56 protein-coding genes, 1 tRNA gene and 1 pseudogene (2 of these 58 cut by a window edge) are annotated in these 57,671 nt (G+C 39.8%); 40 read left to right on the top strand and 18 right to left on the bottom strand.

The window, feature by feature from the left end:
- The 3 genes in view from CJF29_RS07130 to nusB are tightly spaced (at most 39 nt apart) and all read right to left on the bottom strand, a layout consistent with a single transcriptional unit that may run on beyond the window.
- Positions 1 to 807, bottom strand: the 5' portion of a protein-coding gene (locus CJF29_RS07130) for a CdaR family protein (protein WP_004309789.1). Its footprint begins 207 nt before the window's first position; the window shows 807 of its 1,014 coding nt (coding positions 1–807); its start codon is at positions 805 to 807; its stop codon lies beyond the left edge, outside the window.
- Positions 808 to 827: 20 nt separating this feature from the next.
- On the bottom strand, positions 828 to 1,151 hold the full coding sequence (gene yajC / locus CJF29_RS07125) for a preprotein translocase subunit YajC (RefSeq protein ID WP_074635624.1): 324 nt from the start codon (positions 1,149 to 1,151) through the stop codon (positions 828 to 830).
- 39 nt (positions 1,152 to 1,190) lie between these two features.
- Positions 1,191 to 2,117, bottom strand: a complete 927-nt coding sequence (gene nusB / locus CJF29_RS07120; RefSeq protein ID WP_009000694.1) for a transcription antitermination factor NusB — start codon at positions 2,115 to 2,117, stop codon at positions 1,191 to 1,193.
- Between the two features lie 168 nt (positions 2,118 to 2,285).
- Here nusB and CJF29_RS07115 point away from each other — a divergent pair, with 168 nt between their 5' ends.
- The 4 genes from CJF29_RS07115 (at position 2,286) to CJF29_RS07100 (ending at position 4,636) form a co-directional block, all read left to right on the top strand.
- The gene (locus CJF29_RS07115) at positions 2,286 to 2,687 is read left to right on the top strand and encodes a PUR family DNA/RNA-binding protein (protein ID WP_074557094.1); all 402 of its coding nucleotides are present in this window, start codon (positions 2,286 to 2,288) and stop codon (positions 2,685 to 2,687) included.
- Between the two features lie 137 nt (positions 2,688 to 2,824).
- Positions 2,825 to 3,415 (top strand): 50S ribosomal protein L25/general stress protein Ctc, encoded by a 591-nt coding sequence (locus CJF29_RS07110; RefSeq protein ID WP_074635626.1) that lies wholly within the window; start codon positions 2,825 to 2,827, stop codon positions 3,413 to 3,415.
- Positions 3,416 to 3,551: 136 nt separating this feature from the next.
- Positions 3,552 to 4,118, top strand: coding sequence for an aminoacyl-tRNA hydrolase (gene pth, locus CJF29_RS07105; protein WP_032848766.1), 567 nt, complete (start codon positions 3,552 to 3,554; stop codon positions 4,116 to 4,118).
- A 101-nt stretch (positions 4,119 to 4,219) separates the two neighbouring features.
- Positions 4,220 to 4,636, top strand: a complete 417-nt coding sequence (locus CJF29_RS07100; RefSeq protein ID WP_004302058.1) for an RNA-binding S4 domain-containing protein — start codon at positions 4,220 to 4,222, stop codon at positions 4,634 to 4,636.
- A gap of 153 nt (positions 4,637 to 4,789) precedes the next feature.
- On the opposite strand, the gene CJF29_RS07095 is transcribed toward CJF29_RS07100, so the two are convergent.
- From CJF29_RS07095 to CJF29_RS07070, 6 genes are all read right to left on the bottom strand, one after another.
- Positions 4,790 to 5,215, bottom strand: a complete 426-nt coding sequence (locus tag CJF29_RS07095; RefSeq protein WP_004302057.1) for an HIT family protein — start codon at positions 5,213 to 5,215, stop codon at positions 4,790 to 4,792.
- A gap of 49 nt (positions 5,216 to 5,264) precedes the next feature.
- On the bottom strand, positions 5,265 to 7,538 hold the full coding sequence (locus CJF29_RS07090; protein WP_099146928.1) for a cation:proton antiporter: 2,274 nt from the start codon (positions 7,536 to 7,538) through the stop codon (positions 5,265 to 5,267).
- A 151-nt stretch (positions 7,539 to 7,689) separates the two neighbouring features.
- Complete coding sequence (gcvT, locus tag CJF29_RS07085; protein ID WP_004302054.1) at positions 7,690 to 8,775, bottom strand: glycine cleavage system aminomethyltransferase GcvT; 1,086 nt, start codon at positions 8,773 to 8,775, stop codon at positions 7,690 to 7,692.
- A gap of 61 nt (positions 8,776 to 8,836) precedes the next feature.
- Entirely contained in the window at positions 8,837 to 10,060 is a 1,224-nt protein-coding gene (gene pepT / locus CJF29_RS07080; RefSeq protein ID WP_004302053.1) for a peptidase T, read from the bottom strand.
- Positions 10,061 to 10,212: 152 nt separating this feature from the next.
- Entirely contained in the window at positions 10,213 to 11,622 is a 1,410-nt protein-coding gene (locus CJF29_RS07075) for an amidophosphoribosyltransferase (protein WP_004302052.1), read from the bottom strand.
- Positions 11,623 to 11,786: 164 nt separating this feature from the next.
- Positions 11,787 to 13,946, bottom strand: coding sequence for a glycoside hydrolase family 97 protein (locus CJF29_RS07070; protein WP_074557090.1), 2,160 nt, complete (start codon positions 13,944 to 13,946; stop codon positions 11,787 to 11,789).
- A gap of 268 nt (positions 13,947 to 14,214) precedes the next feature.
- Between CJF29_RS07070 and CJF29_RS07065 the strand changes: the two genes are divergently transcribed.
- From CJF29_RS07065 to eno, 5 genes are all read left to right on the top strand, one after another.
- Positions 14,215 to 15,048: a M23 family metallopeptidase gene (locus CJF29_RS07065; protein WP_004302050.1), complete on the top strand. Its 834-nt coding sequence runs from the start codon at positions 14,215 to 14,217 to the stop codon at positions 15,046 to 15,048.
- 10 nt (positions 15,049 to 15,058) lie between these two features.
- A complete protein-coding gene (locus CJF29_RS07060) occupies positions 15,059 to 15,835 on the top strand; it encodes a hypothetical protein (protein WP_004302049.1) in 777 nt (258 codons plus the stop codon).
- Positions 15,836 to 15,853: 18 nt separating this feature from the next.
- The gene (crcB, locus tag CJF29_RS07055) at positions 15,854 to 16,231 is read left to right on the top strand and encodes a fluoride efflux transporter CrcB (RefSeq protein ID WP_004309778.1); all 378 of its coding nucleotides are present in this window, start codon (positions 15,854 to 15,856) and stop codon (positions 16,229 to 16,231) included.
- A 30-nt stretch (positions 16,232 to 16,261) separates the two neighbouring features.
- Positions 16,262 to 16,924, top strand: a complete 663-nt coding sequence (locus tag CJF29_RS07050) for a pentapeptide repeat-containing protein (protein WP_099146927.1) — start codon at positions 16,262 to 16,264, stop codon at positions 16,922 to 16,924.
- Between the two features lie 179 nt (positions 16,925 to 17,103).
- Entirely contained in the window at positions 17,104 to 18,384 is a 1,281-nt protein-coding gene (gene eno, locus CJF29_RS07045; protein WP_004316472.1) for a phosphopyruvate hydratase, read from the top strand.
- A 162-nt stretch (positions 18,385 to 18,546) separates the two neighbouring features.
- Here the strand turns inward: eno and CJF29_RS07040 are convergent.
- Positions 18,547 to 18,620: transfer RNA gene (locus CJF29_RS07040), tRNA-Thr, on the bottom strand.
- 308 nt (positions 18,621 to 18,928) lie between these two features.
- Between CJF29_RS07040 and CJF29_RS07035 the strand changes: the two genes are divergently transcribed.
- From CJF29_RS07035 to CJF29_RS07010, 6 genes are read left to right on the top strand one after another with little or no spacing between them, the layout of a single operon-like run.
- Positions 18,929 to 19,486, top strand: coding sequence for a DUF4199 domain-containing protein (locus tag CJF29_RS07035; protein WP_004316473.1), 558 nt, complete (start codon positions 18,929 to 18,931; stop codon positions 19,484 to 19,486).
- A gap of 32 nt (positions 19,487 to 19,518) precedes the next feature.
- Positions 19,519 to 20,469 carry a glycosyltransferase family 2 protein gene (locus CJF29_RS07030; protein ID WP_099146926.1) on the top strand — a complete coding sequence of 317 codons (951 nt, stop codon included), beginning with the start codon at positions 19,519 to 19,521 and terminating at the stop codon, positions 20,467 to 20,469.
- Between the two features lie 21 nt (positions 20,470 to 20,490).
- Positions 20,491 to 21,075 (top strand): DUF6452 family protein, encoded by a 585-nt coding sequence (locus CJF29_RS07025; RefSeq protein ID WP_049703194.1) that lies wholly within the window; start codon positions 20,491 to 20,493, stop codon positions 21,073 to 21,075.
- The gene (locus tag CJF29_RS07020; RefSeq protein WP_176553154.1) at positions 21,059 to 21,808 is read left to right on the top strand and encodes a DUF6048 family protein; all 750 of its coding nucleotides are present in this window, start codon (positions 21,059 to 21,061) and stop codon (positions 21,806 to 21,808) included. Before CJF29_RS07025 ends, CJF29_RS07020 begins: the two co-directional genes overlap by 17 nt.
- Positions 21,809 to 21,814: 6 nt before the next feature.
- Positions 21,815 to 22,393, top strand: a complete 579-nt coding sequence (locus CJF29_RS07015; RefSeq protein ID WP_099146925.1) for a manganese efflux pump MntP family protein — start codon at positions 21,815 to 21,817, stop codon at positions 22,391 to 22,393.
- 33 nt (positions 22,394 to 22,426) lie between these two features.
- Positions 22,427 to 23,437, top strand: coding sequence for an FAD:protein FMN transferase (locus CJF29_RS07010; protein WP_099146924.1), 1,011 nt, complete (start codon positions 22,427 to 22,429; stop codon positions 23,435 to 23,437).
- Between the two features lie 108 nt (positions 23,438 to 23,545).
- Here the strand turns inward: CJF29_RS07010 and CJF29_RS07005 are convergent, their stop codons facing one another.
- Positions 23,546 to 24,184 (bottom strand): HU family DNA-binding protein, encoded by a 639-nt coding sequence (locus CJF29_RS07005; protein WP_008021253.1) that lies wholly within the window; start codon positions 24,182 to 24,184, stop codon positions 23,546 to 23,548.
- Between the two features lie 309 nt (positions 24,185 to 24,493).
- Between CJF29_RS07005 and CJF29_RS07000 the strand changes: the two genes are divergently transcribed.
- From CJF29_RS07000 to CJF29_RS06975, 6 genes are all read left to right on the top strand, one after another.
- Positions 24,494 to 25,819, top strand: a complete 1,326-nt coding sequence (locus CJF29_RS07000) for a VapE domain-containing protein (protein ID WP_099146923.1) — start codon at positions 24,494 to 24,496, stop codon at positions 25,817 to 25,819.
- 190 nt (positions 25,820 to 26,009) lie between these two features.
- Complete coding sequence (locus tag CJF29_RS06995) at positions 26,010 to 28,979, top strand: type I restriction endonuclease subunit R (protein WP_099146922.1); 2,970 nt, start codon at positions 26,010 to 26,012, stop codon at positions 28,977 to 28,979.
- Between the two features lie 15 nt (positions 28,980 to 28,994).
- The gene (locus tag CJF29_RS06990; protein WP_099146921.1) at positions 28,995 to 30,155 is read left to right on the top strand and encodes an AAA family ATPase; all 1,161 of its coding nucleotides are present in this window, start codon (positions 28,995 to 28,997) and stop codon (positions 30,153 to 30,155) included.
- Positions 30,156 to 30,157: 2 nt separating this feature from the next.
- The gene (locus CJF29_RS06985) at positions 30,158 to 31,783 is read left to right on the top strand and encodes a type I restriction-modification system subunit M (protein WP_099146920.1); all 1,626 of its coding nucleotides are present in this window, start codon (positions 30,158 to 30,160) and stop codon (positions 31,781 to 31,783) included.
- Positions 31,784 to 31,788: 5 nt separating this feature from the next.
- Positions 31,789 to 32,808, top strand: coding sequence for a virulence RhuM family protein (locus CJF29_RS06980; protein ID WP_099146919.1), 1,020 nt, complete (start codon positions 31,789 to 31,791; stop codon positions 32,806 to 32,808).
- A 21-nt stretch (positions 32,809 to 32,829) separates the two neighbouring features.
- Complete coding sequence (locus CJF29_RS06975) at positions 32,830 to 33,372, top strand: restriction endonuclease subunit S (protein ID WP_413544532.1); 543 nt, start codon at positions 32,830 to 32,832, stop codon at positions 33,370 to 33,372.
- Positions 33,373 to 33,378: 6 nt separating this feature from the next.
- On the opposite strand, the gene CJF29_RS06970 is transcribed toward CJF29_RS06975, so the two are convergent.
- Together CJF29_RS06970 and CJF29_RS06965 are read right to left on the bottom strand one after the other, a co-directional pair.
- Positions 33,379 to 34,008 carry an IS630 family transposase gene (locus CJF29_RS06970; RefSeq protein ID WP_255299464.1) on the bottom strand — a complete coding sequence of 210 codons (630 nt, stop codon included), beginning with the start codon at positions 34,006 to 34,008 and terminating at the stop codon, positions 33,379 to 33,381.
- Positions 33,978 to 34,391: a helix-turn-helix domain-containing protein gene (locus CJF29_RS06965; protein WP_099147678.1), complete on the bottom strand. Its 414-nt coding sequence runs from the start codon at positions 34,389 to 34,391 to the stop codon at positions 33,978 to 33,980. The genes CJF29_RS06970 and CJF29_RS06965 overlap by 31 nt, the downstream gene beginning before the upstream one ends.
- A gap of 59 nt (positions 34,392 to 34,450) precedes the next feature.
- Here CJF29_RS06965 and CJF29_RS06960 point away from each other — a divergent pair, with 59 nt between their 5' ends.
- Positions 34,451 to 35,173: a hypothetical protein gene (locus tag CJF29_RS06960; protein ID WP_099146178.1), complete on the top strand. Its 723-nt coding sequence runs from the start codon at positions 34,451 to 34,453 to the stop codon at positions 35,171 to 35,173.
- Here the strand turns inward: CJF29_RS06960 and CJF29_RS06955 are convergent.
- Positions 35,166 to 36,248: a restriction endonuclease subunit S gene (locus CJF29_RS06955; RefSeq protein ID WP_255299328.1), complete on the bottom strand. Its 1,083-nt coding sequence runs from the start codon at positions 36,246 to 36,248 to the stop codon at positions 35,166 to 35,168. The genes CJF29_RS06960 and CJF29_RS06955 overlap by 8 nt on opposite strands.
- Positions 36,249 to 36,429: 181 nt before the next feature.
- Here CJF29_RS06955 and CJF29_RS06950 point away from each other — a divergent pair, with 181 nt between their 5' ends.
- A complete protein-coding gene (locus tag CJF29_RS06950) occupies positions 36,430 to 37,356 on the top strand; it encodes a tyrosine-type recombinase/integrase (RefSeq protein ID WP_099146177.1) in 927 nt (308 codons plus the stop codon).
- Positions 37,357 to 37,424: 68 nt separating this feature from the next.
- Here the strand turns inward: CJF29_RS06950 and CJF29_RS06945 are convergent, their stop codons facing one another.
- Positions 37,425 to 37,796, bottom strand: a complete 372-nt coding sequence (locus tag CJF29_RS06945; protein ID WP_004304892.1) for a DMT family protein — start codon at positions 37,794 to 37,796, stop codon at positions 37,425 to 37,427.
- Positions 37,797 to 37,811: 15 nt separating this feature from the next.
- Positions 37,812 to 38,558 carry an ATP-binding protein gene (locus CJF29_RS06940; protein WP_099146176.1) on the bottom strand — a complete coding sequence of 249 codons (747 nt, stop codon included), beginning with the start codon at positions 38,556 to 38,558 and terminating at the stop codon, positions 37,812 to 37,814.
- Between the two features lie 183 nt (positions 38,559 to 38,741).
- Here CJF29_RS06940 and CJF29_RS06935 point away from each other — a divergent pair, with 183 nt between their 5' ends.
- The 4 genes from CJF29_RS06935 to CJF29_RS06920 all read left to right on the top strand — a co-directional run bounded on the left by CJF29_RS06935 (position 38,742) and on the right by CJF29_RS06920 (position 42,710).
- The gene (locus CJF29_RS06935; RefSeq protein ID WP_099146175.1) at positions 38,742 to 40,163 is read left to right on the top strand and encodes a tetratricopeptide repeat protein; all 1,422 of its coding nucleotides are present in this window, start codon (positions 38,742 to 38,744) and stop codon (positions 40,161 to 40,163) included.
- A gap of 17 nt (positions 40,164 to 40,180) precedes the next feature.
- Complete coding sequence (locus CJF29_RS06930; protein ID WP_099146174.1) at positions 40,181 to 40,651, top strand: NfeD family protein; 471 nt, start codon at positions 40,181 to 40,183, stop codon at positions 40,649 to 40,651.
- 22 nt (positions 40,652 to 40,673) lie between these two features.
- A complete protein-coding gene (floA, locus tag CJF29_RS06925; protein ID WP_004304885.1) occupies positions 40,674 to 41,675 on the top strand; it encodes a flotillin-like protein FloA in 1,002 nt (333 codons plus the stop codon).
- A gap of 156 nt (positions 41,676 to 41,831) precedes the next feature.
- Positions 41,832 to 42,710 (top strand): nucleoside phosphorylase, encoded by an 879-nt coding sequence (locus CJF29_RS06920; protein ID WP_004302019.1) that lies wholly within the window; start codon positions 41,832 to 41,834, stop codon positions 42,708 to 42,710.
- 117 nt (positions 42,711 to 42,827) lie between these two features.
- Here the strand turns inward: CJF29_RS06920 and CJF29_RS06915 are convergent, their stop codons facing one another.
- Together CJF29_RS06915 and CJF29_RS06910 are read right to left on the bottom strand one after the other, a co-directional pair.
- Positions 42,828 to 43,487: an NAD(P)-dependent oxidoreductase gene (locus tag CJF29_RS06915; protein ID WP_004302018.1), complete on the bottom strand. Its 660-nt coding sequence runs from the start codon at positions 43,485 to 43,487 to the stop codon at positions 42,828 to 42,830.
- Positions 43,488 to 43,569: 82 nt separating this feature from the next.
- Entirely contained in the window at positions 43,570 to 45,477 is a 1,908-nt protein-coding gene (locus CJF29_RS06910; protein WP_099146173.1) for a PAS domain-containing hybrid sensor histidine kinase/response regulator, read from the bottom strand.
- Between the two features lie 133 nt (positions 45,478 to 45,610).
- On the opposite strand from CJF29_RS06910, the gene mnmE reads away from it, so the two are divergent.
- From mnmE to CJF29_RS06845, 13 genes and pseudogenes are all read left to right on the top strand, one after another.
- Positions 45,611 to 47,008, top strand: a complete 1,398-nt coding sequence (mnmE, locus tag CJF29_RS06905) for a tRNA uridine-5-carboxymethylaminomethyl(34) synthesis GTPase MnmE (protein WP_099146172.1) — start codon at positions 45,611 to 45,613, stop codon at positions 47,006 to 47,008.
- 313 nt (positions 47,009 to 47,321) lie between these two features.
- Positions 47,322 to 48,854, top strand: a complete 1,533-nt coding sequence (locus CJF29_RS06900; RefSeq protein ID WP_099146171.1) for a helix-turn-helix domain-containing protein — start codon at positions 47,322 to 47,324, stop codon at positions 48,852 to 48,854.
- 87 nt (positions 48,855 to 48,941) lie between these two features.
- Positions 48,942 to 50,066 (top strand): tyrosine-type recombinase/integrase, encoded by a 1,125-nt coding sequence (locus CJF29_RS06895; RefSeq protein ID WP_099146170.1) that lies wholly within the window; start codon positions 48,942 to 48,944, stop codon positions 50,064 to 50,066.
- 384 nt (positions 50,067 to 50,450) lie between these two features.
- Positions 50,451 to 51,926, top strand: coding sequence for a Fic family protein (locus CJF29_RS06890; RefSeq protein WP_099146169.1), 1,476 nt, complete (start codon positions 50,451 to 50,453; stop codon positions 51,924 to 51,926).
- 230 nt (positions 51,927 to 52,156) lie between these two features.
- A pseudogene (locus CJF29_RS06885) lies at positions 52,157 to 52,387 on the top strand (tyrosine-type recombinase/integrase); the annotation flags it as partial.
- Positions 52,388 to 52,491: 104 nt separating this feature from the next.
- Positions 52,492 to 52,866 carry a helix-turn-helix domain-containing protein gene (locus CJF29_RS06880; RefSeq protein WP_099146167.1) on the top strand — a complete coding sequence of 125 codons (375 nt, stop codon included), beginning with the start codon at positions 52,492 to 52,494 and terminating at the stop codon, positions 52,864 to 52,866.
- Positions 52,867 to 53,129: 263 nt separating this feature from the next.
- Positions 53,130 to 53,831 (top strand): hypothetical protein, encoded by a 702-nt coding sequence (locus tag CJF29_RS06875; RefSeq protein ID WP_099146166.1) that lies wholly within the window; start codon positions 53,130 to 53,132, stop codon positions 53,829 to 53,831.
- Positions 53,832 to 54,227: 396 nt separating this feature from the next.
- A complete protein-coding gene (locus CJF29_RS06870; protein WP_141561012.1) occupies positions 54,228 to 54,842 on the top strand; it encodes a hypothetical protein in 615 nt (204 codons plus the stop codon).
- Positions 54,843 to 55,004: 162 nt separating this feature from the next.
- On the top strand, positions 55,005 to 55,343 hold the full coding sequence (locus CJF29_RS06865) for a helix-turn-helix domain-containing protein (RefSeq protein ID WP_099146164.1): 339 nt from the start codon (positions 55,005 to 55,007) through the stop codon (positions 55,341 to 55,343).
- A 7-nt stretch (positions 55,344 to 55,350) separates the two neighbouring features.
- Positions 55,351 to 55,515 carry a hypothetical protein gene (locus tag CJF29_RS06860; protein ID WP_176553108.1) on the top strand — a complete coding sequence of 55 codons (165 nt, stop codon included), beginning with the start codon at positions 55,351 to 55,353 and terminating at the stop codon, positions 55,513 to 55,515.
- Positions 55,516 to 55,552: 37 nt separating this feature from the next.
- Positions 55,553 to 56,605 (top strand): AAA family ATPase, encoded by a 1,053-nt coding sequence (locus CJF29_RS06855; protein WP_141561013.1) that lies wholly within the window; start codon positions 55,553 to 55,555, stop codon positions 56,603 to 56,605.
- A gap of 73 nt (positions 56,606 to 56,678) precedes the next feature.
- Positions 56,679 to 57,575 carry a toprim domain-containing protein gene (locus CJF29_RS06850; RefSeq protein WP_099146161.1) on the top strand — a complete coding sequence of 299 codons (897 nt, stop codon included), beginning with the start codon at positions 56,679 to 56,681 and terminating at the stop codon, positions 57,573 to 57,575.
- Positions 57,572 to 57,671 carry the 5' end (the start) of a helix-turn-helix transcriptional regulator gene (locus CJF29_RS06845; protein WP_099146160.1) on the top strand. 221 nt of this gene lie beyond the right edge of the window, so only the first 100 of its 321 coding nucleotides appear in the window; it begins with the start codon at positions 57,572 to 57,574; its stop codon lies off the right edge, out of view. The genes CJF29_RS06850 and CJF29_RS06845 overlap by 4 nt, the downstream gene beginning before the upstream one ends.

The raw sequence follows: 57,671 nt of genomic DNA, 5'->3' as shown, positions 1-57,671 counted from the left end.
CTGAACTTTGGAAGGGAAGGTACGCAATGCCTTATCGGCCGGGAAGTTAACTCCGTGCAATGGCACCTCTACTGTTTTCTCCGTATAAATATCTACCGGAAAGGTCATTTCTACCGAAGCCGGAACAAACTTCACCCCTCTTTCTGAATTCAGCGGAATTCGTCGCCGGGTTGTATCTGAAATATTCTCCAGATTTATCTTTTGAGTATATGCGGTGGTGATAGTATCCAGAATTCCTTCCGGAGCATAAACCAATACAGAGTCCGGATTGCAAATCGTATCTGATACATAATATTGAAGTCCGGCTGTCACTTTCCCCTGAAAGCGGACAGGTACTAACTTTGACTTTCCTTCAGAATAAATATACTCTAATGTATCCGGCTTGATTGAAAGTATTTTAGAGGACACATTCAATTGGCTCAATATCTTTTTCTCAAAATCAGATGCGTAAATCTTCACATGATTATCTTTTCCTTTATAATCAAGAAAACCTAGATTTACCGGAAAAAAACTTTTCCCCAGCATATAATTGAGAAGCACCGTACCTTTATCTTTCACTCTGACTCGAAGTTCGGAAGGTGGTTCTGAAGTCAGCACTACATTATTGGGAACATCTTTCATTCGTACCGGAATGGAGAACTCCGCTTCATAGTCACTATTCAGAGTCTGAAGCAGCCAAAATCCACCGGCTATCAGGAAGAAAAATAAAAAAATTAAGAACTCTCTGCTCTTATCACTGAGCAGAAAATCCTTAATTTTCTTTGATAGTTTTAAATATGTATATTCTATTTTCCTACGATCAAACATAGGCACTTATTTATCAACTATTATTTAGATTGATTGCTAGCAGCTGAAGCATCAGCGAAAATAGAATTCTTGTCTATTTTAATCCTTACATTAGAAGCAATTTCAAGTACTATATAATCGTCAGTAATTTCCTTGATTGTTCCGTGGATACCACCTGCAGTAATCACATTCTGATTTACCTGAAGAGATTTACGGAAATTTGCTATTTCTTTTTGCTTCTTATTCTGAGGACGGATCATAAAGAAATACATGATAACAAACATAGCTATCAGCATGATCCACATCATACTTCCACCTCCGGCAGCACCGGCAGGAGCTTGCAATAATACAGTCAATACGTTCATAAATAATCTGTTTTAGTTTCTACTATATGGACAAAGGTATCAGTTTTTAGTCAACTTACCTTCTTTTTTTAATTGATTAACTATTCCATCCAGCGTACCGTTGATAAAGCTACCGCTTTTAGCTGTGCTATACAACTTCGCTATCTCTACATATTCATTTAACGAAACACTGACCGGAATGTTCGGGAAACTAAGAATTTCTGCTAATGCAGTCTGCATAATGATAACGTCCATAAATGCAATACGGTCCAGATCCCAATTTTTTGTATTCTCACTAACTAAATGACGGTAATAGTCGGAATTCAAAATAGTACGACGGAACAGACGACGTGCAAACTCTTGATCTTCGTCATCCTTAAATTCCGGAAGCAGTTCCTGGTTGGCACCCTTCTTTTCATCAAAACGTTTGATCGTTTTCAGGACGAATGTATCTACAATTTCTTTGTCATCATTCCAATACAGACTCTGATCTTCCAATACCTGATCGAGAGAATCATTATTAAAGATGTATGTTTTATAGAGTTTTCTCCATAATTCACGATCGGCCTCGTATGAGTGGTCGTCAGAAGCCATATAATCTTTATAGATATCGGTTTCTACAATTTTCTCATAAAGTTCCTTGATGAAGTCCTGGTCGTTTGCCCAGGTTCTTTTTTGATTGGCTATAAACTCTACCAATTGCTTATTGACTTCCAATTGAGCAATAAATTTGTTATCCACGAATTTCTTGTTGGGGTACAACTCTTCTTTCGTAGGTGCCAATTTAGCTTTTGCCGCATCAATACGTTTTTGTGCATACTCTGTTAATGCTATCATCAGCATTAGCAAATAATTATAAAGGTCATACGCCTTTGAAAGACTAAAGAATAACTCTTTCTCCGCTGAGTCTAGATTTTTGCTGCCATTTTGATAATAGGCATATACTATTTGTATAATCTTAAGACGAATAAGAACTCTGTTGATCATAATTCAAATTAATACTGTTGTTATCGAACTGCAAAAGTAGATATTTTTAATGAGTTTCCACTAATAAATCACATTTTTTAATGCAGTATTTGATTCTCTGCGCTTTTTCTTTTGACAGTTTAAAAAAAATATCCAATTTTGAAGCCGATTATAAACGGACCGAAAGATATGGAAGATTTAAAAAAGAAAATGAGCGCAGACATGAATGATAAGGAGATTGTATTCTCCAAGTCCATTAAAGCAGGTAAACGCATCTATTACCTTGACGTAAAGAAGAATCGTAAAGATGAAATGTTCCTGGCTATTACAGAGAGTAAAAAAGTGATAACGGGAGAAGGTGACGATTCTCAGGTTAGTTTCGAAAAACACAAAATCTTCCTATATAGGGAGGACTTTCAGAAGTTTATGGCAGGACTCGAAGAAGCAGTCAATTTCATCGAGTGCAGTGATGTGAACGAATACATCGCCCGCCTGAACACCGAAGCTGATGAAGAAAGTGAACAGAAAGCAATCGAAGAAGCCCGGGAAAACAAGTTAGAGAGCGAAATTAAGATCGATATTGACTTTTAAGAAAGTAACTCTTTGATATTTCAAAAAAAAGACGTACTTTTGCACCGCTTTTTTGCAACATCGTGTGATAATCCACATCGTGTGATGGTGAATTAAGCAAGCTAACTTAATTTAGAGTAACACAAATTTTTAAAGAAATGAAATCAATTGAAGTAAAAGGAACTGCAAGAACAATTGCAGAACGCTCTTCTGAACAAGCTAGAGCTTTGAAAGAAATTCGTAAAGACGGTGGTGTACCTTGTGTACTTTACGGAGGTAATGAAGTAGTTCACTTCACAGTGACTAACGAAGGACTTCGTAACTTGGTTTATACTCCGCACATCTACGTTGTAGACCTGGTTATCGATGGCAAAAAAGTAAACGCTATCCTGAAAGATATTCAGTTCCACCCGGTAAAAGATACTATCCTGCACGTTGACTTCTATCAGATTGATGAAGCTAAACCTATCGTAATGGAAGTACCTGTACAGTTGGAAGGTCTTGCAGAAGGTGTGAAAGCCGGTGGTAAACTTGCACTGCAGATGCGTAAGATCAAAGTGAAAGCTTTGTACAATATAATTCCAGAGAAACTGATCGTTAACGTTTCTCACCTGGGATTGGGCAAGACTGTTAAAGTTGGCGAATTGAGCTTCGAAGGTCTTGAACTGATTAGTGCTAAAGAAGCCGTTGTATGTGCTGTTAAGTTGACTCGTGCAGCAAGAGGTGCAGCAGCAGCCGCTGGCAAGTAATTGAGATTATCCCTGTAAAGAGATATACTTCAAGCGCAGATTAATGCAGGTTAAAGCAGATGTTCAGTCTGCATTAATTTGTATTAATCTGCGTTTCTCTTTCTATATTAATGAACTGTTTTACGGAAAAACGATGATAAAATATTTAGTTGTCGGACTGGGAAACATTGGTCCCGAGTATCATGAAACCCGACATAATATCGGATTCATGACAGTAGAAGCATTGGCCAGAATTAACAATGCTCCTCCTTTTATGGATGGACGCTATGGATTCACCACCAGCTTTTCCATCAAAGGACGTCAGTTGATCCTGCTCAAGCCATCGACTTTTATGAACCTGAGTGGATTGGCCGTTCGCTATTGGATGCAGAAAGAAAATATTCCATTGGAAAATGTGCTGATCGTAGTAGATGATCTGGCTCTTCCTTTCGGAACGTTACGTCTAAAAGGAAAAGGAAGTGATGCAGGCCATAACGGATTGAAGCATATTGCCGCCACTCTGGGCACTCAAAACTATGCTCGTCTGCGTTTTGGTATCGGGAGTGATTTTCCACGTGGCGGACAAATTGATTACGTACTCGGACACTTCACTGATGAAGACTGGAAGACAATGGATGAAAGACTGGAGATGGCAGGGGAAATTATCAAAAGTTTCTGTCTTGCCGGTATCGACATCACAATGAACCAGTTCAACAAGAAATGATGAACCTGTTCTATAAAAAATAAAGATAGCAATGAACGGTTAGCTATCAATGATAACGTCCACTAACCGACTAATTACTTATCACTAAATAACTAACTAAAATGGCTGAAGCAAGAATAGATAAATGGATGTGGGCTGTCCGCATCTTCAAGACACGGACGATTGCAGCAGAAGCCTGCAAAAAAGGACGCATTACCATCAACGGTTCGCTGGTCAAAGCTGCCCGTATGATAAAACCGGGTGACGTTATTCAAGTGAAGAAACCACCTATCACATACTCATTCAAGGTATTACAACCGATTGAGAAACGTGTAGGAGCCAAACTGGTATCGGAAATGATGGAAAATGTAACGACTCCCGATCAATATGAATTACTTGAAATGAGCAAAATCAGCGGGTTCGTAGACCGTGCACGTGGAACCGGACGTCCGACCAAGAAAGATCGTCGGGAACTGGAAGAATTTACAACTCCAGAGTTTATGGATGATTTTGACTTTGATTTCGATTTCGAAGAATAGTTCACCACAGAGGACACGGAGGACACAGAGGAATATCAAAGTATACCTACTGGTATCCTGTAATTGTAATTAAGAGTATAATTCGTAAAAGACTTTTTCCCTTTATTTCCTCCGTGTCCTCAGTGTCCTCTGTGGTGAATTGTAAAATACCATTTACAGATTTGCTTTAACAGCATCAATCAGTTCCTGATATTCTGCGTCAGTCAGATAAACCTTTCCCGGGTTCATTTGGAATATACCTCCATAATCAGGTCCATCCACATATTTAGGTGCTAAATGAAAATGCAAATGAGACAATTTATCCGAGTAAGCACCATAATTAATCTTTTCCGGCTGGAAAGCTTTCTGCATGGCACGAGTGACACGCGCTACATCTGCCATAAAAGCATTACGGTCTTCATCACTCAATTCATTCAAATCGTTCACATGGTCTTTATAAGAAACAAGACAACGTCCACGGTAGGTTTGTTCCTTAAACAAAAACACACGTGACACACTCAATTGCGCAATCTCAATCATCAGATTATGCAGCGTTTCATTGTTCTGGCAATACAGACATTCTTTCGGATCACTCTTCATGATATTATTATTTTAAGTTTTTATCGTTGCAAAAATAGGTATTCCATTCTTATCCGGCTTGTACTTTTTCGTTTTTTTGATCGACTAATTGGTACACATCCTCTTTTTCGCCTACCACCCAAACAACATCGCCTTCTTCGAGCGGAGCATTTACATCAGGAACCATCAGTGTACCGTCTTCACTTTCAACACCGGCTATCATACAATGATATTTGTCGCGGATACCCGATTCACGAATCGTTTTACCCAGAAAAACAGAATCACTGTCAATGATAAACTGCTTCAAAGCCATCTCGCTCTTTTCATAAACCTCCCAGTCTATCTTCGCTCCGTTTTGCATCGCCTCATTAAACACACTTAATTGTTCATCCGTCCCTATCACCTGTATCTTATCCATTGGAAACAGACGAACAGAACCACCGGGGATATTAATCCTCCTCTTTCCACGAAGAATAGAAGCAACATGAACTCCAAACTTCTTCCCCAAGTTCAGCTCCATCAATGTCTTTCCCGCCCAACTGGATTCACCCGGAATTTCCATATCGGCAAGATGCAAATCATGCGACAACAAACGACCGGCATACTCCGGCTTTTTCTCTCCCAGATACTCTGCACGTACATCTCTGGAACGGAGATTCTGGAAGAAACGACGTTCAATCAATATCGATTGCTTTTTCAAACGGCGAGACCATACCATCAACAATACAATAAGTACAGCCACTCCAATAATCAATCCGATAGACGCCTTAAATAATCCGGAAATAACAAAGATGACAAAAAGTGCCGCTATCATAATACGAATCACGATTGTCGATACCAGCGGCGCGCGGTTGGCACGGCTGTCATGCCATAAGGTCATAAACTCAACCGAATGATTTTTCTTCACCATAATGGCACGCAAGAAAGGAGCAATACACAGAATGATAAATACCGCTCCCAACAATGATGCCCAGAAATGAGGCAGATTCTCTTTAAAGAATGGCACGACAAAACGAAAAGAAAGTGCAATAATCGACATACTGACAATTGAATAAACAACTGTTATACGTACCATTGACAAGATGAGCTTCTTCCACAAATTCTCGTGATTCAGGGCTGTTTGCGAACCGGAAGAATAACGCATCATTATTTTTTTCCATGATTCCGGAAGATGAGCATCCACAAAAGTAGAAGCCGGCTCGGCAAAACGAATCATATAAGGAGTCAGGAAAGTAGTAATCACAGAAACCGCTACCACTATCGGATACAGAAAGTCACTCGTCACATGCAAAGAGACTCCCAAAGAAGCAATAATAAACGCAAATTCGCCGATCTGCGTTAAACTAAAGCCGCATTGCATAGCCGTCTTTAAAGGCTTTCCGGAGAGAATAACACCGAATGTACCAAAAACGGCCTGTCCCAAGATAACAGCCAAAGTAATAACTATAATAGGTACGGCATATTCTACAATCATTGCAGGATCCACCATCATACCGACCGATACGAAAAAGATAGCTCCAAAAAGATCCTTTACCGGTTTCACCAGCCGGTCTATGGATTCCGCCTCGATTGTTTCCGCCAGAATAGATCCCATTATAAATGCACCAAATGCAGCAGAAAATCCTGTATGAGCCGCCATCACTACCATACCGAAACAAAGTGCCAACGACACAATAAGCAGAGTCTCCTCTCCCATCAATTTCCGGCAGCGTTTCAAGAATTCAGGAATCAGATAGATACCGACAACAAACCACAGAATAAGGAAAAACAATAATTTCCCGATACTCTCCAACATCTCGGTACCTTCAAAATGTTGGCTTACCGCCATAGTGGAAAGCATCACCATTAATACAATGGCCAAAATATCTTCCAAAATCAAGATACTCAACACAAGTCCGGTGAACTGCTTCTTCCTTAATCCTAAATCATCAAAAGCTTTATAAATAATAGTAGTAGACGACATCGCAATCATACCGCCCAAGAACAGACTGTCCATCCTGTGCCAGCCGAAACCCATGCCGACTCCTATTCCCAACAAAATCATACAAAAGATGATGGTACAGGCAGCAATGATGGCAGAACCACCCACCTTGACAATCTTCTTAAAACTAAATTCCAAACCAAGAGCAAACAGCAAGAAAATAACACCAATATCCGCCCAAGTCTTAATATTGGCAGTATCCATCACTGAAGGAGTATACGGCATATGCGGACTTGCCAGAAATCCGGCAACTACATATCCCAAGACCAGAGGTTGTTTCAACTTCTTAAACAACAAAGTCATAACACCGGCACAAATCAATATAAGTGCGAGGTCAGCTATAAGAGTAGGTAATTGAGACATTATTTTATCGTATTTGATGACAAAATTATATTATTTCTATGGGATAAACAACATATTTACGGATATGTTTTGCAATAACCATCATAAAATAAGTTAGCCCCGGATAGAGTCGTAACTTATCCGGGGCTATACACAATAACAAGCTTATTTTTTACTTTCTAAAAGGCGGTTTCACTACCACAGCTTTCAATTTCCGACCACGCATATCGATACAGATTTCCGTACCCACCTTACTATATTCCGGTTTCACATATCCCATACCGATACCAATCTTACGGGTAGGCGACATCGTACCGGAGGTCACCACTCCCACTTTCTCGCCTTCATCATTCACCAGTTCATAGCCATGACGGGGAATTCCGCGATCAACCATTTCAAAGCCAACCAGTTTACGGGTAACACCTTCCGCTTTCTGTTTTTCCAGCATCGGACGGTTGACAAAATCCTTGCCCTCCACAAACTTAGTGATCCATCCCAATCCGGCTTCTATCGGAGAAGTCGTATCATCCAGATCATTGCCATACAGACAGAAGCCCATTTCCAACCGGAGCGTATCACGGGCACCCAAACCGATAGGTTTAATGCCATACTCTTCACCAGCTTCAAAAATAGCCTTCCATATAGAATCAGCCGCAGACGGATAGAAATAAAGCTCAAAACCTCCCGCACCGGTATAACCCGTATTGGAGATAATCACATTCTCTTCACTTGCAAACGTTCCAACCTTAAATGTATAATAAGGAATAGTAGCAAGATCAATATCCGTCAACTTTTGCAGAACCGAAATAGCCTTCGGACCCTGTATAGCAAGTTGAGCTATGTTATCCGACGAATTTTCCAACTCGGCTCCCTCCGTATTGTGAGAAACACACCAGTTCCAGTCTTTTTCCATATTGGAAGCATTCACCACCAACATGTATTTTTCCGGTTCATACTGATAAACCAGCAAATCATCTACAATCCCCCCATCCTCATTCGGAAAACAAGTATATTGTATTTTACCCGGAGCCAGTGCCGCCACATTGTTAGATGTTATTTTCTGCAGAAAGGCCAACGCTTGCGGTCCTTTCACCCAAAATTCTCCCATGTGCGATACATCAAATACACCGACACCTTGACAAACAGTTATGTGTTCATCAATGATACCGGAGTATTCAATAGGCATATTATAACCTGCAAACTCGTGCATTTTAGCACCAAGTGCTATATGTTTCTCTGTAAACGGAGTGGTTTTCATTATTTTAAAGTATTAAGTTTTAAGTATCAGGTATTAAGTATTACCGGAGCTTACCGTCTTTTTATTTGGAAGCCACCAGTTCTGCTATTTTTACGATCACTTTCATTGCTTTCTCCATATTCTGGATAGGCACAAATTCGTAACGACCGTGGAAATTCAGACCACCGGCAAAGATATTCGGACAAGGCAATCCCTTAAAAGAAAGCTGCGCACCATCCGTACCTCCACGAATCGGTTTTACATTCGGTTTCACACCCACGGCTTCCATAGCTGCAAAAGCAGTATCAATGATGTGCATTACCGGTTCTATTTTCTCACGCATATTATAATACTGGTCGCGCAGTTCGAGTGTCGCAGTACCAGCTCCATATTCAGCGTTCATTTGAGCTACCAGACGTTCTATCTCTTTTTTACGGTTCTCAAATTTTGCACGGTCATGATCGCGGATGATATAAGACACAGTGCTTTGCTCCACATCCCCCTGAATACCAATCAAATGATAGAATCCTTCATAGCCGGTCGTATGTTCCGGTCTTTCCTGTGAGGGAAGCATCGTAATAAACTGATTGGCAAGATAGATAGAGTTAATCATCTTATCCTTGGCATATCCCGGATGCACATTACGTCCTTTAAAGGTTATTTTTGCGGCAGCAGCATTAAAGTTCTCAAACTCCAACTCCCCTACTTCACCTCCATCCATCGTATATCCCCATTCGCAACCGAATTTCTCTACATCAAATTTATGAGCACCTTCACCAATTTCTTCGTCCGGATTGAAGCCGATACGGATTTTTCCGTGCTTGATTTCCGGATGTTCCTTCAGATACACCATTGCAGATACAATTTCCGCAATCCCGGCTTTATCGTCAGCACCAAGCAACGTTTTTCCGTTGGTTACAATCAAGTCTTCTCCCTTATGATCCAGCAATTCCGGGAATTGTGATGGAGAAAGGACTACATTCTCTTCAGCACAAAGCACAATATCCGAACCGTCATACTTTTCCACAATGCGCGGAGTGACATCTTTACCCGTCATATCAGGACTTGTATCCATGTGGGCAATAAACCCGATAGTGGGTACTTCTTTATTTATATTGGCAGGAAGTGTAGCAAAAAGATAGCCATGCTCATCCAAAGTAATATCTTCCAATCCCAAAGATTCCAACTCTTTTTTCAAGTATTCAGCAAAAATCATCTGCTTCGGAGTACTTGGAGTAAGCCCTGTCGATTCATCAGATTGTGTATCGAAGCTTACATACTTTAAAAATCTGTCTACTAAAGTCATATTGTTTTAATTACAAGTTACTAATTACAATTTACAAATTGATAGTTTATAGTGCCGTAAAGGTAAAAAAAGAGCCGTGAATTACAAAGCAATTCACGGCTCTTTTTATTGTATACTTTTATCCGGATACTTAAATATCCTATTTGACTACTTTAAAAATGGCTGCTACCATCAAAGCAATGTGTACAAACCTTGCATTTAGGTAATCCGATAGCCTCAATCAGCGTTTCCAGTGTATTAAACTTCAATGAACTGAGACCGAAACGCTCTGCAATAATACTAACCATCTTATCGTATTCCGGAGAACCGGTAGTAGCATATTTCTCCAGGTTCTTATTCTCATCCCCTTCCAGTTCCTTGATAATACGACGGGTAATCAACTCCAATGCATTTTTAGAAGCCGAAAAACCAACAAACGGACAAGCATAAATCAATGGTGGACAAGCGATACGCATGTGCACCTCTTTTGCTCCATAATCATACAGAATCTTCACATTGTCACGTAATTGAGTTCCCCGCACGATTGAATCGTCACAGAACAACAAACGTTTATTTTGCAGCATGGCACGGTTGGGAATCAACTTCATCTTAGCAACAAGCGAACGCATCTCCTGATTGCTCGGAGTGAAGCTACGAGGCCATGTCGGTGTATATTTTGAAATAGCACGATGGTAAGGAACCCCCTTTCCTTCGGCATATCCTAAAGCCATACCCACTCCCGAATCAGGAATACCGCAAGCACAATCCACTTCCGATTCATCTGTCTGTCCCATTTTCAATCCGCTGGTGAAACGCACTTCCTCTACATTCTTTCCTTCATAACAAGAAGTCGGGAAACCGTAGTACACCCACAAAAACGAGCAAATCTGCATATCCTCATTGGGCTTGCGAAGCTGGTCAACATGATCGTCATACATACGGACAATCTCACCGGGACCTAAATATCTCTCAATCTCATAATCCAGATTCGGAAAACTGGACGATTCGCTCGTTGCAGCATAAGCACCGTCTTTCCTTCCAATCACCACCGGAGTACGTCCCCATCGGTCACGGGCAGCGATGATACTACCATCTTCCGTCAGAAGCAACATCGAACAAGAACCCTTAATGTGCTTAAACACATTTTCGATACCTTCCACAAAAGTTCTGCCTTGTATAATAAGTAATGCGATAAGTTCCGTCTGGTTGGTGTTGCTCGAACTAAGTTCGGCGAAGTGCATGTTTTGACTGAGAAGTTCTTCTTCCAATTCCTGGATATTGACTATTTTAGCGACTGTGACAATGGCGAAGCGCCCGAGGTGAGAATTGATGATGATAGGTTGTGCGTCTGTGTCGCTAATGATGCCGATGCCGGCGTTTCCTTTGAATTTGTCCAGTTCTCCTTCAAACTTGGTTCGGAAATAAGTACTTTCCAAATTGTGAATGGAGCGTATAAAACCTTTTTCCTCACTGTATGTTGCGAGTCCTCCTCGCTTGGTACCCAAATGTGAGTTATAATCTGTGCCGTAGAATAAATCAGTCACGCAGCTAGTTTTCGAGACTGTTCCGAAAAAACCTCCCATGTTGTTCTCTTTATTGATGATGTTTTAAAAAAGATGGCGCAAAAGTACAAAAAAGAATTCGTCCTATAAAAAAAGCGCTCCGCAAAGTTTTAGTTTTCTTTGCGAAGCACAACTAATATTTATTAAAAAGCGGGGAATCCGGAAACAATCTTTTTACCGGAATCTTATTTCCATTTCTTGATCGTTTTCAAGTCAGCGGGAGTTGCTTCAATCAAACTTACTGCAAATCCTCCGCTACGTGCCAGCTTCACAGACATCTTATTCTTGTTTGTAACAAGTCCTTTTTTTATCTGGTAAGAAGTAGGATTCTTTTCAAAATCCGCCTCCTTTCCGTCAGCATAAAGAGTAGCTACATATTGTTTTCCCGGTTCGAGAAAATCAAGTGTAAAAGCAGAAGTACGGGGATTCTCATCGGTGATACCACCTACAAACCAGTTATCAGTACCTTTTGCCTTACGTGCTACGGTAATATAATCTCCCGGTTCCGCTTCCAGATACTTGCTGTCATCCCAATCAACGGCTACATCCTTGATAAATTGAAATGCATCCATGTGACGTTCGTAACTCTCCGGAAGGTCGGCTGCCATTTGCAAAGGACTGTACATCGTTACATAAAGTGCCAACTGTTTTGCCAAAGTTGTACGTACAAAACTGTGGTCGCCTGACAGGAAAGAAAGTTTTGTATCAAAGATACCCGGTGTATAATCCATCGGTCCACCAATCTGACGGGTGAAAGGAAGCAAGGTGGTATGGAACGGCTTATTCCCTGCAAAGGCTTCATATTCCGTGCCACGAGCCGATTCATTACCGATCAGATTCGGATATGTGCGACATAATCCTGTCGGACGGGTTGCTTCGTGAGCATTTACACAGATCTTATATTCGGCCGCTTTTTCCACCGCATATAAATAATGATTGTTCATCCACTGTCCGTAATGATGTTCTCCACGCGGAATAATATTACCTACATACCCGCTCTTCACAGCATTGTATCCGTTATCTATCATAAACTGATAGGCTTTATCAAGATGACGCTCGTAGTTACGTACAGAAGCGGAAGTCTCGTGATGCATCATCAGCTTCACTCCTTTTTCCTTTGCATACGCATTGAGCATCTTCACGTCAAAATCAGGATACGGAGTTACGAAATCAAAGACATAATCCTTCGAATTTCCGAACCAGTCTTCCCATCCTTCATTCCAGCCTTCCACTAAGATCTGGTCGAATCCATGCTCTGAAGCAAAGTCAATGTAACGCTTCACTTTGTCATTATTGGCTGCATGACGCCCGCTCGGTTTTGTTTTGGAATAATCCGTCTGTCCCAGTTTCACAGAATAAACATCATCCGTGTACGACCATGAACTTTTTCCGGTAATCATTTCCCACCACACACCGATGTATTTCACCGGCTTAATCCAAGAAACATCTTCGTAGGCACAAGGCTCATTCAAGTTCAAAGTCAATTTGGAAGCCAGAATATCACGAGCATCATCACTGACAATCACCGTGCGCCAAGGTGAACGGCAAGGCGTTTGCATATAACCTTTATCCCCTTTTGCATCAGGAGTCAACCATGATTCAAAAATCAGATTCTGATCGTCAAGGTTCAGATGCATACAAGAATAATCAACCAAAGCCGCTTCATGCAGATTGATATATAACCCATCGGCCGTCTTCATTTGCAAGGACGTTTGTACCCCCGTTGGAGAGAAAGATGTTTGAGAAGCATTGCCGGTAATTGCACCCTGCAGCAATCCGCGAATTTCAGAAAGCTTGGATTCGGTATAATCATATTCCTGCGTATCATAATCGCCTGGAATCCAGAATGCCGTATGATCGCCGGCCATAGCAAACTGCGAATGTTCTTCTTTTATAACGAAGTAATTCAGATTCTTTTGCTGCGGGAACTCATAGCGGAACCCCAAGCCATCATTATAAAGACGAAAACAAATAATCAGATTACGATCTTGCGCCTTTTGATTCAGGGTAACAGCCATTTCATTATAATGGTTGCGGATCGATTTCACCTCTCCCCACACCGGTTCCCATGTTTCATCAAAAGCAGAAGTTTTAATATCGGCCAGAGTGAATCCATTCATCAGTCCGGGATCATTTTTCAATTCCAGTCCCAGTTTCGAAGGTTTAATCACCTCTTTTCCTTTATAAGAGAGTTCATACACCGGTTCTCCTTGCGTGTTGACAGAGAAATTAAGTTTTAATTGTCCGTCAGGAGAAGTGATACTTTCGGCCTTTGCTGATGTGCCGAAGAAAAAAGAGAGCAACAGGCAGACCCATATTGCAGTTCCTATTTTCATGTTCTTCATGATATAAATGAGTTAGTTAATAATCGTATGGCAAAGATAGACAGGAAACAATAGAGGTGTTTTTCTTTATAAAGAAAATATAGAAGGATATAGAAGTTAAAACGGGATAAACATTTAAATATAAAGCAGATAACAAATCCAGAAGCTAGAAAAAACATAGTGTCTATGGTGAAGAAATTAAAAGGATTAAAGACGCATATTACATAATCTTTCTATATTTGCAACGTATTATCCCAACTATATCAATAAACACTTTACTATTTAGAATATGGCACAGCACCTTAAATTGATCGCTCTATTGATTTTCACATTGTCCGCCAGCTACACTTCCGCGCAGTCTTTACGTAAACTGCTGGAACGTCCATACGGTATCATCGAGTCAAAATGGGAAAAAGATGCTCAGGGAACTACCGAACTCAATTACTACAATGAAGACTATTGCGACTATTATCTGTATCGTGCCAACGACCGTTCCTACAATTTAAGTAACGGAAAAAACACTATATTTAAAATAGAAAAGAACGCACAGGTAGACAATCCGTTTAAAAGTGCCTCTTCTTATACGTTCTGCCGGGGCAAATTTCCTAAAGATTTCAATATTCAGACTCCTTATGCCTTACCCGTAAAGAACAATCAAAAGACAGCCTGGAAAACCGATCCGCGTGAACCATTCAAGACCTTGAATTTTCACATCAAACAAGGTGATACAATCTACGCCACCCGCAGCGGAATAGCCTGTAAAACCACCAACCCGCAACAGCTGCTCATCTATCATCCCGATCAGACTTTTGCAGCCTATCTGGTGATGAATGAGAATTTTATCGAACCGGGCGAAGAAGTACAAGTTGGACAAGCCATAGGAAAGGCAGGCCCCACAGGTGCTGCCATCTCCTTCTTTTTTCTGGATGAAAATAAGTTCAAAGGAGGATTATCATCCGGATACCCTTACTCTCACTTTATTCCTGTATTCCGCACAACTGAAGGAGATGTGAAACCGGAAGAGAAAACCATCTATCAGGCTGTGACCGACCATGACCTTATCATGCAGGACATGAGTAAACGTGATAAAAAGAAATATATGAAGCTACACAACCTGAAATAATAGATGTATCATGCGCATATTTTTACTTTTCTTCCCGGTCTTCTTTTTCTGCGGTTTGCTTCATGCCCAAACCGTAAAAGTGGAATATGGCGGTGACCCGCTTCCCGACAAAGACCGGAAGAAGATAGAACAGTTTCTTCAACATGAGGTTGATTTCTATTCACAATTCGGACTGCCCGATACGCTTAGCCTTCAACTATATGTATTTGAAAATAGAAGAGAAGCAATCGATTACTTAGAAAGTATCAATGTGTCTCTTCCTATCAAGGCAAGCGGTGCATACTCACCTAAGCTACAAAAGGCAGTCATCTTAGGACGGGAGAATGGACGGGAGAGAAGTCTTGCCATCATCTATCACGAACTGAGTCATCATTTCGTTTCGCAGATTCTCGGCAAGCGTCCTCCAAGCTGGCTTAACGAAGGACTGTCGGAGTACTTCGAACATTGCACCATTCACAAAAAAGCAGTCCGCCACACATTTACCGAATACGAACAAGGGAGGGTCCGGACGATGTACATGCTGGGAGAAGTAAACCTTCCTACGTTTTTAAATAGCAGCCAGGGCAAATTTATGAAACAGCAAATGACGGACGAGCAATACTCTTATATCCTTTCGCACGCGCTTGTCACCTTCTGGATAGAGAGCGTTCCCCGCGAGATATTCAAAAAGTTCATATCCGTTCTGCAAAACAAAAATGATCCGTCAACCGTTTCAGAACAAATCAATCTTGTTTATCCCGGAGGCTTCCAGCAATTCGAAAAGGATTTTGAAGCCGCCTACAAATAATATCAATCTTTCAATCAAATGAGTAAAGAAGTTATCTATATCTTTATCGGTGGAGGAACCGGTAGTGCACTGCGTTATTTCATCCAGTTGTTAATGCACGAACGAATCGTCCCTTATCATTTTCCATGGGCCACTTTCACGGTCAATCTTCTCGGCAGTTTTCTCATCGGTTTGTTCTATGCCCTTTCAGAGCGATTCCACCTTCCGTTCGAGGTCCGTTTGTTTCTGACAACGGGTTTATGTGGAGGTTTCACAACGTTCTCTACTTTCTCCAGTGACGGCGTAGGTCTGCTGAAAGGAGAATTTTACGGAGCATTTGTTCTATATACATTATTAAGTATAGGAATAGGATTAGCCGCAACGTTAGCCGGCGGATATGTGGGAAAACAGATTTAATAATTCGAATATAAATCCTACCTTTACGCCATGATTAAAAGAAGCCCAACCGAACCCGTCCGCGTTGTTCCTCCCATGATGGAAGAACAGGAAGTCAGTACTATTACCCTACAGAAATGGCTCGACAGAGAAGAAACCGTCTCTCATCTTTTATTCTGCAAAAGAAAAGAAGAAGGCATCGACAAATCTTATAAAAGTTTCAAAAACTGCACCTTTCAGCATCAGACATTCAGCGAATGTAAATTCCGTTCCTCCCAACTGACCGATGTCAGGTTCGAGAACTGCGACTTATCCAACATTTCTTTCGCTGAAAGTTCGCTCTACCGGGTAGAATTCATTTCCTGCAAGCTATTGGGTACCAATTTATCGGAAACAACGATGAATCACGTCTTGCTGCATGACTGCAACGCAGGTTATATCAATCTGGCTATGAGTAAAATGAACCAGGTACGTTTTGCACACAGCCAGCTCCGCAACGGAAGTCTGAACGACTGCCGTTTTTCATCCGTCGCATTTGAGAGTTGTGATCTCGTAGAAGCCGATTTTTCACACGCTCCGCTTCGCGGAATAGATTTGCGCACTTCCCGTATCAGCGGAATCACGCTTAACATCAGCGATCTGAAAGGGGCTGTCATCACTTCCCTGCAAGCAATGGATTTGCTTCCACTGTTAGGGGTTATTATCGAAGATTAAAATCCTGCAAATTCACCCCGCCGCACTCAAACAAAAAGCATCGTCCCGTTGTTATAGTATAAGGTCGGACTAACGACATATAGGGAATAGGCACAAAAAGAATACCTATTTATAGTGATTTCTCACTCCCCGTCAAGTCCGTACTTTTGCAGAAATCTTATTCAAAAACAATAGAAACGATGAAAATTGAAAAAATTGTAGCTCGAGAAATTCTCGATTCAAGAGGTAACCCCACAGTAGAAGTTGACGTAGTATTGGAATCCGGCATTATGGGACGTGCATCTGTACCATCAGGCGCTTCCACAGGTGAACACGAAGCATTGGAGCTTCGCGATGGTGACAAACAGCGCTATGGTGGAAAAGGAGTACAAAAAGCGGTTGATAATGTAAATAAAATCATCGCTCCGAAGCTGATTGGTATGTCTTCACTCAATCAGAGAGGTATCGACTACGCAATGCTGGCATTGGACGGCACTAAGACTAAATCGAATTTAGGTGCTAACGCTATTCTCGGCGTATCTCTTGCCGTAGCTAAAGCTGCTGCCAACTATCTGGACCTTCCTCTATACCGCTATATCGGTGGAACAAATACGTATGTAATGCCTGTACCGATGATGAACATCATCAACGGTGGTTCACATAGCGATGCTCCGATCGCATTCCAGGAATTTATGATCCGCCCCGTAGGTGCTCCTTCTTTCAGAGAAGGTCTGCGCATGGGTGCTGAAGTATTCCACGCTTTAAAGAAAGTCTTGAAAGACCGTGGCCTTAGCACTGCTGTAGGTGATGAAGGTGGTTTCGCACCTAACCTCGAAGGTACGGAAGATGCTTTGAATTCTATTCTGGCCGCTATCAAAGCTGCAGGATACGAACCGGGCAAAGACGTTATGATCGGTATGGACTGTGCTTCTTCCGAATTCTACCACGATGGTATTTACGATTATACCAAGTTTGAAGGTGAAAAAGGTAAGAAACGCACTTCCGCAGAACAAGTTGACTACCTGGAAGAACTAATCAACAAATTCCCTATCGACTCTATCGAAGACGGTATGAACGAAAACGACTGGGAAGGCTGGAAAAAGCTGACCGAACGCATCGGCAACCGTTGCCAGCTGGTAGGTGACGACTTGTTCGTAACCAACGTAGATTTCCTTGCAATGGGTATCGAAAAAGGCTGTGCCAACTCTATCCTGATTAAAGTAAACCAAATCGGTTCGCTGACAGAAACACTGAACGCTATCGAAATGGCTCACCGTCATGGATACACTACTGTTACTTCTCACCGTTCGGGTGAAACAGAAGATGCTACTATCGCTGATATCGCAGTAGCTACTAACAGCGGACAGATCAAGACAGGTTCTTTAAGCCGCTCAGACCGTATGGCTAAATACAATCAGTTACTCCGCATTGAAGAGGAATTGGGCGATTTGGCTGTGTATGGATACAAGAGAATCAAGTAAAAACTGAATCCCTATAAAACTAAAGGAGGTGTGTCAAGAACTTTTTTTTGACGCACCTCTTTTACATTGTTTACCCTCTTAATAAAAGGTATAAAAAGAAAAAAAGCATCCAGACTAATACCTGAATGCTTTTTTCTTGGATTTGTTATATATCCTTTTTTGAGCCTCTTGTCGGATTCGAACCAACGACCCCGAGATTACAAATCACGTGCTCTGGCCAACTGAGCTAAAGAGGCGGGTGGGTAAGCTATCTATATCGCGCCGCTACAACCAACTACCTTTGCTGCGATCAAGCCCTGGAGGATTCGAAGGGAGCTGGCCGTATAGGACTTACCCGTTTTGCGGTTGCAAAGGTAGACATTTTTATGTATTCTGCAATAGCTGCAGACAACTTTTTTACTAACAAAAGACTAACAGGCTACATTTCAGGCAATTAAAATTGCAAAAAAATATTCAGACAGCAACTTCCTCTGCTTTATTAACTTTAACAACCAGATTTCCCCTACCAACCGATATTATTTGTACCTTTGTGCGCAATTTATAAATGAAGATGACAGAGAACAGAAGCTATTTACAAAAATATGCCATGCATTTTGGCACGTATATGGGAATCTACTGGATATTGAAGTTCATATTATTTCCGCTGGGATTCCACATACCTTTCCTTTCGCTTTTATTTGTAATCCTGACATTGTCCGTACCTTTCATCGGATATCACTATGCGAAAATGTACCGGGATAAGATTTGCGGAGGAAGTATCCAATTTTCACATGCCATGCTCTTTACCATATTTATGTATATGTTTGCTTCTCTGCTGGTAGCTGTGGCTCACTACGCCTATTTCCAATTCATCGATCATGGATTTATCATCAACTCTTACATCCAGTTGTGGGACGAACTGATGACCAACACCCCGGCTCTGATAGAAAACAAAGAAGTTATAAAAGAAACGATAGATACCGCCCGTTCACTTACTTCCATCAATATCACCATGCAACTATTGTCATGGGATGTATTTTGGGGAAGCATCCTGGCCATTCCTACCGCATTGATGGTAATGAAAAAGGCCAAATCGGAAAATGACGGAGTGTCTCAATCGTAATTTGTAATTCGTAAGTAATTAGTAATAAAAAAATGGATATATCAGTTGTAATCCCATTATTCAATGAAGAAGAGTCACTACCCGAACTCTATGCTTGGATAGAACGGGTAATGCAAGCCAACGGATTCTCATTCGAAGTGATTTTCGTTAACGATGGAAGTACCGACCATTCATGGGAAGTGATCGAAAAGCTTAAAGCTCAATCGGAACATGTAAAAGGGATCAAATTCCGCCGTAACTACGGTAAATCACCTGCACTCTACTGTGGATTCGCTGAAGCGGAAGGAAACGTAGTCATAACGATGGATGCGGACCTACAAGATAGCCCAGACGAAATCCCCGAACTTTACCGGATGATTACAAAGGATGGCTACGACCTGGTATCCGGCTGGAAGCAAAAGAGATATGATCCAATTTCAAAGACACTGCCCACCAAGTTGTTTAATGCTACTGCCCGCAAAGTATCAGGCATCAAAAACCTGCACGACTTCAACTGCGGATTGAAAGCCTATCGCAAAGAGGTCGTAAAACATATCGAAGTGTACGGTGAGATGCATCGTTATATACCTTATTTGGCAAAGAACGCCGGATTCAAGAAAATCGGTGAAAAGGTGGTACACCACCAGGCGCGTAAATACGGCACAACAAAATTCGGACTGAACCGTTTCGTAAACGGGTATCTGGATTTACTCTCTCTTTGGTTCCTCTCCAGATTCGGCATCAAGCCGATGCATTTCTTCGGACTGTTGGGATCATTGATGTTTCTGACAGGAATGATTTCTGTCATCATCGTAGGTGCCAGTAAACTATATGCCATGTACAACGGTCTCCCCTACCGACTGGTGACCGACTCTCCCTATTTCTATTTGTCACTTACGGCAATGATTATAGGTACGCAATTATTCTTAGCCGGATTCCTTGGCGAACTCATCTCGCGCAATGCACCGGAACGGAATAACTATCAGATAGAAAAGAAAATTTGATTCACATTCAATAAACTGACTATGAAGAATTTAATTCGTATCTTTCTCCTATTGATAATCGTTGGCGGTGCTGTCAGCATTCATACCTCGTGCTCGGACGAGAACGATTGCTCATTAGCAGGACGTCCGATGATGTATTGCACGATATATACCATCGATCCGGACAACCCTAATATTGCACTAAAAGACACGCTCGATTCGTTGACAATCACCGCATTAGGCACCGACTCTATCATTCTGAACAATGAAAAGAATGTGCATACGTTAATGCTTCCACTACGATATACAAGTGACTCTACTGTATTCATATTCAGATATGATCCAAAGCGTAAAAAAGATGATGTTGACACATTATACATTGTACAACAGAATACGCCTTATTTCCAATCCATGGAATGTGGATATATGATGAAACAAAACATCATCAGTGCCAAATTTGGCAAACCCGGAAGACCCGGTCTTCCTCCTCCGTATGGCAATGGACAACCGGACCAAATAGATTCTCTTCATATACAAAATAAAGAAGCCAATACAAATGAAATCCAGAACTTGCAGATATTCTATAATTATCGGCCAGAACGCACACCTGATGAAACGACTAATTAGTCTGCTCCTGCTCTTTTGCATTGGACTTCCGTTGCTGGCCCAACAACAGCGGCCTACGCAAACACCCAAAAGAGATCAGAAAAAGAAAGAGGTTGCCGAGATAGATACCATTCCACTTTACAATGGTACGTATATCGGTGTGGATTTATACGGCATCGGAAGCAAGCTTCTGGGAGGCGACTTTATGAGTTCCGAAGTCAGTGTGACCGTCAATCTTAAAAATAAATTCATCCCTACCTTTGAGTTTGGTATGGGAGGAACAGATACCTGGAGCGAAACAGGCATACACTATAAGAGCAAAATGGCTCCATTCTTCCGAATCGGTGTGGATTACAACACCATGGCAAAGAAGAAAGAGAAGAACAGCTACTTATATGCAGGACTTCGCTATGCATTCAGTTCATTTAAATATGACGTTTCCACAATGCCGGCGGACGATCCCATCTGGGGAGATGCAGTAGGTAACCCCAGTTTAGGAGATGGTTACTGGGGCGGAAGCGTACCTTTCAGCCACTTGGGAATGAAAGGCTCCGTGCAATGGCTGGAAATTGTTTTAGGCGTTAAAGTACGTATCTACAAAAACTTTAACATGGGGTGGTCGGTACGTATGAAATACAAAACCAAAGCATCTACCGGAGAATATGGAAATCCATGGTACGTGCCCGGCTACGGAAAATTTAAATCAAACAATATGGGAATCACTTATTCCCTTATTTACAAATTGCCTCTTTAGAATATAATGACAGGACTAGAGATTTGGTTGCTTGCAATAGGTCTGGCGATGGATTGTTTCGCTGTCTCCATTGCAAGCGGTATCATTTTGAAACGTACCCGATGGAAACCCATGCTAATCATGGCTTTTACATTCGGACTTTTTCAAGCAATCATGCCTTTTATCGGATGGATGTTCGCCAAAAGCTTCAGCCATTTCATAGAAAGTATAGACCATTGGATTGCCTTTGCCATTCTTGCCTTCCTTGGCGGCAGAATGATTTGGGAATCTTTCAAAGAAGAAGAGTGCTGCCAGCTATTCAACCCGACCAGTCTGAAAGTGGTATTCACTATGGCCGTCGCAACAAGCATCGACGCGCTGGCAGTCGGTATTTCGTTTGCCTTTTTAGGAGTGCAAAATTATAATGAAATCCTGTCCCCTATCCTTATCATCGGACTTGTTTCCTTCGTCATGTCACTCATCGGGTTGATCTTTGGTATCCAATGTGGCTGTGGCATCGCCCGGAAACTGAAAGCAGAGTTATGGGGAGGTATCATTCTGGTCATCATCGGACTAAAGATATTAATTGAACATTTATTTCTCTAATAAAATGAGTTTTCTCATCAAAAAGAAGAGCGTATGAAAACAAAGAAAAGTTTCCTTTGGCTGGCTTTCCTGGTTTTGGCAACCATCTGGATATTAGTCAGGCATAATCAACAAGCTGGCTATTACAGTGTCAAAGGTTTGGTATTTGGGACGGTATACAAGATTACTTACCAATATGACGGCGATTTAAAACCGGAAATAGAAGCTGAACTGAAACGCTTCGATCAATCTCTGTCTCCATTTAACGACAGTTCAGTTATCAGTCGCGTCAACCGCAACGAAGAATTAGTTACCGATAGTTTCTTTCAGAAATGTTTCAACCGTTCGATGGAAATTTCCCGCGAGACAAACGGTGCTTTCGACATCACAGTAGCCCCCCTTGCCAATGCTTGGGGATTCGGTTTCAAAAAAGGCACTTTTCCTGATTCAATCATGATAGATAGCCTGTTGCAAATCACCGGATATGAAAAGGTAAAAATGGACAACGGCAAAGTCATTAAGCAGGATTCCCGTACCATGCTAAGTTGCAGTGCCGTTGCCAAAGGGTATTCGGTAGACGTAGTTGCGCAACTGCTCGACCGTAAAGGCATAAAAAACTATATGGTAGATATAGGCGGTGAGGTGGTTGTGAAAGGCAAAAACCCCTCCAAAGGCTTATGGCGCATCGGAATCAATAAGCCCGTCGACGATTCACTGGCCGTAAACCAAGACTTACAAACAATACTTGAAATTTCGGATTTAGGCTTGGCAACTTCAGGAAATTACCGCAACTATTATTACAAAGACGGAAAGAAATATGCTCATACCATCGACCCGAGAACGGGTTATCCGGTACAGCACAGCATCTTGTCTTCCACCGTAATCGCTAAAGACTGTATGACTGCCGACGCCCTGGCTACCGCCTTCATGGTGATGGGACTGGAAGAAGCGGAAGCCTTCTGCAAAGCGAACCCGGAGATTGACGCCTACTTTATTTATAGCGGAGAAAACGGAGAGTTTAATACTTTCTACACGGAAGGAATGAAAAAATACATAGCGAAATAAGATCCGCTTCTTTTCTTTCATTCTCTTCACATGAGGATAAGTCTCAAGCTATCAACCGTTTCGTGTGATTACTCAAAGAAATATGCTTCTTCACATCCTTCACAGTCATTACCGTGAAGGATGTGCCGCATCTCTGGATACGCCATAATAACCGGGAGCAGGCACATACATCGGCTGATTGCGCAAACCGATATTCACCAGTTTTCCTTCTCCACGCAAACGTACCAAATGCGTTTTGGCCGTAGTACGTGCCAAACCACACACTTCCTGAAAATCACGGCGGGTCATCATCTGATGTTCGGCAAAATATTCTTTCAACAGCATATCAATCTCCACCTCTGACACCTTCTCCGAATGACGGACATACTTGGACTGACTGGCGCGAACACCCACAAAATGTCCTTTCAGATTACTGTCAGGGCGAAATCGGACAGTTTTGAAAGCCACCTTATTAGTCTTATGCGGAGTGCTGCGAGTCACTTTCCCCGTAGCCTCCAAAGTGGGATAAAAATAACCGATCCCCTCGATATGTACTTCTTTTCCCTCACGCAACGACTCGCCAAGAATCTTCGATAAGTTATCAAGCACATTCTTTACATCGCCCACAGTCAACGAACTGTAGTCATGAATCTTGTAACAAAGAGTATCCGTATCCACCTTTCCATTCATAAAGATACGCGGATGCAACGCTGCTTCTTCTTCCGAAGAAGCATTAGGATTTTCATACCAATCAAACACAATAGCCATTACTTCTTATCAATTTAAATGTGTAACTTCATCATAGGACAACTTTAATCGGCTATTCGGACGACTGGAATCGGCTGTTCAGTCAACTATTGTCAGCCAACCGGACAACTCCAGTCGGCTTTTCCTAAACAAGCACTAAAGATACGATAAAGTAACGACTTATCCGCATAAGAAAGCTTGTTTTTCATTTCAGGAGAAAATAAACTTTTTCTTAGTTAAATACTTGCAAACCCCATATCTCATGTTATACCTTAGCAGCATCAACCGGTCGAAAAAACAACATTTATTCATTTAAAAAACAAGAAAAATATGAAGACATTAGAATATAACTCAAAACGTTTGGCGAAAAGAATACAGGTATTGATGAAAGAATCGTCAAACGTCATCGTTTCACCGAACATTTCAAAGGAAGAGCTCAAAATGCAAGAATTGCATGAGCAGGAAGCAGATAAGAAAGAAGTACATAAACAGGAAACACATAAGCAACCCGTCCTTCTGACGCAACAAGTGATCGACTTTTTAAAAGTGCGATATGATTTCCGCTACAACCTGCTCACCGAAGAAACTGAATTTCGGCCATTCGGCCAACGAGAAATTCCTTTCTGCCGCATAGACAAGCGAGAACTGAATACTTTCTGCCTGGAAGCCCACAAAGAAGGAATCAATTGCTGGGATAAGGACCTTCAAAGGTACATCTACTCTACCCTAGTGGAAAGCTACCATCCTTTCCGGCTTTATATGGACGAACTACCTATATGGGACGGAACGGACCGGCTGAAGTCTCTGGCGAAACGAGTATCTGACGCCCCTATATGGATAAAAAGCTTTCACACCTGGATGCTCGGACTTGCTGCCCAATGGCTGGGAGTGAATCAAACACAAGCAAACAGCGTAGCCCCGATACTTATCAGCGAAGAACAGGGACGCCATAAATCTACTTTCTGCCGTATGCTGATGCCACCACAACTAGCCCGTTATTATTCGGATAATCTGAAACTAACCGCACAAGGCAATCCCGAACGTCTCCTTGCCGAGATGGGATTACTAAACATGGACGAATTTGACAAATTCGGAGCACAAAAGATGCCATTACTGAAAAATCTGATGCAAATGTCCAGCCTCAACATCTGCAAAGCCTATCAGAAAAATTTCCGGTCACTACCTCGTATCGCTTCGTTCATCGGAACGAGCAACCGAACTGACTTACTATGTGATCCGACAGGCAGCCGCAGATTCATCTGCATTGAAGCGGAACATGATATTGACTGTACCGGAATTGAACATTCACAAACCTACGCCCAACTGAAAGAGGAATTGCTTGCAGGTGCCCGCCACTGGTTCAGCAAAGAGGAAGAACATACCTTACAGCGTCATAACAGCGCCTACTATCATGTCAACCCCATAGAAGACATTGTGCGCAACACATACGCGCCTGCCACGTTGGATGAACCGGATTGTCTGTCACTCTCCGCCGCCATCATTCATCAGGAATTGAAAAAGAAGTTCCCAGCCGTACTACGCAACTGCACTTCTATCCAGCTAGCACAAATCTTGACCGCAGCAGGTATCAGCCGACAGCATACGAGATTGGGGAATGTGTATTTGGTGAAGAGGGTGAAGGGTGGTGAAGAGTAAAAATAATGCCGTTCATTCACAGGAAGTAGGTGTGAATGAACGAATAAGCTTTATGTGAAAAGAGTGGAGAACGGTTTATAAAAATAAAGTACATTATTCAAGAACAAAAAAGTTTTAGAATCATCTCCGAGTATTTGGATATTATTCGTTATCTTTGAAAACTTTATTTCATTAATTAATATAATTTGAGATGATGAGAGAAGCCCAAATAGAAGAACTATTTATAAAAAAGTTAGAAGAACTCAAATACTCCTATCGCAGAGATATTCGCGACAGAAACTCTCTTGAACAAAACTTCCGAGAAAAGTTTGAGTCTCTCAACCGGGTAAGGCTGACTGAAAACGAATTTGAACGACTGAAAACCGAAATTATAACTCCTGATGTATTTGCCGCTTCGAAGTTGCTGCGTGAAAGGAATTATTTTCAACGTGAAGATGGCACTCCTCTACATTATACATTAGTGAACATAAAAGACTGGTGTAAGAATGAATATGAGGTTATCAACCAATTGAGAATAAATACAGGAAACAGTAACCATCGATATGATGTCATTATTCTTATTAATGGTATTCCGGTAGTTCAGGTCGAATTAAAAACATTAGACGTCTCACCTAGGAAAGCAATACAACAAATTATTGATTACAAGAATGATGTTGGTAACGGTTATACCAACTCATTACTTTGTTTTATGCAATTATTTATTGTTAGTAATAGGAGTGACACCCGTTACTTTGCCAACAATCAAAATCAACATTTTAGTTTTGATGCCAACGAGCAATTTCTGCCTGTGTATCAACTTGCAAATGAGCGGAATAGAAAAATCAGACATTTAGACTCTTTTGCAGAACTATTTTTGCCCAAATGTACATTGGGAGAAATGATTAGCAAATATATAGTTTTGGTAGAAAGCGAGCAAAAACTATTGATTATGCGCCCCTACCAAATCTATGCAGTAAAAGCAATTGTAAACTGTATTCATCAAAACCGGGGTAACGGTTATATATGGCATACCACAGGTAGTGGAAAGACGCTTACTTCTTTCAAAGCCTCCACGTTATTAAAAGATAATCCGGACATAGAAAAATGTCTTTTCGTTGTTGACCGCAAAGACTTGGACAGGCAAACCCGTGAAGAGTTTAATAAGTTTCAAGAAGGAAGTGTAGAAGAAAACACCAATACCGAAACACTTGTAAGACGACTACTTTCTACAGATTATGCAGATAAAGTCATTGTAACGACTATCCAAAAGTTGGGTTTAGCATTGGACGGAAACCATAAAAAGAACTATAAAGAACGCTTAAATCCATTGAGTAAGAAACGAATGGTTTTCATCTTTGATGAATGTCACCGTTCACAATTTGGTGAGAATCATAAAGCTATTAAGGAATTCTTCCCTAATGCTCAATTGTTCGGCTTTACCGGAACACCTATTTTCAATGATAACGCAACACAAAAGACTATAGAAGATGAACATGCTTCCAACAAGACTACTAAAGATATTTTCGAAAAGGAACTGCATGCATACACCATTACAAATGCAATTGATGACCAAAACGTATTACGTTTCCATGTAGAATATTTTAAAGGCAAAGGAAACATTAATCCTAAGCCAGGAGAAACGATTACTCAACAAGCAGTGATTGAGGCTATTATAGACAAACACAATGCCGCAACCAATTCGAGGAAGTTCAATGCGATTCTGGCAACCGCTTCTATAAACGATGCAATAGGATATTATAATCTTTTCAAAGAAATCCAGAAACAAAAGCAGAAAACAAACAAAGACTATATACCTCTAAATATAGCCTGCGTTTTTTCACCTCCGGCAGAAGGAAATAAAGATATTCAGCAAATTCAGGAAGACTTGGAGCAAGAAAAAGAAGACAACAAGCAAAATCCTGATGAGAAGAAAGCAGCATTAAAGAGTATTATCAGGGATTATAATAAACAATACGGAACAAATCACAACATTAATGAGTTTGATTTGTATTACCAAGATGTACAAAAGCGCATCAAAGACCAACAATACAGTAATGCGGATTATCCTCACAAAAATAAAATTGATATCGTCATTGTAGTAGATATGCTACTTACAGGTTTTGACTCTAAATATCTCAACACTTTGTATGTAGATAAAAATCTAAGATATCATGGACTGATACAGGCTTTTTCGCGTACCAACCGTGTACTAAACGATACTAAGCCATACGGAAATATATTAGATTTCCGCCACCAGGAAAATGCCGTAAACGAAGCTATCGCTTTATTCTCAGGAGAAAAATCTGAAGAACAAGCGAAAAAAATCTGGTTAGTTGATCCGGCTCCTGTAGTAATTGAAAAATATAAAGAAGCCGTAGCAGCTTTAGGTGATTTCATGCGACAAAATAATTTAGCCTATGAACCGCAGGAAGTGTATAATTTGAAGGGAGATACTTCGCGAATCGCTTTTGTCAAAAATTTCAAGGAAGTACAGCGATTAAAAACCCAACTCGACCAATATACAGACTTAAATGAGGAACAACAAACTCAAATTGAAGAGATATTGCCTGAAAACACTTTCCGTTCATTTAAAAGTTCGTACATAGAAACGGCTAAACAATTTAGGGAAATACAACAAAAAGGCGGCGATAACATCCCCGTAGATATACAACAACTTGATTTTGAGTTTGTACTTTTTTCCTCAGCATTGATTGACTATGATTACATCATGGGACTAATTGCTGACAGCACTCAAAAGAAACCATCTAAACAGAAAATGACAAAAGCACAAATCATTAACCTGCTCTGTTCAAGTTCTAATTTGATGGATGAACAAGAAGATTTAACTGAATACATAAAAAGTCTGGATTGGAATAATGGTCAAGATATACAATCGCTACATGATGGTTACAATGCTTTTAAGATAGAGAAAAATGAAAAAGAGCTATCTGATATCGCAAACAAACACGGACTAACCGCGTCTGCCTTAAAAGATTTTACAGACAAAATTATGCAACGTATGATTTTCGACGGTGAAAAACTAACGGATCTCCTTGAACCGTTAGAACTAAGCTGGAAAGAACGCCGTACGAAAGAACTAGCATTGATGGCAGACTTAGTCCCTCACTTAAAAAAACAAGCTCAAGGACGTGAGATTTCAGGATTAGCTGCTTATGAATAACATGAAGAGAAGAATATGAGTAACCAACCTAAAATATATAAATATAAAGATTTGTCGGGACTATCCGCAAGGTTACGTGGCGATCTGGTTGAACATGACTTTGTCTTACTTTACGCTCATAATGGAACAGGTAAAACCCGTTTATCTATAGAGTTTAAGAATAAAGGAAAAAAGAAAATAAACGGAGACACTCTCTATTTTAATGCTTTCACCGAAGATCTGTTTCATTGGGACAATGACTTGGAAAATGATATGGATCGTGTTCTTAAAATAAATGCTGATTCAAAATTCTTCAATGCATTTAAAGAATTAGCCCTAGAAGAGAAAATCTTTGCATATCTGGAACGCTATGCGGAATTTGACTTCAAATTTGATTATGAAAAATGGGAAATAAGCTTCAGCAAGCAGATTCCCAATTCCAAACATAGGTTTAACAACAAAGAACCTGAGTATATCATTCAGAACAATATTAAAATCTCTCGTGGCGAAGAGAATATTTTTATCTGGTGTATCTTTCTTGCCATCTGCGAACTGACAATAGATGGTCCAGAAGCTTACAATTGGGTTGAATACATATACATAGACGATCCAATCTCCTCGTTGGATGACAATAATGCTATTGCTGTAGCCAGTGATTTATCTCAGTTGTTGAAAAAAGGAAAAGATAAGGTCAAATCCGTTATTTCATCTCACCACAGTTTGTTTTTCAACGTCGTTTACAATGAATTAAAGCAAAAACAGTGCAAACGATATTTTCTACATAAGAATGGAACTGATGGGTATACTTTACAAGCAACTGACGAGACACCTTTTTTCCACCATATAGCCATATTGAGTGAACTCAAACAAGTGATGGATTCCGGTAAAATCAACACTTATCATTTCAATATGTTACGCAGTATTCTGGAAAAGACATCTACATTCTTCGGATATGATGACTTTTCAAAATGTATTCATGGAGTAGAGGATGAAGTACTTTACTCACGTGCCCTAAACCTGTTGAGCCATGGAAAATATTCTATTTATGAACCTGTAGAGATGGGAGATGATAACAAAATTCTTTTTATAAAAATATTGCGAGCGTTTTTGGATAAATATAAATTTGACATACCCACTCTTCTAATTGAAGAAAAAGAAGTAATTGATTCGATTGACAAAGAAAAAATGAGAAATTAAATATGACAGTACAAGATCAAAAACAATTAGGTAAAACCCTTTGGGAAATAGCAGACGGATTGCGTGGAGCAATGAATGCAGATGACTTTCGCGATTATATGCTATCATTTCTTTTTCTACGCTATTTGTCTGATAATTACGAAGAAGCTGTAAAGAAAGAACTAGGGAGAGATTACCCTCAGCTGGAAGAAGCCAACAAACATAAAGCTTTAGGAGTATGGTATCAAGCAAATGAAACGGATGTGCCGGAATTTGAAAAACAAATGCGCCGTAAAGTTCATTATGTTATAAAACCCCAATATTTATGGAGTAACATTTCAGAAATGGCTCGTACTCAAGATGGTGAGTTACTGCAAACACTTGAAGAGGGCTTTAGATACATTGAAAATGAATCATTTGAAAGTACTTTTCAGGGCTTATTTTCGGAAATAAACTTGAATTCGGAAAAGTTAGGCAGAACAGCCTCGGATAGGAATAAGAAACTTTGCACTATTATTCAAAAAATAGCAGAAGGAATTGCTAGATTCTCAACAGATACAGACATTTTAGGCGATGCTTATGAATATCTTATCGGTCAGTTTGCTGCAGGCTCGGGGAAAAAGGCCGGAGAGTTTTATACTCCGCAACAGCTATCAACTATTTTATCTAAAATTGTGATTTTAGATAGTCAAGACCCGGCATTAGGAGAAAAAAATAAATTAGACAGAGTATTGGATTTCGCATGTGGCTCCGGTTCCTTATTATTGAATGTTCGCAGGCAGTTAGTGGAAACCGAAGGAAGTATAGGGAAAATTTATGGGCAAGAAAAGAATATTACCACCTATAACCTTGCCCGTATGAATATGCTGTTACATGGACTTAAAGATACAGAATTCGAAATACACCATGGCGACACATTGATCAATGACTGGAATATTCTGAACGAAATGAATCCTGCAAAAAAGATGGAATTCGATGCTATCGTTGCAAATCCCCCTTTTAGCTTACGTTGGGAACCTACTGACACGCTAACAGAAGATTTCCGTTTCAAGAACTATGGCATTGCCCCTAAATCGGCTGCTGACTTTGCATTCTTATTGCACGGCTTCCATTTCTTGTCCAATGGAGGGACAATGGCTATCATACTCCCGCATGGGGTATTATTTCGTAGTGGAGCAGAGGAACGTATCCGCACCAAACTACTGAAAGATAATAATATAGATACAGTGATAGGTTTACCTTCTAATCTGTTCTTTTCTACAGGGATTCCGGTTTGCATTTTAGTATTAAAGAAATGCAAAAAATTTGATGATGTTCTTTTCATCAATGCCAGTGAGCATTTTGAAAAAGATAAGAGACAAAATCGTCTACGAGAAGGAGAAGACGGCAAGCCTAATGATATTCAGAAAATCATAGAAACATATCAATTCCGAAAAGAGGAAGAACGATACTCCCGGCGGGTGTCTATGGACGAGATTGAGCAAAACGGTTACAATCTTAATATTAGCAGATACGTAAGCACGTTTAAAGAAGAAGAGCCCATTGACATACATGCAGTAATGGCTGAAATCAAAGAACTTGAAGCTAAACGAGCTAATTTAGACAAAGAAATAAATGTTTATCTGAAAGAACTTGGATTGATAGAGTAATAACGATGCCGAAGAATTTTGAAATAAAAAATAGTACAGCCGAGTTCCTCATGTTCGTGATGGAAGGTAAAGAAGACGGTGTACAAGTGACGTATAAAGACGAAACAATTTGGTGTACGCAGAAGGCAATGGCTACACTGTTTGATGTAGGTGTTCCTGCCATTAGTAAGCACTTGAAGAATATCCTCGATACAGGTGAACTTTCAGAAAAATCAGTTATTTCCATTTTGGAAACAACTGCCGCAGATGGCAAATCCTATAAAACTTCTTTCTATTCGCTCGATGCTATTATTTCTGTTGGTTACCGTGTGAATTCCGTCCGCGCCACTCAATTTCGCCAATGGGCAACCTACATATTGCGACAATTTGCCATACGTGGTTATGTCATTGATAAAAAGCGAATGGAAAATGGTTCATTCATTGGTGAAGATTATTTCGAGCATTTGCTTGCCGAAATTAGGGAGATAAGATTAAGCGAACGTCGTTTCTATCAGAAGTTGACTGATATATATGCCACAGCCATCGACTACAATAAGGATGCACCAACTACTCGTCTATTTTTTAAGAAAGTGCAAAACAAAATGCACTTTGCCGTACATGGTCATACTGCTGCTGAACTGATAGTAGAGCGAGCCAATGCACAAAAAGAAAATATGGGATTGACAACCTGGGAAAATGCCCCTGACGGGAAAATCGTAAAACCGGATGTGAGCATAGCAAAAAATTATTTAAATGAATTAGAATTAGAGGATATGGGACGTTTGGTCAACGCTACTCTAGACATGGCTGAACGTATGGCAAAACGGCATATCCCTATGACTATGGAAGATTGGGCTAAACGAATAGATATTATTCTCGAAGCTGGAGATAATGCAGTGTTGATTGATGCAGGTAAAGTCACCGCAGAGTTTGCCCAATCTTTTGCAGAATCAGAGTTCGAAAAATATCGAATTGTACAGGACAGATTATTCAGTTCCGACTTTGACCGATTCAATGGCAACGATATCCTTCCATTCAATTTTTAACCTTAATGAAGAATAATAGTTATGGCAAATAATAACAATACAAAAAACCTCAATGTTCCAAATTTGAGATTCCCAGAGTTTAAGGGGGAATGGGAAGAAACAACATTAGGCAAATGCGTTATACAACCACTAGATTATGGTATGAATACTGCAGCTATTACTTATGATGGCGAAAACAAGTATATACGAATTACAGATATAGATGAACAAAGTTCTCAATATATTTCAGATAGTCCAGTTTCTCCAGCAGGTCAACTGTTAGATAAATATATAGTAGAAGAAAATGACATTTTATTTGCACGGACGGGGGCAAGCACAGGCAAAACCTATTTATATAAGAAAAAAGATGGCAAACTTTATTTTGCTGGATTTTTAATCAGAGCAAAGATTAAAACAGAATGTAACTCAACATTCATTTTTGCACAAACTAAAACTGTTCGATATTATAAGTGGGTAGGATTCATGTCTATTAGATCTGGGCAACCGGGAATCAATTCTCAGGAATATGCAAGTTATAGATTTCTTATTCCCCAAAAAGAGGAACAAGATAAAATAAGTAACTAATCAAAATTAAGCAGCATAATGACTAAAGTTAATATTCAGTTGTGTTCCTATCGCCGCCAAAGCCCTATTTGTGGCATAAAACAGCGATTCTGTAGTGACATAATCTTGCGGTCGGAGCCATTTCCCTTTCATAATACGCCAAAGGGTCTCCACAATGTTCAAATGAGGAGAGTATGGGGGAATGTAGAAAAGAAAAAGTCCCCGTTTTTCCCATATTGGACGCATTCGCTTTATTTTCTCATTACGGTGTACACTTGCATTGTCAAGCACAACAAATGTCTTTCTGTTGAGCTTGAAAGAGAACCTGTCGAGGAAATCCACGACTTTCTCTGCATCAACAGAATCGCAGGTGCAGAAACCTTCAAAGCGGTTATTCCTGTCAATCATACCAAAGATGTTGAGCCGTTTGGCTTTTTCGACAGGAATGTAAACGTCTTCTCCGGAAAACTGCCACCCGTAAGGGACATAGCCTTCCGTGCAGATATGAGATTCGTCACCATAGAAGAGGTCGATGGAGCCTTTTTCAAAAAGTACTTCAAGTTCTTGCAGCTTCTCGGTCTTATACGCATAGAGCTGCGGCGAGGGCTTACCCTTAGGACGTTTTCTTATACGTCTATATCTTGCGCCAATGCGGATAAAAAACGTTTGAACGTCGATTCGCTCGCTTCCTTGCCCGAAGCATTCTGCCAGGCTTCTTTGGCTGCACGCACACTCTGTCGGTCCGACTCGATGGCTTTGCGCACAGCTTCCTCGTCCGAACAGTCCATGATGGCTTTGCGACCTTGTCCCGGACGTGTATATAATCCTTGGATTCCTTGGTTTTCGAAACGTTTGACCCAACTGCCAACGGTTTGGGCGGTCATTTCCGTTTGTGCTCCCACTTGGGGCGCACTCAAGCCCTCTGCTTTGAGCAATATGGCGCGGCAACGCATACGAAAACAATGGCTTTCGCCTGTACGGAAACCGGTGGTAAGTTCCCGACGTTCGGAATCGCTCAACGTCAATTTCTTGATTTTCATTTGTCTTGCGGTTTGGTTCGAGACAAAGATAATGCAATTTCGACATATGTGAAATAATTATGAATAACTACTTAGCTAAATTTTTATCTCTTCTTGACTCTCGTATTGAAGCTCAAATCAAAATCATTGATAAGTTACAATCCTTAATCAAAGAACTTATAGATGCTTTATTAGAGAATCCTTCGTGGGAAAAAGCTTATCTGTCCTCATTCATGCATTTCTTTTCAACTAACTCACTTTCATGGAAACAGCTTAGCTATACAGAAGGTGAGATAAGAAACCTTCATTATGGTTTAATACATGGTTTTCAGACAAGAGGAATTGATACAGCTTTTTTACCCAAGATACTGCAAAGCTTTGTTCCCAAACAATACACTTTGTGTCAGGCTGGTGATGTAGCTTTTGCAGATGCCTCTGAGGATACTAATGAGATTGGAAAAGCAATAGAATTTATTAGTACTATTGATTCTGAAACTGTATGTGGTCTGCATACTATTCATGGGCGTGATATAAAGAATAAGACACTCATTGGTTTCAAGGGCTATGTATTCAACTCTCGTTATTTCCATGACCAAGTTAGACGATTAGCACAAGGTACTAAAGTTTTCTCTATAACAGCAAACAACCTCTCGTCTTGTTTCGTCTATATTCCTGAGTTAGCCAAACAGAAAAACATTGTAAATCTACTCAACGCCTATGAAGAGTTACTTTCTACAAACAAAATGTTGTTGAAACAGTATGAAATTCAGAAGAGTTATCTGCTTCAGCAAATGTTTATATAAACATTTGCTGAAGCAGATATTTTCGCAGTTTTTGATAATTTTCTAATATACTAATCTCTACATCAATAAAAGTATCAATTCTTGACAATGTCGATGCTATAGATAATTGTTTTTCAATTGAAGGTAGCATAATTCCCGTTTTCTTTATCTCTTCGGTTGTAATACCTTTTATTGATGTTCCTTGAACCGCATAAGATTTACGCTTCATAATAGACTGTAATTGATAGGCTAGGAATTTGGGATTACATTTTATCTTTGTCAGATTACAGAAATCTTGGCTTGTGCATAATGATATATTAGATAAAGCAACTTTTCCAACACCTACGCGAGAAACAATCAAAATGCAAGGTGATTCGCATATTTGAGTTGCAGACTTTTTAATAGCTTCATTCGTAATATGCCTTGTAATAGTGATTTTGTTAATATTATCTTCACTTACATCTGATGAAGAAATCCATGGAATATCTCCGGACCAATAAGATGAATCATTAGAAGACGGTGTTCCTCCTCCTATAAATTTAGCAAGATCTTTTAATTGGTAATTAACCCCATTTGTAGTTGTAAATATAACTGTAATCACGGCGGACTTTAGTTTCTTTAAGTCCTCAATGATTTTGATTTGAGCTTCAATACGAGAGTCAAGAAGAGATAAAAATTTAGCTATTTTATCTTGTTCCTCTTTTTGGGGAATAAGAAATCTATAACTTGCATATTCCTGAGAATTGATTCCCGGTTGCCCAGATCTAATAGACATGAATCCTACCCACTTATAATATCGAACAGTTTTAGTTTGTGCAAAAATGAATGTTGAGTTACATTCTGTTTTAATCTTTGCTCTGATTAAAAATCCAGCAAAATAAAGTTTGCCATCTTTTTTCTTATATAAATAGGTTTTGCCTGTGCTTGCCCCCGTCCGTGCAAATAAAATGTCATTTTCTTCTACTATATATTTATCTAACAGTTGACCTGCTGGAGAAACTGGACTATCTGAAATATATTGAGAACTTTGTTCATCTATATCTGTAATTCGTATATACTTGTTTTCGCCATCATAAGTAATAGCTGCAGTATTCATACCATAATCTAGTGGTTGTATAACGCATTTGCCTAATGTTGTTTCTTCCCATTCCCCCTTAAACTCTGGGAATCTCAAATTTGGAACATCTAAAAAATCAAAAACAAAAAAGGAAATATCCCTTCATAAAATCCTTAATCCTTATCTTACAAGAATATTAATCTATTTAAATTATGAAAGCATGACAGCAAAGAAAACAATTAAAGAAATTACCATTATGTGGAAAGAAGACAAACGTAAATATGTGAAAAGCTCAACATATTCAGCGTACGCCCTAATCTTAGAAAATCACATACTTCCTATGTTTGGAAATAAGTATGAGTTACTCGAAAACGAAGTACAAGAGTTTGTCTTACAGAAACTTCAGAAAGGACTAAGCACAAAAAGTGTAAAGGATATACTCATTGTACTAAAAATGGTAATGAAGTTTGGAGTAAAACTTGGTATATTGTCCCATCAGGATTGGTGCATCAAATTCCCGACACCACAGGAAAACAAACAACTAAATGTACTCAACATCGCTAATCACAAAGCAATATTGCAGTATATAAGTGAACACTTCACTTTCCGAAATTTAGGCATCTATATTTGTCTGACCACAGGGATGAGAATAGGTGAAATCTGCGCACTGACTTGGGATGATGTAGACATCGCCAATGGGGTAATATGTATTCGGAAAACCATTGAACGAATTTACATATTAGATGGCGAAAAAAAACATACGGAAATCATTATCGGTACACCTAAAACTCAGAACTCTATTCGTGATATTCCTATGAACAAGGAATTATTAAAGATGCTACGCCCATTGAAAAAAATCGTAAACGGCAAGTTCTATGTACTTACTAATGAAGAGAAACCAACCGAGCCACGTACCTATCGTAACTATTACAAACGAATGATGGAACAACTCAATATTCCTCCGCTAAAATTTCACGGACTGCGTCACAGTTTCGCCACACGTTGCATTGAAAGCAATTGCGACTACAAAACTGTAAGTGTAATACTTGGACATTCAGATATCACTACTACATTAAATCTCTATGTTCATCCAAACATGGAACAGAAGAAGCGATGCATTGATAAGGTTTTTAAATCTATCAAGTAATACGAAAATAGGATAAGTCTAGCGAAGTATAGCACTTATCCTATAATCTTATATTCTTTAAAAAGGACTCACTTCATAAACACGAAATACACCGCCGCAATCAAACAAACGAACGCCGCCAGATGATTCCAATGTAAAGCCTCACCTTTAAAGAAGATGGTAGTGAACACTGTAAAAATAACAAGTGTTATTACCTCTTGAATGACTTTTAGTTGCATCAATGAAAACGGGCCACCATTGCCTATAAAGCCAATACGATTGGCCGGTATCTGACAGGAATATTCAAAAAAGGCGATCGCCCAGCTGAACGCAATCACACCAATCAGCGGAAGAGCTGCGAACCAACTGTACTCCTGTTTCATCTTTAAATGTCCGTACCAAGCAAATGTCATAAAGACATTAGATACGATCAGTAACAAAATGGTATAGAATCCTTTCATAACAATCTATTCAAATTAATCTATTTTATCTGGTAATAATTCCTCCTGTACATTAGTCATACTGCCCCAAAGGCTATAACGAGCCTCCGGGTTCATCGCTTCCAACTGCCGTAAAATTCCTTTCATATCACTCCGGCTGGACTGCGATTCATAAGGACAATTCTTCACTTGCTTCCGATAATGGCGCAACGCTGCCAATTCTACCAAATCAGCTTCGTGAACCAGACACATCGGACGGATAATTGTCATATCAAACTTCTTCATCACCAACCGGGGCGGCATTGTACCGAATGCTCCCTGATAAGTGATATTCATCAATAAAGTTTCCAGAATATCATCCATGTGGTGACCGAGAGCGATTTTATTGCATCCGTGCTCCTTAGCAACAGTAAACAAAGCTTTCCGGCGGTTCCATGAGCAGAGGAAGCAGGGAGATTTACGTGTATCGGTAGCAGGATCAAAGGCAGTCTCATACTGTACAAAGGGAACTCCATACGCTTCACAGTGCGCTTTCAAATATTCCGTATCGCTCTGATAAGGAATATTCTTCATCACTACATGAACGGCTACGACAGAAAAACGAGGTTTATAGATACGTGCGCGTCTCCCCAACAGTTCCACAAGCGCCAACGAATCTTTTCCTCCCGACAGTCCGATAAGGATTTTGTCTCCTTCTTCTATCAATCCATATTGCACCACTCCTTTGCTAAACCGCCGTTCAATGCGGCGAATGGTTTTCTCTTCTTCCGTAAATTGTGTCATATCTTTGAAAATCGGCTGCAAAAGTAAGCGAAAAGAATGATTTAAAGAAGAATTAACATAATAGAATCACTGAAAAAGGGTTTATTTCTAATAAATTTGTACTTTTGAACAATTGATAAATGGACCGGTGCCCGAAAGCAGCAATGTTTTCAATCTACCCGTCACTCATAAACGCTCAAAACGATGAAAGGAAAATATATTCTATTTTTAATTTGCAGCCTCTTCCTTTGCGAAGTCTCTGCACAAACGTTGGAACAGGCACGCGCCTTATTTACTAAAGGTGACTACGAAAAGGCCAAGCCTGTCTTCCAGAAGTATGCCAAATCACAACCGTCAAACGGAAACTATAATTATTGGTATGGCGTATGCTGCCTGAAAACCGGAGAGGCGGAAGAGGCGGTGAAACCTCTTGAAATAGCGGTAAAGAAACGTATCACCGGTGGACAACTCTATTTGGGACAAGCATATAATGAGACGTACCGCTTTGAAGACGCTGTGAACTGCTTTGAAGAATACATCGCAGACTTAAGTAAACGCAAGAAACCGACGGAAGAAGCGGAGAAACTTCTGGAGAAAAGCAAATCTGACCTTCGTATGTTGAAGGGGGTTGAGGAAGTATGTATCATCGACAGTTTCGTTGTGGACAAAGCAACTTTCCTGAACGCTTACAAGATCAGCGAAGAATCGGGCAAACTGTTTACTTTCAATGAATTCTTCAAGACAGAAGGAGATCATCCGGGAACTGTTTATGAAACAGAAATCGGAAATAAAATTTATTATAGCGAAAAGGGCGAGAAAGGTAATCTTGATATCTTTTCAAAGAACAAGTTGTTAAATGAATGGAGTGACGAACGTCCGTTACCGGGTAGTATCAATGCTTCCGGGAATGCGAATTATCCGTTTGTTCTATCGGATGGAGTCACCGTTTATTACGCCAGCGATGGCGAGGGACTGGGTGGCTATGATATTTTTGTCACTCGCTACAACACGAATACCGACACTTATCTTGTTCCGGAGAATGTGGGTATGCCGTTCAACTCGCCGTACAACGATTATATGTACGTCATCGATGAATACAACAACCTCGGATGGTTTGCTTCCGACCGTTTCCAACCGGAAGGAAAGGTATGCATTTATGTATTCATTCCTAACACTTCCAAACAGACTTATAATTATGAAGCAATGGAGCAGCAACAGATCATTCGTCTGGCGCAGATTCATTCGCTAAAAGAAACCTGGAAGGATAAACAAGCGGTTACCGAAGCACTGCAACGATTGGAAGCTGCTATCAGTCATAAGCCCAAAGAACGCCGTGCCATGGATTTTGAGTTTGTCATTGACGACCATACGACTTACTATCTGATGAGCGACTTTAAATCCGCAAAAGCCAAGACACTTTTCCAGCGCTATCAGCAGATGGAAAAAGACTATTATCAACAAGAAGAAAAGCTGAACAGCCTTCGCCAACAATATGCCGGTGCCAACCAACAGGGAAAAGCAAAAATGGCTCCTGCCATTCTCGACCTCGAAAAGCGGGTACTGCAAATGTCCGAAGAGCTGGATACTCTCGAAGTGAATGTACGCAATGCAGAAAAAACAAAATAAATTAATAACTCTGAACTATGGATATACTCATTATCGCCGTTCTCATTATTGCCGCAGTCATACTGTTTCTGGTAGAACTGTTCGTCATCCCGGGCATTAGCCTGGCTGGAATTTCTGCATTGGTTTGTATTCTTTATGCCAACTACTATGCATTCACCAATTTAGGTATGGCAGGAGGATTTGTCACTCTTGGCATATCAGCGGTTGCCTGCATCGGATCACTGATTTGGTTTATGCGATCGAAAATGCTGGACAAACTGGCGTTGAAAAAGGATATTGATTCAAAAGTAGACCGTAGCGCAGAAGATAGCGTTAAAGTGGGTGATACAGGAATCAGTACTACCCGCCTGGCACAAATCGGATCTGCCGAGATTAACGGAAAAATTGTAGAGGTAAAGTCAATAGACGGGTTCCTCAATGAGAAGACTCCGATAATCGTAAGCCGGATCACCGACGGTACAATCATGGTTGAGAAACACAAAGAATAATATTCACTTAATAAAAACATCAATGGAATCATCTTTCTACTTGCCTATCTTTCTGATAGCCGGAGGTATTATCTTCTTGATAATATTTTTCCATTACGTGCCGTTCTTCCTTTGGTTGTCGGCTAAAGTTTCGGGAGTTAACATCTCGCTGATACAACTATTCTTAATGCGTATACGTAACGTTCCGCCGTATATCATCGTTCCGGGAATGATCGAAGCTCACAAAGCCGGTCTGAAAAATATCACCCGCGACGAACTGGAAGCCCATTATCTGGCTGGCGGACACGTAGAAAAGGTAGTTCACGCCTTAGTATCGGCATCGAAAGCCAACATCGAATTGCCTTTCCAGATGGCTACTGCTATCGACTTGGCAGGACGTGACGTATTCGAAGCTGTACAGATGTCTGTAAACCCGAAAGTGATTGATACTCCTCCTGTAACGGCTGTTGCGAAAGACGGTATCCAGTTGATAGCTAAGGCTCGTGTTACAGTACGTGCCAATATCCGCCAGCTGGTCGGTGGTGCAGGTGAAGATACGATCCTTGCCCGTGTAGGTGAAGGTATCGTTTCGTCTATCGGTTCTTCTGAAAACCATAAATCGGTATTGGAGAATCCGGATTCTATCTCTAAACTTGTACTTCGTAAAGGTCTGGACGCAGGAACTGCTTTCGAGATTCTGTCTATTGATATTGCGGACATCGACATAGGTAAGAACATCGGTGCGGCTCTGCAAATCGATCAGGCTAATGCAGATAAGAATATTGCACAGGCAAAAGCTGAAGAGCGCCGTGCTATGGCAGTAGCTTCCGAACAGGAAATGAAAGCAAAAGCACAGGAAGCTCGTGCCAAAGTGATCGAAGCAGAAGCTGAAGTTCCTAAAGCAATGGCTGAAGCTTTCCGCAGTGGAAACTTAGGCATCATGGATTATTATCGCATGAAGAATATCGAAGCTGATACTTCCATGCGTGAGAATATCGCCAAGCCGACAACAGGCAATGCTGGCAATCAGCCATTGAGCAAATAATCGTTCACAAACGCCGGAATCCGATTTCATTTCAGTCGCAAGACGTTCTCTCCTTTTCTATGGAAAAAGAAAGAGACTTCTTCTGAACTTAAATCCGGTTCCGGCGTTTCTATTTATAGATACAATCCTATTATAAAACTAAAACCTTTCAATGACATGAAAAAGTACTTTCCATCCTCTGAATTGATAATCAATGAAGACGGTTCAGTATTCCATCTTCACGTAAAACCCGAATGGTTGGCAGATAAAGTAATCCTGGTAGGTGACCCCGGACGTGTAGCACTCGTAGCTTCTCATTTCGAAAACAAAGAATGTGAAGTGGAAAGCCGCGAATTCAAAACCATCACGGGTACTTATAAAGGTAAACGGATTACGGTAGTCTCTACAGGAATCGGTTGCGATAACATCGACATCGTAATGAATGAATTAGATGCACTCGCCAATATCGACTTTGTCACCCGCGAAGAAAAGGATCAGTTCCGCCAACTGGAATTAGTGCGTATCGGCACATGTGGCGGTCTGCAACCCAATACGCCTGTCGGAACTTTTGTATGTTCGCAAAAGTCCATCGGTTTCGACGGGTTACTGAATTTCTATGCCGGACGTAATGCCGTATGCGATTTGCCTTTCGAACGTGCTTTCCTCAATCACATGGGTTGGTCGGGAAATATGTGCGCTCCTGCTCCTTACGTCATTGATGCCAGTGAAGAATTGATCGACCGGATCGCCAAAGACGACATGGTACGTGGAGTGACAATCGCTGCCGGAGGTTTCTTCGGTCCTCAAGGACGTGAACTTCGTATCCCGTTAGCAGACCCAAAACAGAATGATAAGATTGAAGCGTTCGAATATAAAGGTTACAAAATTACCAACTTCGAAATGGAAAGTTCGGCTCTGGCAGGACTTAGCCGGTTGATGGGACACAAGGCAATGACCGTTTGCATGGTGATAGCCAACCGACTTATCAAAGAGGCCAACACCGGATATAAGAATACAATCGATACGCTAATTAAGACAGTACTTGACAGGATATAAATCTATATTCAGGAGAGTTAAATTGTAATCGAAAGAATAAAATTGCAATTAAAAGAATGTATAATGGCTTGAATCTTTCACTGATAATATGTGTGGATTCAAGCCATTGTTTTTTTATTAATAACCAATCGTAAATCTCTCCTGGTGGTGTTTCGGATATTCCAGTTCATCAATCATGGCGGCGGCATAATCTTCAACAGAGATATGGCTGTTTCCTACAATATCTACAATCATATCATCTTTTCCCAACCGATAACGTCCTGTACGTACTCCCGGACGCATATCCGCTGCCGGAGAGAAAAACACCCAGTCTATTTCCTTTTCTTTCTTTAAAAAGTTCAGATAGAACTCTCCTAGAGCTTTCACTCCCGGCAATATATTTTCGGGTACTTCACCGGAATCCATCAGACGCAAGCCCGGAGCGATAAACAAAGAACCGGCACCGCCTACCATCAAAAAGCGATTAACACCCGCTTTCTTCACTCCATCAATAATGGTCAGATAAACTTTGATTGTTTCATCGTATATATCAGGATTATTCCATCCCGGATTGAATGCACTAATAACAGCATCTGCACCTTTACAAACGGCAGCCACTTCATCAAGCGCGGAGACATCGGCTTTCACCACTTTCAGATTTTCATTCTCTATCTTTATCTTTTCCGGATGACGAACCACTGCCGTAACCTCGAAACCACGATTCAATGCTTCATTCAGAAGGGCAGAGCCCACAAAGCCGCTTGCCCCGATAAGGACTATCTTTTTCACTTTCTCCATATTCTAATATATTATAATGTTACTACTATATAATAAATAACACTACAACATTCAGAATGTTAGTTCTCTTTTAGAAAATTAATTATCCGATATAAGATTCTATTGTCTCTTTCAACCTTTCCAAAGAATAGGGCTTTGAGATAACAGCATTGCATCCTGCCTGAATAGCCTGTTGCTGTTCAGTATAGAAAGCATACGCGGTCACTGCAATAATAGGCACAGTCAGAGAAATAGTACGGATCTTTTCAGTGGCTTGAATACCGTCCATGATCGGCATACGAATATCCATCAGAATCAAATCCGGCTTTTCGCGGATAAAACTATTGATGGCTTCCTGTCCGTTGCGTACCCATGAAATAATATATTCCTTATTCAAAAGAATATTAAGTTGGACAAAGTTCGACTCAATGTCTTCTACCACCAATATCTTTTTACGTTTATCCTCATCGACGTTCTTCTTATGTGAGAGGCTTCTTTCAGCAACTTCTTTCGGTACTTCCTGATAAGGCAAATAGAGTGCAAACGTACTCCCCTGCCCCAATTCTGAAGTTACCTCGATACGGCCACCCAGTCGTTCTACAATGCTTTTACAAATTGAAAGCCCTAATCCGGTGCCCTGCACAAAGTCATTCAGTTTCTCAAAACGGGTGAAAATTTGAGGGAGTTTCTCTTTGGATATACCACAACCCGTATCGCTGACATACAGTTTCAGCCAAGATCCTTCATATTTCAAGCCTAAAGTTATACTTCCCTTTTCCGTATTTTTAATTGCGTTCGACAAGAAATTGAACAATACCTGCATCACACGGTTACGATCAGTAGAAGTCCAGTATTCTCCTTCGGGACGAATCACTTTCAATTCTACATTCGACTTCATCTTCAGCTGGTGCACTTTTTCCACTTCTTCCACTAGTCCTGCGATCTCAACCTGCTGGAAATGCATTTCCGATTTGCCGGATTCAATACGGGAAAGGTCTAAAATATCATTAATCAACTGCAGTAACAGGTTGCTATTTCTCTGAATAATTTCCAGATACTCCATTTTCTCTTCTTCACTTTCTGTCACTGCGATAATCTCCGAAAAACCGACAATAGCATTCAACGGAGTACGAATTTCATGGCTCATATTAGCTAAAAAGACCGACTTCATTTTATCAGCATCTTCCGCACGACGTTTAGCTTCGATCAATTCCTGCGAACGCTGAATCCGGTCTCCGATGTCATGTATCAACGCAAGTACCCTGTTTCCTTCAAAGGGGGCGATACGTGCCTGAAAATAATGCAGACTTCCATCCACTTCAAGCGGATATTCTATTTCCTTCAACTTACCATCACGCAAACATTCCCGAATGTTACAAATAAACAAGTCGCTAACCTCCGGTGAATAAATAGATCGTCCATCTGCTCCGCGTAGCACTTCCACAGGGTGAAGCAATATCGTTCCCGGTGCCATCAGGACATCGGTAATAAAGAAATTATCATCAAAAATAAAAATGAATTCCGGCAATGCTTCAATTATTTTGCGATTATACTCTTCCAGATATTTGATATGTTGCTCCTTTTCGCATTGTGAAGTGACGTTCACCGTATATGCCAGCAGTTTACCCGGATGACTTTTGCAACTCTCTTTGTAAGACAGAAAATGATCTTCCAGCCAAATCACTTTCCCTTGTTCGCCCATACAACGAACTCTTATTTGTGAGGTTTTAGAGTCTGATGAAAGCATTTCTGCAAAGGCTTGTTTATAGGATTCGGCATCTTCCGGATGAATAAACCGATAGAAATCATCGATGTCCTCAAAAATGATTCCGGTATCCTTCAATCCGAGTGTAGAAAAATAATCGTCTGAAAAGGAGCATTTGCCCGTAATGATATCATACTCCCACAAAGCTATTTGATGAGCTGCAAGTACAGAAAGTATTTCCTGATAATTTTCCCGTATGAGTTCGCTTTTCTCATTCGGAGAATATAAATTGATCGCTGGTTCCATAGCATTATTGTTTTATTTTGTTTGGTGTACCACTGCACGGCAGCAAATATAAACAAATAAAGCACAAGTTGTGCTCAATTTTCTATTTTTTACTTAGAAACAATTATCTTTGCTCATCCAAAAAGAAAAAACAATGAATCAAGATACAATCTGCGCTATCGCTACCGCCCAGGGCGGTGCTATCGGAAGCATCCGCGTTTCCGGACCGGAAGCTATTTCTATCACCGGCAGCATATTCAAGCCCGCCAAGACTGGCAAATTATTGAGTGAGCAAAAACCATATACTTTGACATTCGGACGTATTTATGACGGAGACGAGATTATTGACGAAGTGCTCGTCAGTCTTTTCCGTGCTCCTCATTCATACACGGGAGAAGACAGTACGGAAATCACGTGTCACGGTTCTTCTTACATTCTTCAACAGGTGATGCAGTTGCTTATCAAAAACGGTTGCCGCATGGCCCAACCGGGAGAGTATACGCAACGCGCTTTCCTTAACGGAAAGATGGATTTAAGTCAGGCAGAGGCTGTGGCGGACTTGATCGCGTCTTCATCTGCTGCCACTCACCGATTGGCAATGAGCCAGATGCGGGGTGGATTCAGTAAAGAGCTGACAGATCTACGCAACAAGTTGTTGAATTTCACTTCCATGATTGAATTGGAGTTGGATTTCAGCGAAGAGGATGTGGAATTTGCCGATCGTTCGGCATTAAGGAAACTGGCAGATGAAATTGAACAGGTCATTTCGCGGTTGGCTCATTCATTTAGTGTCGGCAACGCCATTAAGAATGGTGTTCCCGTAGCTATCATCGGTGAAACAAATGCCGGAAAATCGACTTTACTGAATGTATTATTGAATGAGGATAAAGCCATTGTCAGTGATATTCACGGGACAACACGTGATGTAATCGAAGATACTGTCAATATCGGAGGAATCACTTTCCGGTTCATTGATACCGCCGGAATCCGGGAAACCAATGACACGATTGAAAGTTTGGGTATTGAACGTACTTTTCAGAAGTTGGATCAGGCGGAGATTGTCCTTTGGATGGTAGATGCTGTGAATGCCGCCTCTCAAATTGAACAGTTATCAGAGAAGATAATTCCACGTTGCGAAGGAAAACATTTGATTGTTGTATTCAATAAGGCTGATTTGATTGAAGGCAAACAGAAAGAGGATTTATTATCTTTACTAAAAGACTTCCCTAAAGAATCTACGGAATCTATTTTCATCTCGGCCAAACAACGGGAGAATACAAGTGAGCTACAAAAAATGCTTATTGATGCAGCACACTTGCCTACAGTGACACAGAATGATATTATTGTAACAAATGTAAGACATTACGAAGCTTTAAATAAAGCTTTGGAAGCTATCCATAGAGTACAAAACGGACTTGATTCGCAGATTTCCGGGGATTTTCTTTCGCAAGACATACGTGAATGCATTTTCTTTATTTCGGATATAGCGGGTGAGGTTACGAATGACATGGTACTTCAAAATATCTTTCAACATTTTTGCATCGGTAAGTAATTGATTATCAGTAACTTAGGCTACTTAGTTGTAACCATTAATAACCTCCTCATTTTGAGGGGGTTTTCTTTTTAACACTTACCAGTTGATATTTGTTGGTATCAATTATTCCATATACTTTTGGCTCAAATTTCATTCCTGCCCCTCAAAAACGAGCAACAGTTGATACAAATTTGTAAGAGATGATACAACGTGAGACGCTGTGAGAATCACAACTCTACGCCACTCGTCTATTATGGGTACAATCGTGAGACGCTGTGAGACGCTATGAGACGCTATGAGACAAAAGTGTAGACTTAAATAGATACCTCATATGAACATCATCAAGCATTGTAAGTGTTGTGGAGTTCAGTTCGTTGCGCATAGAATGGCAACGCTGTACTGTTCCAAAGCATGCAACGCAAAGGCAACAAGAGTTCGTAAAAAAAAGAACCTTGAGAAAGAGTATCAGGAGCTCCAAGATGACATAGAACTGTCACAGGAGACAACTGCTGCTCCTGCCGAATTTCTAAGCCCTTCTCAAGCAGCAATACTGCTTGGGGTTAGTCGTGCTACCATATATAGGTATGCACTTGCCGGGACTATCAAAGCTGTTCAATTTAGAGGTTTGACTATTATTAGAAAGTCTGATATCGAGAAGGCTTTTGACAATGCTCCTGATTATAAGAAACGTCCATCGTTTAGCAAGAAGAAAGAAGATTCAGAATACTACACTACCAGTGAAATCTCAGAGAAATATCATATTAGGCGCAAGGCTATTTTAGCTCGTTGTGAACGTTTCAACATTCCTAAGGTCTATGAAGGACGTAATACCTTCTTTAAGAAGGCTTACGTTGATGCTCATTTTGCTGAGTTGATTGAAGAAATCGACTTGGCCAACTATTACACCACCCAGCAGATCATGGAGAAATTCAATATGTCGAAGCCCAATGTCCTTACCTTCGTCTATAGGAATAACATCCCTCGCATTAATCGTGGAAAATTGGTTTATTACTCTAAAGTCCATATCGACAATTATAAGCGAAAAGGTGAAGATGTAGATGCTAACTGGTACAGTTACGATGAAATAAAAGAAATGTACGGTCTCAGCATGGACCAAATAAGTTATCATATACGTCATGAGAATATAAAGACGGAGAAGCGTGGAAAGTTCACCATGATATTCAGATCTGAGTTTGATGAGATTGTAATCAAAGGAAAGTTCGCAAACGTAGAACGAGACCCTGAGACAGGAAGGTTCAATTTTGAGAACAAGCCAAAACTTATCCCCCGAACCAAAACTGATAAAGCCAAAGTTCCAGATACACCTGATGGGTATTTCTCAACAGAAGACATAAGTAAGAAATACTCCATAAACGTCAGACATGTGCAGAAAATAACCAGAGAAGCAAGAATCCCCAAAATATCATTGGGAGGATTCAACTTCTTTGAGATACCCAGTGCCCTTGCTCTTTTTGGGGCTACACAGCTTCAAGATGGAGTAAAAGAATGGATTACTCCAGAGGAAATGGAAAAACAATATGACATGACCCCGGTAGCCCGGCGTTCATTCACCCATCGACACAACATACCTTCAAAAGTAGAGTTCGGTAAGATATTCTATTCAAAGACGCACATAGACAAGGTGAAGCATTTGGACTTCAAAGGTAAGGAGAACTACTATTCAGTTCAAGAAGTAATGGATAAATACGGTTTGAGCAAAGATATGGTATTCTACTACTCTAACAAGAAGAAAGTTACAAAAGCGAGATGTGGTCTGCAAGTATATCTGCTAAAATCAGAAATAGACCAATTTATGGTTGAAAGAGCCACTAAAGACGAAATGCCACCACTTAATGAGACTTAATCGTAAAATGATTTCCTTGCGTGATAGTCAGTATAGTATCATTTCGGACTTTTGCACCCTAAATTAATAATTCATAAACAAAATATTATGCAGTATTGTAAGACAGTAACACTAAGACAACGACCGAGGCGCAACGGCACGCTATCTCTGTTCCTTGAGTTTTATCCGGGATACAGAGACCCAAAGACGATGGAATTGATTCGTCGTCGTTCGTTAGGCATTTATATTTATGCCGAACCTAAAGACCAGCTCCAAAAAGACTACAATGCCATTATGTTGGAAAAGGCCGAAGCTATCAGATGCAATATCTTTACTGAGATTATAAATGAAAAATATAATTTCTTTAGTAAAGGTCGTACTAAAGAAAGCTTCTTAGATTACTTTGATGATTTATCAAAGACAAAGCACGCTAAATGGCTTTCGTCATATAAGCACTTCGAGAAGTTTTCTCATGGCAAATGTAGTTTTGATGAATTAAGTGTTGAATTCTGCCGAAAATTCATGGAATACCTCATGGATGCGAAAAGCTTATCTACAGGCAAACCACTTAATCGCAATTCTGCTGCCGATTACTGGATAATCTTCAGGAACGCACTCAATCTTGCTTATAGAGATAGACGCATCAATGAAAAGATTGTCGATTTCTTGGACTATATAAAGTGGGTTCCAACAGTAAAGGAAAGTTTGACAATTGAAGAAGTGCGAAGTCTTTATCACACACCATGCCCCATCCCCATAATGAAGAAAGCCGTTATTTTCTCTTGTCTTACAGGATTAAGGCGAAGCGATATCATCAATCTAAGATGGGAGAATGTTAGAAAATACGCTGATGGTGGCAGATACATACAATTCATCTGTCAGAAAACGAATGTACAAACCACGGTACCTATAAGTGATGAAGCTTATCAGTTAATTCTACCTGAAACAAATTATAGAGTATTTGAGGGGTTCACTAAAGAAATGAGTAACAAAGATATGCGAGTATGGTTAAAGGAATCAGGTATTACTAAGCACATTACTTTTCACTGTTTCCGCCATACCTATGCTTCATTACAGATGGAGTTAGGTACAGATATTTATACTGTGCAACATTTGCTGGCACATAAGAACGTTTCAACTACCCAGATATATGTAGCCCATGCATCTCCAAAAACAAGAGAGGCAGCCAATAAAATACGTTTGAATTCAGATGAAGATAATGAAAAAGAGTAATTACCACCCTTACTGATACTTGCATTTAAGTTAATCCTGTATCACCTAAATCAGCATTAAATCATTGTAGACTGTAAGTACTAAATAAAATTTTCAATTAGTACTTACAGTTCTTAATGCTTAGAGATTAAAACAATGTGATATAACGAAAGAGACTCTCATCATTCCTCTTTATATATTATTCGAAATCCATTTTTATTGCACTTATTACAAAAAGCCTATGAAGTTACAGACTTTTTGCCGTGAAGCCATGGAATGTTTTCACTCAAAACTACAAAAAAACCCTTATTTCCGCTCTTATCCGACAAAATTACCCCAATATACAATTCTTATCCGACAAAAATACCTACCTTTGCATTGAAAATTTACAGATAAAAGAAAATTATGGCAAAAAATAAAAGTTTGGCTAATGTGATGGAGATTGTTATGGCAACATCTGATAAGTCCTTGTCTCAACAAAGAACATCGATGATAAAGAAAGGTCTTCTTCGAAAGATAGCTCCTAAGATTTATACAACAAATCTTGAAGATGAGCCTGATGTAATCATCCGTAGAAATGTCTTTTATATAATTGGGCAACTCTATCCTCAAGCTGTAATTAGTCATCGTTCTGCTTATGAACTCAAACCAACTGCTGATGGTGATATTTATCTGACCTATTCCTATTCAAAAAATATATCATTGCCAGGATTGAAAATTCACCTAATGGAAGGTCCAAAAGGAACAGAACATGATATGCCATTCATTGAGAATCTGTATATATCAAGTTTAGAAAGACGTACTTTGGAAAATCTTCAAAAAGGACGTGCGAGAGGAAATTCATCAAAATGTCTCCCTCGAACGAGCATTGAGGAGTTTCTTGAACGTATGCTTCAAGTTAATGGCGAAAGCGGTCTAAATGCTTTTCGAGATAAAGCTAGAGTTGTATCTAAGGAGCTAAAAATGGAGGAAGAGTTTGAAATACTGAATCAAATTATTGGTGCAATACTTTCAACAAAACCTTCTAAAATACTCACATCTGCAAGTGCTCAAGCTAGAGCACAGGGGGAACCTTACGACAGTGAACGTGTTAGATTATTTGGAGTTCTATTCGAAGCCTTACACAATACCCCTCTGCCATTAATTGATGAACCGAATGTTGAAAATGCAGCTTTCAGAAATTTCGCTTTCTTTGAGAGTTACTTTTCCAATTATATAGAAGGAACGGAATTTGAAATAGAAGAAGCTCGCACAATTATTGAGACCGGACAAGCTTTGCCCGCTCGTAATGCCGACTCTCATGATGTTTTAGGTACTTTTCAATTAGTAGCGAGTCGTCGTGAAATGAGACGGACTCCTTCTTCGAGTGAAGAATTGATAGAGTTGTTACAAGACCGACATCGAATATTAATGGCTGCTCGTCCAGATAGGAATCCCGGTATGTTCAAGATGCAAAATAATCATGCCGGTGACACGCATTTCGTGGATTGTACTTTGGTGAGGGGAACGCTTCGAAAGGGTTATGAGTTTTATCAGGCTATTGAACATCCATTCGCAAAAGCACTTTTTATGATGTTTATGATAAGTGAAGTACATCCATTTAATGATGGAAATGGTCGTATTTCAAGAATCATGATGAATTCAGAACTTGTAGCAGCTGACCAATCGAAGATTATCATACCGACTGTTTTTCGAGATGACTATCTCAATGCATTACGTAGACTAACACGAAAAGGAGATCCGTCCGTTGTAATTAGAGCATTATCAAGAGTGAGACAATTCAGCGCAAATATTACCGGCGATGATTTTGAGATTTCTCGTAAATATCTTGAGAGCTGCAATGCATTTAAGGATGGCGATGGCTACATTTTAAGATTTTAATTCAACCAGCTAATATGAAGCGGAACCAGGAAATTCTTGGTTCCGCTTTCCTTATCCTACAAAATTGGACACAAATACCATTCTTAACCTACAAATTTACCCATATTGGCTTCGAAAAGAAAATTTAACCGACTTTTTTCCCTTGTTGAAAAGTAGATTGCATGGTAGTAATCTGAACCATTGACATTCATTCCATTGCCGATGTACAGTATCATTTGTTCAAAATACGAATATGGTTAAAGGAATCTGGTATTACTAAGCACATTACTTTTCATTTTTCCCGCCATACCTATGCTTCATTACAGATGGAGTTAGGTGCAGATATTTATACTGTGCAACACTTGCTGGCACATAAGAATGTTTCAACCATACAGATATATGTAGCCCATGCATCTCCAAAAACAAGAGAAGCAGCCAATAAAATACGTTTGAGTTCAGACGAAGATAATGAAAAAGAGTAATTATCATCCTTACTGATACTTACATATAAGTTAATCATGTATCAGCTAAATCAGCATTAAATCATTGTAGACCTTTGCATCAGTAATTCATAATAATTATATAAATGACAACAGAACAAATATCATTCAATGACCTTCCAAAGGCAGTAAAACAAGTAATGGATATGATTTCAGACTTGCAACTTAGTGTAAGTGGATTACATGATGAAATCAAGAAAGGAAATTCTAGTTCTTCAGATCATACTCCAATGAATATTGATGAAGCTTGTGAATTCATGAAAATGAAGAAAACCACCATGTACTATCATCTCCAGCATCGTTCCATTCCTGCTACTCGAAAAGGCAAAAGCTACATCCTATTCAAAGATGAACTGATAAAATGGGCAGAATCAGGACGTACCAATAAAGTCATATTGACACCAGATGAAATAAATGAGACATTAAGTAAACGTGCCGGTAAAAAGACATCTATGAGATAAAGCACTTACTTATCTTCTAATAACTGCGTTAAAATATGTTTAGCAACACATTGTGGAATAACTATAGGATGCGTAATCTTGAGTAAACAAGTGTCAAACAACTGAAAGCACGAAGAAAAAAGTGAAAGAAAAATTGAGCAAAAAACAGTAAAAACCAGTTCCGTAAAGATAGTTAAGACACTGTGTATCAGTATGTGTAACTCTCACTAATTTGAAATTTTCTCTCTAACTTTGTCGCCATAAATTAATAATTAAAGGTATTTATGACAAACAAGTTCAGAGAGAAATTCTTTTTTTCTATCCTAACAAGCATTGCCACTATGTTAGTGATTTTCTTGTTACCACTCGTATTTGGAGATAGCCATATTTCAAATTGGTATTTTGAGAAGGTGTCTTCAGTGTTGATAACATATAAGATTGAATTACTCTATCTGCAACTATCAATCTTAACAGGACTATGCATCTATGTATATAGAAAACGAAAGATAAAAGGTTTACTTTCGGAACAACCATCACATCATACATTGAATTATCAGAGAGTTCTTTTGGCTCGTCAAATAGAGCATGAACAAATCATGAAGCAGACAAAAATCGCAGTAGAACAGTACGTCCAAGAAACAATGTGCGAATACATTCAAGAAGATGAAATGCGCAAACTTCTCATCAACATCGAACAGTGGAATGACTTTAAAGGCAGCACCCTTCTCCCTATCATCTTAAATGGTAGGCTTACCACTATTGATTTGCGTCATTTCGTTTGGAATATAGGGAAACGCCTTGGTTGGAATGGAAACAAGTGCGCTACATTCATCAAGGTAAGCTTCCCTATAGAATTAAAAGATTTGGAGATTGAAACGATAAGAAGGAATCTTCGTCAAAAAGGAAATTGCATAATAGAGCTTGACATACCAGAACCAGGAAATTATAGTTTTCACAACAGAAATAAAGATATACTTCAAAAATAGTATTATTTCAGACTGTATTTAAAACAAACACCGATATAAAACAATAAGGAATAAAATAAGACCGTTTTTAACAATGCAGAAAGACTGCATAATTAACAAATAACTTTGTTCCAATTTGCGTATTTTGTACATTAAATAGAAACCCAGTGAATCGTGCATATATGTCCATCTTGAAATCCTAATAAGACTCATCTTGGACATTTTTTATGTTTAATAATTTATAAATAACAAAAAGTATGAACCGAAACAAATTCAAATTCGGTCTCTCTCTTTTTGTTCTCCGTAAATGGAAAACGGACTAAGGGGCATGAGACATTTGTGTCAAAAGATGAATTGTGGATTCTTTTCAGAGAAGCCCACAGCATTTATCACCGAGAAGTCTTAAACAGCAACAAATTGTATGTCCGATTTGTAAGAGACTTTATTAGTTACAGTGTACCTATCGACAGCTCCGATATTAAAGATTGGAGAATACATTCACAGAATCTTTCAGCTGTATATGAATTACTGACTGAAAGATTAGACCTGGTACATCTGTATTTAGACAATGAGGAATTCACAAAAGAATGTTATAAAAACATGATGTTGGCATTCAACACTACAATGCCAAAAGAGTATGGTCGTCCAATGCCGCTTGGCTCTTTCTCGGATGAGCAAATATGCATGATAACAGCATTTGTCAATGAGAAGAAACTCTTCAAGCAGTCTGTAAAGCCGGCTCAAATGATAAACTTTTTCAATGCAGATCTGAAAAATCCATTACAGCCTTGCCATAACGGAGAGATTGCTATGTTCTTATCCAGTCTGCGTGAGGAACAATATCTTGTATATAAATGGCAAAAGGTGATTGCAGATAATCAGTTGTTATTATCATCGAAGACAGGGAAACTATCAACAAGAGATCAAATCAAAAATGCGCTTTCTGATTTCCGTCAAACCCACAAATTTCCATATCCTCCATTTGTTTCATTCGTCAAAGAAATGAAAGAAAAGACAGAAAAAGAAGAGTAACCAAGCAAATGAAGAGTATTATCCCTTACATCTAACCTTACCTTTTTAGATGTAAGGGGCACTCTTTCTTTGGTTCAAAAGCCCGGCTGTAATTTTGCAGTCGAATCAATTCAGATCCGGTGGTTAGGCCACCAATGGTATAACAAAAAACAAAGAATCAATATGGCCAGAATAAACCAAAAGATACTCTGCAAACGTATGGAGGAACTTGAGCTGAAGCTCAATAGTGTGAATCCTATTGAAGCTGATGAGATTAAGAAACGCCTGTCGAAGATTGAAAGTATGCTTTATGCCTGTAAAGATATGCTTACCTCCCAAGAAGCCGCTGACTATACAGGTTTGTCTCTTTCTCAACTTTACAAAATGACAAGTAGTATGGCTATCCCTTATTACAAGCCAAGAGGTAAGATGGTGTATTTTGATAAAAAGGAGCTTGACAATTGGATGAGACAAAATCCGCAGTTGATAATCCAAACAATAAGAGTTCATGCAGAAAGATAAAAAAAACTTGAAGACAATTAGAAAAGGAAGTGTAGATGGTTATATGCTCACTGACGCTCAACTCCAAAAATTGATAGAGCAGTCGACGGTAACGGTAAGACCATCTAAGTTGAAGAGCGACCAATCTAATAATAAACACGAATATGGCAAAAAGAGCAAGGACAAGAAATAATAGCCCTGTCAATAAAGCCCCAAGTGTAGAATTGAAAATGCTCAAGAGTGAATTCTCAGACGCACAACTGGAGCACTATCTGAATAAAGGTACTATTGATTCATTAGAAGAGATAGATACACCACCTCAGATTTTGTGGGTAGAAGACTGTACCATTGCGACCTTTGGAAATTTCAGTGCATCCACAGGTAAGGCAAAGAGCAAGAAAACTTTCAATATATCAGCCATGGTTGCCGCAGCACTGATTAATGGAAAGGTGTTGAACTATCGAGCTAGTCTCCCTGAAGGCAAAAGGAAAATTCTGTATTTCGATACAGAACAAAGTCGATATCACTGCCAAAACGTACTGAACCGTATACTTAAACTAGCAGGTTTGAAAAAAGGAGAAGAAGTTGATCTGTTGACTTTCGTAGAGTTAAGAGAATACACTCCTACGCTACGTATCAGTTTGATAGACTATGCTCTTCGAAAAAGTAGTGGTTATGGACTAGTCATTATAGATGGTTTGAGGGATTTAGTGTATGACATCAATAATGCGAAGGAATCCACAGACGTTATGACATTGCTGATGTCCTGGACAAGTGCATATTGCCTGCACATCCATTGTGTCTTGCATCAAAATAAAAATGACACCAATACTCGTGGACATATCGGTACTGAATTGGAGAACAAGGCAGAGACTGTTCTAGTTATCAGTAAAGACAAAGAGAACACAGGTATCAGTTTAGTCAGTGCCGGACAAATGAGAGACAAGGAATTTGCATCCTTTGCTTTTCGCATTGATGATAACGCACTGCCTGTATTGGAAGAATCATATCACGTCACGGTTGTTAAGACTAAAGATGTACCTCTTACCGCTTTACCTGAAGCCTTGCACAAAGAAGTCTTGAATGAATTGTTCAACACAAAGAAACCTGTTAAATACAAGGAGCTGATTGACGATTTGGGTGACTTCTATGCACGCAAAGGTTATAAGAAGGGCATCAATGCAATTAAAGAGTTACTTAAAAAATTATCGGCAAAAGACATTATCACTCACAATGAGACCGGGTATCATTACAACCCAGAAATCATCAAAGACGATAAGTAAGTTTAAAGAGTTTAGGTTTAGAGGGTATATATATTATAAACTAGACCTTAGCCTTAGCTGCAAAAATTGAATTATGACAATTGAAGAAATTAAAAGGATAAGTTTGCTGGACTTCATGTTTAGCATAGGATACAGCAAAATCAAGTCTTCCGGAAACAAATATTGGTTTTTGTCTCCATTACATAAGGAAACAAAGGCATCCTTCAAGGTTGATGTGAACACCAATCTGTGGTACGATTTTGGGTTAAACAAAGGCGGTAATATAATAAACCTTGTACAGTTACTTAATCCAGAACTGTCTATGCATAATATTTTGGAAAAGTTATCGCATGGTAATTATACTATCTCCAATGAAGTAGCAACGGTAAAGATTTCTAAAGCCCCAAATCCCGTAGAAGAGACTAATATTGATAGTTTAAGCGATTTGACGAATGTAAACCTACTCCAATATATTTATAGCCGGAACATCAATATGCTGGTGGCAAAGAACTATTGCAAGGAAGTTCATTATACGATTGGCAATGGAAAGAAATACTATGGACTTGCGTTTATAAATATGAGAGGCGGTATAGAGGTCAGGAACAAGTATTCCAAACGATGTATCGGTGGTAAAGACGTTTCCTTGATATTACGTAACATGTATCGCCAAACGCAAGTGTGTTGCGTATTTGAGGGCTTTTTCGATTTTCTGGCATTTGAAACAGCTCAATTAAATGCCGATTACAATCTGTGTCTGAAGTACCCCTGTGACAGCATTGTTCTGAATTCTGTAGCCAATGTAAATAAGGCTTTTGAAATACTTAATGACTATGATTATATCTTCTGCTATCTGGATAACGATGATGCTGGCAGAAACGCCACGCATGCCATTCGCATAAATTTAAAGAAAAATGTATATGATTGGTCAGACCGTTATAAAGAATACAATGATGTGAATGATTATCTAATGAGAAGGAAGAAGCCACTATGACAGATTCTGAATTGAAACAAATAGAAAAACTACTTCGGGAATTTAATGAGTTGAAGGTACGTTTATGCAAAGTTGAGCATAAGCTTGATATGAACA

The organism is Bacteroides celer (genome assembly GCF_002632415.2).
GTDB lineage: Bacteria > Bacteroidota > Bacteroidia > Bacteroidales > Bacteroidaceae > Bacteroides.
The sequence above is the reverse complement of the archived record's forward strand: the minus strand, read 5'-3'. Positions and strand labels throughout refer to the sequence as shown.

Bases quoted from the DNA above. Each gene is read 5' to 3' on its own strand.
- CJF29_RS06945 (WP_004304892.1), bottom strand. From the start codon at position 37,796: ATGAAAGGATTCTATACCATTTTGTTACTGATCGTATCTAATGTCTTT.
- CJF29_RS07075 (WP_004302052.1), bottom strand. From the start codon at position 11,622: ATGGGAGGTTTTTTCGGAACAGTCTCGAAAACTAGCTGCGTGACTGAT.
- CJF29_RS07115 (WP_074557094.1), top strand. From the start codon at position 2,286: ATGGAAGATTTAAAAAAGAAAATGAGCGCAGACATGAATGATAAGGAG.
- CJF29_RS07110 (WP_074635626.1), top strand. From the start codon at position 2,825: ATGAAATCAATTGAAGTAAAAGGAACTGCAAGAACAATTGCAGAACGC.
- floA (WP_004304885.1), top strand. From the start codon at position 40,674: ATGGAATCATCTTTCTACTTGCCTATCTTTCTGATAGCCGGAGGTATT.
- CJF29_RS06960 (WP_099146178.1), top strand. From the start codon at position 34,451: ATGAATAACTACTTAGCTAAATTTTTATCTCTTCTTGACTCTCGTATT.
- CJF29_RS07050 (WP_099146927.1), top strand. From the start codon at position 16,262: ATGATTAAAAGAAGCCCAACCGAACCCGTCCGCGTTGTTCCTCCCATG.
- CJF29_RS07005 (WP_008021253.1), bottom strand. From the start codon at position 24,184: ATGGCTATTGTGTTTGATTGGTATGAAAATCCTAATGCTTCTTCGGAA.
- eno (WP_004316472.1), top strand. From the start codon at position 17,104: ATGAAAATTGAAAAAATTGTAGCTCGAGAAATTCTCGATTCAAGAGGT.
- nusB (WP_009000694.1), bottom strand. From the start codon at position 2,117: ATGATCAACAGAGTTCTTATTCGTCTTAAGATTATACAAATAGTATAT.
- CJF29_RS06930 (WP_099146174.1), top strand. From the start codon at position 40,181: ATGGATATACTCATTATCGCCGTTCTCATTATTGCCGCAGTCATACTG.
- gcvT (WP_004302054.1), bottom strand. From the start codon at position 8,775: ATGAAAACCACTCCGTTTACAGAGAAACATATAGCACTTGGTGCTAAA.
- CJF29_RS06900 (WP_099146171.1), top strand. From the start codon at position 47,322: ATGAACATCATCAAGCATTGTAAGTGTTGTGGAGTTCAGTTCGTTGCG.
- CJF29_RS06995 (WP_099146922.1), top strand. From the start codon at position 26,010: ATGATGAGAGAAGCCCAAATAGAAGAACTATTTATAAAAAAGTTAGAA.
- CJF29_RS06855 (WP_141561013.1), top strand. From the start codon at position 55,553: ATGCTCAAGAGTGAATTCTCAGACGCACAACTGGAGCACTATCTGAAT.
- CJF29_RS07095 (WP_004302057.1), bottom strand. From the start codon at position 5,215: ATGAAGAGTGATCCGAAAGAATGTCTGTATTGCCAGAACAATGAAACG.
- CJF29_RS06940 (WP_099146176.1), bottom strand. From the start codon at position 38,558: ATGACACAATTTACGGAAGAAGAGAAAACCATTCGCCGCATTGAACGG.
- CJF29_RS06985 (WP_099146920.1), top strand. From the start codon at position 30,158: ATGACAGTACAAGATCAAAAACAATTAGGTAAAACCCTTTGGGAAATA.
- CJF29_RS07000 (WP_099146923.1), top strand. From the start codon at position 24,494: ATGAAGACATTAGAATATAACTCAAAACGTTTGGCGAAAAGAATACAG.
- CJF29_RS07070 (WP_074557090.1), bottom strand. From the start codon at position 13,946: ATGAAGAACATGAAAATAGGAACTGCAATATGGGTCTGCCTGTTGCTC.
- CJF29_RS06865 (WP_099146164.1), top strand. From the start codon at position 55,005: ATGGCCAGAATAAACCAAAAGATACTCTGCAAACGTATGGAGGAACTT.
- pepT (WP_004302053.1), bottom strand. From the start codon at position 10,060: ATGACTTTAGTAGACAGATTTTTAAAGTATGTAAGCTTCGATACACAA.
- CJF29_RS06965 (WP_099147678.1), bottom strand. From the start codon at position 34,391: ATGAAAATCAAGAAATTGACGTTGAGCGATTCCGAACGTCGGGAACTT.
- CJF29_RS06980 (WP_099146919.1), top strand. From the start codon at position 31,789: ATGCCGAAGAATTTTGAAATAAAAAATAGTACAGCCGAGTTCCTCATG.
- CJF29_RS07010 (WP_099146924.1), top strand. From the start codon at position 22,427: ATGAAAACAAAGAAAAGTTTCCTTTGGCTGGCTTTCCTGGTTTTGGCA.
- CJF29_RS06895 (WP_099146170.1), top strand. From the start codon at position 48,942: ATGCAGTATTGTAAGACAGTAACACTAAGACAACGACCGAGGCGCAAC.
- crcB (WP_004309778.1), top strand. From the start codon at position 15,854: ATGAGTAAAGAAGTTATCTATATCTTTATCGGTGGAGGAACCGGTAGT.
- CJF29_RS07060 (WP_004302049.1), top strand. From the start codon at position 15,059: ATGCGCATATTTTTACTTTTCTTCCCGGTCTTCTTTTTCTGCGGTTTG.
- CJF29_RS06955 (WP_255299328.1), bottom strand. From the start codon at position 36,248: ATGAATACTGCAGCTATTACTTATGATGGCGAAAACAAGTATATACGA.
- CJF29_RS06890 (WP_099146169.1), top strand. From the start codon at position 50,451: ATGGCAAAAAATAAAAGTTTGGCTAATGTGATGGAGATTGTTATGGCA.
- CJF29_RS06880 (WP_099146167.1), top strand. From the start codon at position 52,492: ATGACAACAGAACAAATATCATTCAATGACCTTCCAAAGGCAGTAAAA.
- CJF29_RS07035 (WP_004316473.1), top strand. From the start codon at position 18,929: ATGAAGATGACAGAGAACAGAAGCTATTTACAAAAATATGCCATGCAT.
- CJF29_RS06920 (WP_004302019.1), top strand. From the start codon at position 41,832: ATGAAAAAGTACTTTCCATCCTCTGAATTGATAATCAATGAAGACGGT.
- CJF29_RS07030 (WP_099146926.1), top strand. From the start codon at position 19,519: ATGGATATATCAGTTGTAATCCCATTATTCAATGAAGAAGAGTCACTA.
- CJF29_RS07065 (WP_004302050.1), top strand. From the start codon at position 14,215: ATGGCACAGCACCTTAAATTGATCGCTCTATTGATTTTCACATTGTCC.
- CJF29_RS06875 (WP_099146166.1), top strand. From the start codon at position 53,130: ATGACAAACAAGTTCAGAGAGAAATTCTTTTTTTCTATCCTAACAAGC.
- yajC (WP_074635624.1), bottom strand. From the start codon at position 1,151: ATGAACGTATTGACTGTATTATTGCAAGCTCCTGCCGGTGCTGCCGGA.
- CJF29_RS06950 (WP_099146177.1), top strand. From the start codon at position 36,430: ATGACAGCAAAGAAAACAATTAAAGAAATTACCATTATGTGGAAAGAA.
- mnmE (WP_099146172.1), top strand. From the start codon at position 45,611: ATGAATCAAGATACAATCTGCGCTATCGCTACCGCCCAGGGCGGTGCT.
- CJF29_RS06975 (WP_413544532.1), top strand. From the start codon at position 32,830: ATGGCAAATAATAACAATACAAAAAACCTCAATGTTCCAAATTTGAGA.
- CJF29_RS07020 (WP_176553154.1), top strand. From the start codon at position 21,059: ATGAAACGACTAATTAGTCTGCTCCTGCTCTTTTGCATTGGACTTCCG.
- CJF29_RS07025 (WP_049703194.1), top strand. From the start codon at position 20,491: ATGAAGAATTTAATTCGTATCTTTCTCCTATTGATAATCGTTGGCGGT.
- CJF29_RS06915 (WP_004302018.1), bottom strand. From the start codon at position 43,487: ATGGAGAAAGTGAAAAAGATAGTCCTTATCGGGGCAAGCGGCTTTGTG.
- CJF29_RS07100 (WP_004302058.1), top strand. From the start codon at position 4,220: ATGGCTGAAGCAAGAATAGATAAATGGATGTGGGCTGTCCGCATCTTC.
- CJF29_RS06910 (WP_099146173.1), bottom strand. From the start codon at position 45,477: ATGGAACCAGCGATCAATTTATATTCTCCGAATGAGAAAAGCGAACTC.
- CJF29_RS06935 (WP_099146175.1), top strand. From the start codon at position 38,742: ATGAAAGGAAAATATATTCTATTTTTAATTTGCAGCCTCTTCCTTTGC.
- CJF29_RS06990 (WP_099146921.1), top strand. From the start codon at position 28,995: ATGAGTAACCAACCTAAAATATATAAATATAAAGATTTGTCGGGACTA.
- CJF29_RS06850 (WP_099146161.1), top strand. From the start codon at position 56,679: ATGACAATTGAAGAAATTAAAAGGATAAGTTTGCTGGACTTCATGTTT.
- CJF29_RS07015 (WP_099146925.1), top strand. From the start codon at position 21,815: ATGACAGGACTAGAGATTTGGTTGCTTGCAATAGGTCTGGCGATGGAT.
- CJF29_RS07090 (WP_099146928.1), bottom strand. From the start codon at position 7,538: ATGTCTCAATTACCTACTCTTATAGCTGACCTCGCACTTATATTGATT.